General features: G+C 61.5%; 54 protein-coding genes (2 of these 54 cut by a window edge). 37 read left to right on the top strand and 17 right to left on the bottom strand.

Annotation, left to right across the window (positions count from 1 at the left end):
* Together VIZ63_RS13140 and VIZ63_RS13135 are read right to left on the bottom strand one after the other, a co-directional pair.
* On the bottom strand, window positions 1-1,974 hold the 5' portion of the coding sequence (locus VIZ63_RS13140; protein WP_331610106.1) for an EAL domain-containing protein. It extends 348 nt beyond the left edge of the window; the window shows 1,974 of its 2,322 coding nt (coding positions 1-1,974); its start codon is at window positions 1,972-1,974; its stop codon lies beyond the left edge, outside the window.
* A 258-nt stretch (window positions 1,975-2,232) separates the two neighbouring features.
* Window positions 2,233-3,519, bottom strand: a complete 1,287-nt coding sequence (locus VIZ63_RS13135) for a murein hydrolase activator EnvC family protein (protein WP_331610105.1) — start codon at window positions 3,517-3,519, stop codon at window positions 2,233-2,235.
* Window positions 3,520-3,594: 75 nt separating this feature from the next.
* Here VIZ63_RS13135 and VIZ63_RS13130 point away from each other — a divergent pair, with 75 nt between their 5' ends.
* The 4 genes from VIZ63_RS13130 (at window position 3,595) to VIZ63_RS13115 (ending at window position 5,947) form a co-directional block, all read left to right on the top strand.
* A complete protein-coding gene (locus tag VIZ63_RS13130) occupies window positions 3,595-4,041 on the top strand; it encodes a rhodanese-like domain-containing protein (protein ID WP_331610104.1) in 447 nt (148 codons plus the stop codon).
* The gene (grxC, locus tag VIZ63_RS13125; RefSeq protein ID WP_331610103.1) at window positions 4,038-4,307 is read left to right on the top strand and encodes a glutaredoxin 3; all 270 of its coding nucleotides are present in this window, start codon (window positions 4,038-4,040) and stop codon (window positions 4,305-4,307) included. The genes VIZ63_RS13130 and grxC overlap by 4 nt, the downstream gene beginning before the upstream one ends.
* A gap of 63 nt (window positions 4,308-4,370) precedes the next feature.
* Window positions 4,371-4,880, top strand: coding sequence for a protein-export chaperone SecB (gene secB, locus VIZ63_RS13120; protein ID WP_331610102.1), 510 nt, complete (start codon window positions 4,371-4,373; stop codon window positions 4,878-4,880).
* Window positions 4,881-4,906: 26 nt separating this feature from the next.
* Window positions 4,907-5,947 carry an NAD(P)H-dependent glycerol-3-phosphate dehydrogenase gene (locus tag VIZ63_RS13115; RefSeq protein ID WP_331610101.1) on the top strand — a complete coding sequence of 347 codons (1,041 nt, stop codon included), beginning with the start codon at window positions 4,907-4,909 and terminating at the stop codon, window positions 5,945-5,947.
* A gap of 73 nt (window positions 5,948-6,020) precedes the next feature.
* Here VIZ63_RS13115 and VIZ63_RS13110 read toward each other — a convergent pair whose 3' ends face one another.
* Window positions 6,021-6,476, bottom strand: coding sequence for a tRNA (cytidine(34)-2'-O)-methyltransferase (locus tag VIZ63_RS13110; RefSeq protein ID WP_331610100.1), 456 nt, complete (start codon window positions 6,474-6,476; stop codon window positions 6,021-6,023).
* A gap of 78 nt (window positions 6,477-6,554) precedes the next feature.
* Between VIZ63_RS13110 and VIZ63_RS13105 the strand changes: the two genes are divergently transcribed.
* On the top strand, window positions 6,555-7,517 hold the full coding sequence (locus tag VIZ63_RS13105; protein WP_331610099.1) for a dihydroorotate dehydrogenase: 963 nt from the start codon (window positions 6,555-6,557) through the stop codon (window positions 7,515-7,517).
* 103 nt (window positions 7,518-7,620) lie between these two features.
* Here VIZ63_RS13105 and ntrC read toward each other — a convergent pair whose 3' ends face one another.
* From ntrC to glnA, 4 genes are all read right to left on the bottom strand, one after another.
* Window positions 7,621-9,033, bottom strand: a complete 1,413-nt coding sequence (ntrC, locus tag VIZ63_RS13100) for a nitrogen regulation protein NR(I) (protein ID WP_331610098.1) — start codon at window positions 9,031-9,033, stop codon at window positions 7,621-7,623.
* Entirely contained in the window at window positions 9,014-10,078 is a 1,065-nt protein-coding gene (gene glnL, locus VIZ63_RS13095; RefSeq protein ID WP_331610097.1) for a nitrogen regulation protein NR(II), read from the bottom strand. The genes ntrC and glnL overlap by 20 nt, the downstream gene beginning before the upstream one ends.
* Before the next feature lie 131 nt (window positions 10,079-10,209).
* Entirely contained in the window at window positions 10,210-10,917 is a 708-nt protein-coding gene (locus tag VIZ63_RS13090) for a DUF4124 domain-containing protein (protein ID WP_331610096.1), read from the bottom strand.
* Window positions 10,918-11,040: 123 nt separating this feature from the next.
* Window positions 11,041-12,453: a glutamate--ammonia ligase gene (gene glnA / locus VIZ63_RS13085; RefSeq protein WP_331610095.1), complete on the bottom strand. Its 1,413-nt coding sequence runs from the start codon at window positions 12,451-12,453 to the stop codon at window positions 11,041-11,043.
* 362 nt (window positions 12,454-12,815) lie between these two features.
* On the opposite strand from glnA, the gene glyQ reads away from it, so the two are divergent.
* Genes glyQ through VIZ63_RS13070 form a run of 3 tightly spaced genes read left to right on the top strand, consistent with a single transcriptional unit; the run spans window position 12,816 to window position 16,560 of the window.
* Entirely contained in the window at window positions 12,816-13,748 is a 933-nt protein-coding gene (gene glyQ / locus VIZ63_RS13080; protein ID WP_331610094.1) for a glycine--tRNA ligase subunit alpha, read from the top strand.
* Complete coding sequence (gene glyS / locus VIZ63_RS13075) at window positions 13,745-15,826, top strand: glycine--tRNA ligase subunit beta (protein WP_331610093.1); 2,082 nt, start codon at window positions 13,745-13,747, stop codon at window positions 15,824-15,826. The genes glyQ and glyS overlap by 4 nt, the downstream gene beginning before the upstream one ends.
* Window positions 15,827-15,849: 23 nt before the next feature.
* Window positions 15,850-16,560 carry a lysophospholipid acyltransferase family protein gene (locus VIZ63_RS13070; protein WP_331610092.1) on the top strand — a complete coding sequence of 237 codons (711 nt, stop codon included), beginning with the start codon at window positions 15,850-15,852 and terminating at the stop codon, window positions 16,558-16,560.
* A gap of 71 nt (window positions 16,561-16,631) precedes the next feature.
* Here the strand turns inward: VIZ63_RS13070 and gyrB are convergent, their stop codons facing one another.
* From gyrB to dnaA, 4 genes are all read right to left on the bottom strand, one after another.
* The gene (gene gyrB / locus VIZ63_RS13065; protein ID WP_331610091.1) at window positions 16,632-19,046 is read right to left on the bottom strand and encodes a DNA topoisomerase (ATP-hydrolyzing) subunit B; all 2,415 of its coding nucleotides are present in this window, start codon (window positions 19,044-19,046) and stop codon (window positions 16,632-16,634) included.
* A 28-nt stretch (window positions 19,047-19,074) separates the two neighbouring features.
* The gene (recF, locus tag VIZ63_RS13060) at window positions 19,075-20,139 is read right to left on the bottom strand and encodes a DNA replication/repair protein RecF (RefSeq protein WP_331610090.1); all 1,065 of its coding nucleotides are present in this window, start codon (window positions 20,137-20,139) and stop codon (window positions 19,075-19,077) included.
* Window positions 20,140-20,160: 21 nt separating this feature from the next.
* Window positions 20,161-21,258: a DNA polymerase III subunit beta gene (gene dnaN / locus VIZ63_RS13055; RefSeq protein ID WP_331610089.1), complete on the bottom strand. Its 1,098-nt coding sequence runs from the start codon at window positions 21,256-21,258 to the stop codon at window positions 20,161-20,163.
* Window positions 21,259-21,479: 221 nt separating this feature from the next.
* Window positions 21,480-22,823: a chromosomal replication initiator protein DnaA gene (dnaA, locus tag VIZ63_RS13050; RefSeq protein WP_331610088.1), complete on the bottom strand. Its 1,344-nt coding sequence runs from the start codon at window positions 22,821-22,823 to the stop codon at window positions 21,480-21,482.
* 276 nt (window positions 22,824-23,099) lie between these two features.
* Here dnaA and rpmH point away from each other — a divergent pair, with 276 nt between their 5' ends.
* From rpmH to VIZ63_RS12995, 11 genes are all read left to right on the top strand, one after another.
* Entirely contained in the window at window positions 23,100-23,234 is a 135-nt protein-coding gene (gene rpmH / locus VIZ63_RS13045; protein WP_331610087.1) for a 50S ribosomal protein L34, read from the top strand.
* Between the two features lie 42 nt (window positions 23,235-23,276).
* Window positions 23,277-23,642 carry a ribonuclease P protein component gene (gene rnpA, locus VIZ63_RS13040; RefSeq protein ID WP_331610086.1) on the top strand — a complete coding sequence of 122 codons (366 nt, stop codon included), beginning with the start codon at window positions 23,277-23,279 and terminating at the stop codon, window positions 23,640-23,642.
* A complete protein-coding gene (gene yidD / locus VIZ63_RS13035; protein WP_331610085.1) occupies window positions 23,627-23,938 on the top strand; it encodes a membrane protein insertion efficiency factor YidD in 312 nt (103 codons plus the stop codon). Before rnpA ends, yidD begins: the two co-directional genes overlap by 16 nt.
* 18 nt (window positions 23,939-23,956) lie before the next feature.
* Window positions 23,957-25,639 carry a membrane protein insertase YidC gene (gene yidC / locus VIZ63_RS13030; protein WP_331610084.1) on the top strand — a complete coding sequence of 561 codons (1,683 nt, stop codon included), beginning with the start codon at window positions 23,957-23,959 and terminating at the stop codon, window positions 25,637-25,639.
* 76 nt (window positions 25,640-25,715) lie between these two features.
* A complete protein-coding gene (gene mnmE, locus VIZ63_RS13025) occupies window positions 25,716-27,080 on the top strand; it encodes a tRNA uridine-5-carboxymethylaminomethyl(34) synthesis GTPase MnmE (protein WP_331610083.1) in 1,365 nt (454 codons plus the stop codon).
* Between the two features lie 328 nt (window positions 27,081-27,408).
* Entirely contained in the window at window positions 27,409-27,633 is a 225-nt protein-coding gene (locus tag VIZ63_RS13020; protein WP_331610082.1) for a hypothetical protein, read from the top strand.
* A 363-nt stretch (window positions 27,634-27,996) separates the two neighbouring features.
* Window positions 27,997-28,629 (top strand): PEP-CTERM sorting domain-containing protein, encoded by a 633-nt coding sequence (locus VIZ63_RS13015; RefSeq protein WP_331610081.1) that lies wholly within the window; start codon window positions 27,997-27,999, stop codon window positions 28,627-28,629.
* Window positions 28,630-29,016: 387 nt separating this feature from the next.
* Entirely contained in the window at window positions 29,017-29,397 is a 381-nt protein-coding gene (locus tag VIZ63_RS13010) for an eCIS core domain-containing protein (RefSeq protein ID WP_331610080.1), read from the top strand.
* Between the two features lie 135 nt (window positions 29,398-29,532).
* Window positions 29,533-31,419, top strand: coding sequence for a mechanosensitive ion channel family protein (locus VIZ63_RS13005; protein ID WP_331610079.1), 1,887 nt, complete (start codon window positions 29,533-29,535; stop codon window positions 31,417-31,419).
* Between the two features lie 366 nt (window positions 31,420-31,785).
* On the top strand, window positions 31,786-32,994 hold the full coding sequence (locus VIZ63_RS13000; protein ID WP_331610078.1) for an RtcB family protein: 1,209 nt from the start codon (window positions 31,786-31,788) through the stop codon (window positions 32,992-32,994).
* 83 nt (window positions 32,995-33,077) lie between these two features.
* Entirely contained in the window at window positions 33,078-33,977 is a 900-nt protein-coding gene (locus tag VIZ63_RS12995; RefSeq protein ID WP_331610077.1) for an AEC family transporter, read from the top strand.
* Window positions 33,978-34,022: 45 nt separating this feature from the next.
* Here VIZ63_RS12995 and VIZ63_RS12990 read toward each other — a convergent pair whose 3' ends face one another.
* Complete coding sequence (locus VIZ63_RS12990) at window positions 34,023-34,442, bottom strand: PaaI family thioesterase (protein WP_331610076.1); 420 nt, start codon at window positions 34,440-34,442, stop codon at window positions 34,023-34,025.
* 419 nt (window positions 34,443-34,861) lie between these two features.
* Between VIZ63_RS12990 and VIZ63_RS12985 the strand changes: the two genes are divergently transcribed.
* The 17 genes from VIZ63_RS12985 (at window position 34,862) to VIZ63_RS12905 (ending at window position 49,475) form a co-directional block, all read left to right on the top strand.
* Window positions 34,862-35,161 (top strand): hypothetical protein, encoded by a 300-nt coding sequence (locus tag VIZ63_RS12985; protein WP_331610075.1) that lies wholly within the window; start codon window positions 34,862-34,864, stop codon window positions 35,159-35,161.
* Between the two features lie 94 nt (window positions 35,162-35,255).
* Window positions 35,256-36,500 (top strand): pilus assembly protein TadG-related protein, encoded by a 1,245-nt coding sequence (locus tag VIZ63_RS12980; RefSeq protein WP_331610074.1) that lies wholly within the window; start codon window positions 35,256-35,258, stop codon window positions 36,498-36,500.
* Window positions 36,497-37,372, top strand: a complete 876-nt coding sequence (locus VIZ63_RS12975) for a hypothetical protein (protein ID WP_331610073.1) — start codon at window positions 36,497-36,499, stop codon at window positions 37,370-37,372. The genes VIZ63_RS12980 and VIZ63_RS12975 overlap by 4 nt, the downstream gene beginning before the upstream one ends.
* A gap of 3 nt (window positions 37,373-37,375) precedes the next feature.
* Window positions 37,376-38,092, top strand: coding sequence for a hypothetical protein (locus VIZ63_RS12970; RefSeq protein WP_331610072.1), 717 nt, complete (start codon window positions 37,376-37,378; stop codon window positions 38,090-38,092).
* On the top strand, window positions 38,089-38,238 hold the full coding sequence (locus VIZ63_RS12965) for a hypothetical protein (protein ID WP_331610071.1): 150 nt from the start codon (window positions 38,089-38,091) through the stop codon (window positions 38,236-38,238). Before VIZ63_RS12970 ends, VIZ63_RS12965 begins: the two co-directional genes overlap by 4 nt.
* 366 nt (window positions 38,239-38,604) lie before the next feature.
* Complete coding sequence (gene cpaB / locus VIZ63_RS12960) at window positions 38,605-39,402, top strand: Flp pilus assembly protein CpaB (protein ID WP_331610070.1); 798 nt, start codon at window positions 38,605-38,607, stop codon at window positions 39,400-39,402.
* Window position 39,403: 1 nt separating this feature from the next.
* The gene (locus VIZ63_RS12955) at window positions 39,404-40,567 is read left to right on the top strand and encodes a type II and III secretion system protein family protein (RefSeq protein WP_331610069.1); all 1,164 of its coding nucleotides are present in this window, start codon (window positions 39,404-39,406) and stop codon (window positions 40,565-40,567) included.
* A gap of 22 nt (window positions 40,568-40,589) precedes the next feature.
* Window positions 40,590-41,009 (top strand): hypothetical protein, encoded by a 420-nt coding sequence (locus tag VIZ63_RS12950; protein WP_331610068.1) that lies wholly within the window; start codon window positions 40,590-40,592, stop codon window positions 41,007-41,009.
* A gap of 138 nt (window positions 41,010-41,147) precedes the next feature.
* On the top strand, window positions 41,148-42,857 hold the full coding sequence (locus VIZ63_RS12945) for an ATPase, T2SS/T4P/T4SS family (RefSeq protein WP_331610067.1): 1,710 nt from the start codon (window positions 41,148-41,150) through the stop codon (window positions 42,855-42,857).
* A complete protein-coding gene (locus VIZ63_RS12940) occupies window positions 42,854-43,720 on the top strand; it encodes a type II secretion system F family protein (RefSeq protein ID WP_331610066.1) in 867 nt (288 codons plus the stop codon). The genes VIZ63_RS12945 and VIZ63_RS12940 overlap by 4 nt, the downstream gene beginning before the upstream one ends.
* A gap of 146 nt (window positions 43,721-43,866) precedes the next feature.
* Window positions 43,867-44,700 (top strand): type II secretion system F family protein, encoded by an 834-nt coding sequence (locus VIZ63_RS12935; RefSeq protein ID WP_331610065.1) that lies wholly within the window; start codon window positions 43,867-43,869, stop codon window positions 44,698-44,700.
* Between the two features lie 26 nt (window positions 44,701-44,726).
* Window positions 44,727-45,089 carry a DUF192 domain-containing protein gene (locus VIZ63_RS12930; RefSeq protein ID WP_331610064.1) on the top strand — a complete coding sequence of 121 codons (363 nt, stop codon included), beginning with the start codon at window positions 44,727-44,729 and terminating at the stop codon, window positions 45,087-45,089.
* Window positions 45,086-45,538, top strand: coding sequence for a tetratricopeptide repeat protein (locus VIZ63_RS12925; protein WP_331610063.1), 453 nt, complete (start codon window positions 45,086-45,088; stop codon window positions 45,536-45,538). The genes VIZ63_RS12930 and VIZ63_RS12925 overlap by 4 nt, the downstream gene beginning before the upstream one ends.
* Window positions 45,539-46,036: 498 nt before the next feature.
* A complete protein-coding gene (locus VIZ63_RS12920; protein WP_349261186.1) occupies window positions 46,037-47,644 on the top strand; it encodes a glucan biosynthesis protein D in 1,608 nt (535 codons plus the stop codon).
* A 278-nt stretch (window positions 47,645-47,922) separates the two neighbouring features.
* Window positions 47,923-48,327 carry an MbcA/ParS/Xre antitoxin family protein gene (locus VIZ63_RS12915; protein WP_331610061.1) on the top strand — a complete coding sequence of 135 codons (405 nt, stop codon included), beginning with the start codon at window positions 47,923-47,925 and terminating at the stop codon, window positions 48,325-48,327.
* Window positions 48,328-49,056 carry an RES family NAD+ phosphorylase gene (locus VIZ63_RS12910; RefSeq protein ID WP_331610060.1) on the top strand — a complete coding sequence of 243 codons (729 nt, stop codon included), beginning with the start codon at window positions 48,328-48,330 and terminating at the stop codon, window positions 49,054-49,056. It begins immediately after the preceding gene.
* A gap of 161 nt (window positions 49,057-49,217) precedes the next feature.
* The gene (locus VIZ63_RS12905; protein WP_331610059.1) at window positions 49,218-49,475 is read left to right on the top strand and encodes an EF-hand domain-containing protein; all 258 of its coding nucleotides are present in this window, start codon (window positions 49,218-49,220) and stop codon (window positions 49,473-49,475) included.
* A 31-nt stretch (window positions 49,476-49,506) separates the two neighbouring features.
* On the opposite strand, the gene VIZ63_RS12900 is transcribed toward VIZ63_RS12905, so the two are convergent.
* Window positions 49,507-49,878, bottom strand: a complete 372-nt coding sequence (locus VIZ63_RS12900) for a YciI family protein (protein ID WP_331610058.1) — start codon at window positions 49,876-49,878, stop codon at window positions 49,507-49,509.
* Window positions 49,879-50,107: 229 nt separating this feature from the next.
* Between VIZ63_RS12900 and VIZ63_RS12895 the strand changes: the two genes are divergently transcribed.
* On the top strand, window positions 50,108-51,151 hold the full coding sequence (locus tag VIZ63_RS12895; protein WP_331610057.1) for an aldo/keto reductase: 1,044 nt from the start codon (window positions 50,108-50,110) through the stop codon (window positions 51,149-51,151).
* A 101-nt stretch (window positions 51,152-51,252) separates the two neighbouring features.
* Here the strand turns inward: VIZ63_RS12895 and VIZ63_RS12890 are convergent, their stop codons facing one another.
* The 4 genes from VIZ63_RS12890 to VIZ63_RS12875 form a co-directional block, all read right to left on the bottom strand.
* Window positions 51,253-51,714 carry an AraC family transcriptional regulator gene (locus VIZ63_RS12890; protein WP_331610056.1) on the bottom strand — a complete coding sequence of 154 codons (462 nt, stop codon included), beginning with the start codon at window positions 51,712-51,714 and terminating at the stop codon, window positions 51,253-51,255.
* Window positions 51,715-51,755: 41 nt separating this feature from the next.
* Window positions 51,756-53,861, bottom strand: a complete 2,106-nt coding sequence (locus tag VIZ63_RS12885) for an ATP-dependent helicase (protein WP_331610055.1) — start codon at window positions 53,859-53,861, stop codon at window positions 51,756-51,758.
* Between the two features lie 50 nt (window positions 53,862-53,911).
* Window positions 53,912-56,962, bottom strand: coding sequence for a protein kinase domain-containing protein (locus VIZ63_RS12880; protein WP_331610054.1), 3,051 nt, complete (start codon window positions 56,960-56,962; stop codon window positions 53,912-53,914).
* A 507-nt stretch (window positions 56,963-57,469) separates the two neighbouring features.
* On the bottom strand, window positions 57,470-57,671 hold the 3' end of the coding sequence (locus VIZ63_RS12875; protein ID WP_331610053.1) for a S9 family peptidase. The gene runs 1,814 nt beyond the window's last position; only the last 202 of its 2,016 coding nucleotides appear in the window; the start codon falls outside the window, past its right edge — the gene reads right to left on this strand; its stop codon occupies window positions 57,470-57,472.

The raw sequence follows: 57,671 nt of genomic DNA, 5'->3' as shown, positions 1-57,671 counted from the left end.
ATCCAGGGCAATGCCGTGGCCGAGTCCCTGCACGCGGCGAATCAACGTTTCCGCGCGCACGATATTGGCCACCGCGGCGGTCTCGGTGATTTCGAACGACAGAAGCCCCGGCGGCAGTTCGTACTCACGCAATTTGGCTTCGAGAAAATCCGGAAAGTTCTCGTCACTCACGGACTGACTGGAAAGATTGATCGCGAAGTGCGCACCCAGTCCCTGCAACGCCGGCGCAGCCGACGAAAGGATTTCCAGCGCGTACTGAATGACCCAGCGATCCATATCGGAGGCGATGCCGTGACGCTCGGCCGAGAGAATGAACTTGTCCGGTGACACGCTTTCGCCGGCCGCATCGATCATGCGCAGCAACAGTTCGAAGCGTCGCGGCGGATCTTTCGAATTCAGTTTCACGATCGACTGCGCTTCCATGCGGAAGCGATCGTTCGCTATCGCTTCACGCAGGTCGATCGCCGGTGTGGCGTCCTCGAAGCGATGCGACTCGATCATCGGCATCGCGGCAACGGCGTCGAGCGTTGGAACGACATCCAGCGACGGCGCCGCGACCGCAGCGGGTTGCGGCGTCGGCGGCTCCTGATAGAGCTCGACGCGGCCGCGCCCGAGATGCTTTGCGGACTTGCAGGCAACCTCCGCGGTGGCCAACGCATGTGACAGCGGAAAGCGTGTCTCGGGTACGACGGCGAGGCCGAAGCTCATGGACAACGCAATGCGCTGACCTTCGTGGCTGAAGTCCAGCTGCTCGATGGTGTCGACCAGGCTGCCGAAGAATTCTTCCGCCGCATGCTCCGGCGTGTCGGGCAGGAACAGGGCAAAGCGGTCGCCGGAAATGCGCGAGGCAATCACGTTGCGCGGCAGGTTGATGCGAATGGTTTCGGCAATGCGCGCCAGCGCCTGATCACCGACATGCATGCCGTGGTTGTCGTTGATGACATGCAGACGATCGACATCGGCATAGCCGACGCAATGACGATCCTTCTTTCCCTCAGCGAGAGTCGCCAGCGCGCGCCGCTCGAATGCCGGCCGGGTTAGCAGGCCGGTCGCAGGGTCGTAGGAGTTCTGCAGAACGTATGCAATGCGTCGCGCAAGCATTTCGACGATACGCACCTGCCGCAGCTCGAAATCGGCCGCTGACTGTGGACGAAACAACAGCAGGATGCCGGACACCGGTTCGGAACCATGGCGGATAGGGCACGCGAGCATCTTGTAGGGCAGCGTGCCCAGCGGGCTGTTCGGCGGCGCCTTGTTGAGCGTCAGCGTACGACGCTGCACCTGCGCCCAGGCAAACAGATGGCGCTGTGTACGATCCAGCAGCTCGGCATCGCTGCGACGCTGGGACGCAGACGCCGAATAGGTCGCGGCGATTTTCTTTTCAGGCACGAACAGCGCGCCGGTCGAGCACTCGAGATGATCGACGCAGCTGCGCACGAGCTGGCCGAAGTCATCGCTTTCACCTTCCTCGGCAGCGCCATTCGAGTCCAGCAACAGGGCGAGATCACCGTCCCGCAGCCTGGCGTTCTTCTGCGTATCGGGCACGGGATTCTGGTTGACGAGTTCCCGCGTCAGCACTTGCAACGCTGGACGCAGCAGTCCAACCATCAGCGAGAAGGGTCGGACGCTGCCACTACCATCGCGGCAGGAAAGGCCGACCGCGCCGAGCAGTTCGTTGCCTTCGCGCAGAATGAAAACATACGCTGTTTCGCCGTCCCAGGAACGGGCGAAACCATCGCGTTCAGACGGATCCGGATCAGGGCTGCGGGCGGCGTTGAGCGCTTCTTCGACCAGCTGCGGCAGGTCGGGTCCCTCGCAACCATCAGACAGCCACAGCGGTGTGGCCATGCGGTCGTAGATGCCGATGCACAGCGCGCGCGGCATGAGCATCTTCATCAGCTGCCCATACGGATCGAGCGACGTCGACAGCGACTGCGCTTCAACCGTGTCTTCGTCGTCGAGGATCGTCGCCATCCGTTACCGTTCCCCGCCCGTGCGCTGGGGCATTTTATTTCGCGTTCTGGGAAAAAGATCATCCATCCCGCGAATCGAGGGTTCCTTGAAGTCGACCGCACTTTCGTGTGTTTGTCACGGTAATAACATATCCCGGGACAGGGCCGGCAGAGCCCCCGTGAAGCGAGTCACGAAATCCCCGATGGGTCGTGAGTTTGCGGGTGCGGCGCACCACAGGCGCGTCGGCCGTCTACTCACGTCCTACCCACGTCTGCTACTTCAGGGCTTGCTCAACCACGGGGCCGGATCGAGTGCTTTTCGACCCTGGCGGATTTCGAGATAGAGACCGGCCCGGCCGAAGCCGGAGGCCTCGCCCACGACGGACAGTGACTCCCCGGCGGCGACCCGGTCGCCAACTTTGCGGTAGAGCTGTTCATTGTGGCCGTAGAGGCTCATGAAGCCGCCGCCATGATCCAGCACCAGGAGCAACCCGAGTCCGGGCAGCCAGTCGGCGTATACGACCCTGCCCGGGAAGGGCGCGCGAACCTGTGCACCGCGCTCGGCGCCAATCACGATTCCCTGCCATTTGAGCGGTCCCCCCGAGCGGATCTGGCCGAAGCGGGCGAGGACGCTGCCTTTGACGGGCCACGGCAGTTTGCCGCGCGCGCGGGCAAAGGGTTGATCGCCGAAATCCGGAAAATCCTGAATGGCCCGACGCAGCTGTTCGACCAGTTTTTCCAGCGCCTGGGCTTCGCGCTGCGCCTTGGTCAGCTCGTCATTGCGCGTCTTGATGGTGGCCTGGACCTTGGCCAGCGTGACTTTGCGCTGGTCGCGCGCACCGGCCAGCGACTTCACTTCCTTCGCCTGATCGGCCTCCAGGGCCTTGAGCCGGGCAGCCTCGGCGCTGATGTTTTCAGTCAGCAAATCCAGGTGCGACAGGTGCTCGGTGATGGCAGTGATGCGCTCTGCCCGCGCGCGACCGAAGTAGCCGTACCAGGCCATCGTGCGGCCGAGCTGTGCGGCATCGTCCTGGCTCAACATCAGCTTGAGCTGCTCCTGTCGTCCGTTCATGTAGGCCACACGCAGTTCGCCGGCCAGCGATTCGCGCTCGCCGTCGATCTTGCGCTGGGTATCGGCGCGTTCGACTTCCAGGGTTCGCAAGCGGCTTTCGGCGGCTTCCCGACGTTGGCGGACATCGGACAGGCGTTCGCGGGCGGACTGGACTTCCAGGTCGGCCTTGCGCACGGCCTGGTTCAGTGAATCGCGCTTTTCCGCCTCCGCCTGAATGGATTTGCGGATGGATTCGATCCGGCTGCGGACCTGCTTGAGTTCCCCTTCCTTGGCCGCCGGATCGGCCGCGCTGTGTGCCGGCAGGGTGCCGACCAGGCATAAGAGGCTGATCGCCGCGATCGCTGCGCCCAGACCGAACCGTGCAATCCGCATGGTTATGCCAATCCCCCGGCCAGCGCCCGAAAACTGTGGCCTGGGGATGTGGCCCAGGAAGCGGCTGTTATACTTCGCCCCCTTTTTTGGGTGGGCCTCGGGGCCGGCAAGGATCGGCGGCACAGGCCGCGTCCCTTCCAAATCACCGAATGGCCCTCATAGTCGCGTCTGACGGCAACGGCCGGGTGATCTGCAGCAATGAGTCGATTTCTGGAATACACCACCAACCATCCCTTCCTGATCGCGGCCGCCGCGATTCTTGCCATTCTCGCCATCGTGATCGAGATCCGCGAGCGCGCCAAGGGTTCCACGATGGTTGGCACGGGCGACGCGGTGCGACTTACGAATTCTGGCGCGCTCGTGCTGGATGTGCGTGATGCCGGCGAGTACGACACCGGCCACATCATCGACGCGCGCAATATTCCTGCGAAGGAAGTCGGCGAACGTGCCGGCACGCTCAAGAAGTACAAGGACAAGCCGGTCGTGGTCTGCTGCGAGAACGGCTTCACGTCCGCCGCTGCGGCCAAGGCTCTAAAGGCCGCGGGATTCAGCAAGGTCGCGACGCTGCGCGGCGGCCTGCGCACCTGGCGCCAGGAAAATCTGCCGCTCGTGAAAGGCGGCAAGAAGGATGGCAAACAGGCATGAGCACTGCGTCTGTCGTAATGTATTCCACTGCTTACTGCGGCTACTGCGTGCGGGCGCGCAACCTGCTCGAGCGCAAGGGCGTCGCCGTGCAGGAAATCAAAGTCGATGAAGACATGACCGAGCGTGAGACGATGCTGCGACGAAGCGGTGGACGCCGCACGGTGCCGCAGATTTTCATCGGTGAGCGGCATGTCGGGGGATACGATGATCTGGCGGCGCTGGACGCTGCCGGTGAACTCGATCAATTGCTGGGACGCACGACCTGAGCACCGTTCGCGTCCTGCGAATGATTATTTCAGACACTAAAGTAAGACTGAGGACTAACGATCATGGTTGACGAAGTTCCCGCAGCGGCCACCAATGGGCAGGTCGATCCTAATGCGCCGCAGTTCGCGCCGCAGGCTGTGTACCTGAAGGACGTCTCGTTCGAGGCGCCGATCGGTCCGCGCGTCGCGCCGAACACGCCCAACCCGACGATCAACCTCAATCTGAACACGTCCGTGAACGATCTCGGCGGCGACCTCAAGGAAGTCGTGCTGACCGTGCGCGTCGAAGCCAAGGCCGCGGAAACGACCGTGTGGCTCGTCGAACTGCAGCAGGCCGGTGCTTTCGGCATGCGCAACGTTCCTGCCGCTGACGCGCAGCGTCTGCTCGGAATCTTCTGCCCCAATTACCTGCTGCCCTATGCGCGCCAGGTGATTTCCGATCTGCTGACGAAGGGCGGCTTCCCGCCGTTCCTGTTGCCGCCGGTCAACTTCGAAGTGCTCTTCAATCAGGCTGCCGCACAGGCAGCACAGCAGCAGGCTGCAGGCGGCGCGGCCGGCGCTGCTGTGAACTGAGCACTGCGACACTGTCTGGTCCTTCCATGAGCAGCACGCCGGCGACAGGCAATTCTCCGGCGTCTGCTCCTGCGACCATCGCGATTCTCGGCGCCGGGTCATGGGGCACGGCGCTGGCAATCCAGTTCGCGCGCGCAGGATGCGCGACCGTCCTGTGGGGACGCGACAAAACTTACCTGGGTGAACTCGCCCGCGAACGTCGTAACAGGCGCTACCTGCCCGACGCGCCTTTCCCCGAACTCCTCGAGGTCGACAGCGATCTGACGCGCGTGCTGGCCACGCATCGCGACATCGTCGTATCGGTTCCCAGTCACGCACTCCGCGGCACGCTGGTCGAGATTGCGCAGCACCGTCCCGCGAGCATGCGTCTGGCCTGGGCTACCAAAGGTTTCGAGCTGTCGACAGGTTTGCTACCGCATGAAGTAGCAGGGCAGGTGCTGGGCGCCGAGGTTCCCACCGCAGTGATTTCCGGACCGACCTTTGCCCGCGAAGTCGGCGCCGGATTGCCCACGGCGATGACTGTCGCGTCCGCCGACGCGGAATTCGCCCGCGAACTGGCAGAGCGGATTTCCGGCCTGAACTTTCGTGCCTACACGTCGACCGACATGGTGGGTGTGGAAATCGGCGGCGCCATCAAGAACGTACTCGCCATCGGCGCAGGTCTTTCCGACGGACTGGGCTTCGGTGCCAACACTCGCATCGCCCTGATCACCCGTGGCCTTGTGGAAATGACGAGGCTCGGCGTTGCGCTCGGTGCTCACAGGGAAACCTTCATGGGGCTGGCCGGTCTTGGCGATCTGGTGCTGACCTGCACGGACAATCAATCACGCAATCGACGCTTCGGACTGGCGCTGGCCGCGGGCGAGCAGATCGTCGCCGCGCAGAAGGCCATCGGCCAGGTTGTCGAAGGTGTGCTCGCCGCGCGCGCGGTTCGCGAAGTGGCGACGAAGGTCAACGTCGAAATGCCGATCAGCGAACAGATCTATCGTGTCGTGCACGAAGGCGTGCCGCCGAAAGAAGCCGTCAAGGAACTGATGAGCCGGGCGCTGAAGCCTGAGCATTCCTGAAGGATCGGAGTTCACACAGAGGACACGGAGGGTCCGGATCACTCGTGGAACGTCGAGCGAAACTCCTTATCTGTTATCTGAAATCCTGCTGCCGCCACGCCTCGTAGGTAACGACAGCAACGGCATTCGACAGATTGAGGCTGCGATTGCCCGGGCGCATGGGAATGCGCAGACGGCGATCTTCATCGCATAAATCCAGAATCTCCTGCGGCAATCCGCGCGTCTCCGGCCCGAACACGAACGCATCCCCGGGTGCGAAGCGCGGCTCGTCATAACGAGTCGTTCCCCGTGTCGAAATCGCAAACCAGCGGGGCGCGCCGATCGTCGTCAGGCACCGGCCCAACGAATCCCACTGCTGCACATGCGCGAGTTCGGCATAGTCCATGCCGGCCCGACGCACCGATTTTTCATCGAGGTCGAAAGCGATCGGCTTGATGAGATGCAGCCTGGCACCCGCATTCGCACTCATGCGGATGACATTGCCGGTGTTGGGCGGAATCTCGGGTTGAAACAGGATGAGGTGAAACATGGGTGGCTGGCGACTGGCTGCGGGCCAGAGCAGAATGGGATTCCCGGGTGAGTTGCTCCCTATTCTACGGTTCTCCCCATGACTGCCGCCTCCCTCGCACTCGATTTCTGCGGTCTGAAGTTCGATTCACCCATCGTTCTGCTGTCAGGCTGTGTCGGATTCGGCGAGGAGTACACACGCGTCGAGGGATTCTCCAATCGCGACGCCGGCGGCATCGTGCTCAAGGGCACGACGCGGGAGCCGCGCCTCGGCAATCCGCCGCATCGTGTCTACGAAACGCCCATGGGCATGTTGAACGCGATCGGCCTGCAGAATCCCGGCGTCGATCAGGTCGTGAACCGCATCCTGCCGACGCTCGATTTCAGCGAGACGCGCTTCATCGCCAATGTGTGCGGCTCGACGATCGACGACTATGTCGAAGTGACTCGCCGCTTCGATGATTCACCGATCGACGCGATCGAGATCAATATTTCCTGCCCGAACATCAAGGAAGGCGGTGTGCAGTTCGGCAACTTTCCGGAGATGTCAGCGCGCGTCGTGGCTGCCTGCCGTGCGGTGACGAAGAAACCGTTGATCACCAAGCTCTCGCCAAACCAGACGGATATTCGCGAGAACGCGCGTCATTGCATCGAAGCCGGCTCGGACGCGCTCGCTGTCATCAATACCGTCATGGGTATGGCGATCGACGTGAACACGCGTCGCCCGGTGATCGGCAATATTCAGGGTGGATTGTCCGGACCTGCGATCAAACCGATCGCGCTGTTGAAGGTCCATCAAGTCCATGAAGTCGCGCGCAAGCACAACATTCCCATCATCGGCCAGGGTGGTATTTGCTCAGCCAACGATGCGCTCGAATTCCTGATTGCCGGCGCAACTGCCGTCGGCGTCGGTACCGCGCTCTTCTACGATCCGCTGGTGTGCCCGAAGATCAATCGCGGCATCGCCGACTACCTTGCGCGCCATAACCTGCGCTCGGTCACCGACCTCGTCGGCACGTCATCGGCTCATCCGCCGGCGACGGGATTGAGCAAGGCGGGATAACGGGCGATACAGAAAAGTACACAAGGAACACATAGAAAGAGCCACAAAAAAGCACAGGAAAATTACTTTCTGTGCTCATCTGTGTACCTGCCCGTCTACTGCATCACTCGTCATCCATCGCAAGCTCCTTGAGCTTGCGGGTGAGGGTGTTGCGTCCCCATCCCAGCAGGCGCGCGGCTTCCTGGCGTCCACCTTCGGCTTTGCGTAATGCAGCCCGGATCAGTGTGCGTTCGAACTCCGGCATCGCGTCATCGAGCAGCGGCGTTTCGCCGGCGGCAAGCCGCTTTTCGGCCCAGCTCGTGAGTTGACGTGTCCATTCGTCCTGCAATCGTGCGGGGCTCGGCGCACCGCCAAGATCGGTGGGAATGTCTTCCACCTTGATCTCGCGACCCGGCGCAGTCACGGTCAGTCGGCGGCAGGTGTTGACCAGTTGGCGGACGTTGCCCGGCCAATCGAAGCTCGACAGCACGGCCATTGCATCGGCCGATAGCGTTTTCGATTCGACACCGAGTTCGATCGCAGCCGCATCGAGATAGTGAAGAATCAGTTCCGAAATATCTTCGCGGCGCTGACGCAGCGGCGGCACTTCGATACGAATGACGTTCAGGCGGTGCAGCAGGTCTTCGCGGAACATGTTCTGTTTCACGCGCTCTTCCAGCGCCTGGTGCGTGGCCGCGATCACACGTACATCGACCCGAACCGGTACCTGGCCGCCGACCCGATAAAACTCACCTTCGGCGAGCACGCGCAGCAGACGCGTCTGCAGCTGCGGCGACATGTCGCCGATTTCATCGAGGAACAGCGTTCCTCCGTCGGCCTGTTCGAACCGTCCACGACGCAATGCATCGGCGCCGGTAAACGAGCCTTTCTCGTGGCCGAACAGTTCTGATTCCAGCAGATCTGCCGTGAACGCCGACGTATTCAGTGCGATGAATGCCTTGCTGGCGCGTGGACTGTGGCGATGCAGAGCACGCGCGACCAGTTCCTTACCCGTGCCGGATTCACCCGTAATCAACACCGTCATGCTCGAGCGCGACAGTCGGCCGATCGCCCGGAAGACTTCCTGCATCGCCGGTGCCTGTCCCAGCATCTCGGGAATGCGCCGCGCTTCGGTGCTGACTTCCTCGACCCGCTCCTTCTGCTGGGCTGCGCGGCGCACGAGATCGACAGCCTGGTCGATGTCGAATGGCTTCGGCAGGTATTCGAATGCCCCACCCTGGTAGGCGGCGACCGCGCTATCCAGGTCGGAATGCGCCGTCATCACGATGACGGGCAATTGCGGCTGGCTCTCGTGAATCTCGGTCAGCAATTCCAACCCGCTGCGGCCAGGCATTCGAATGTCGGTGATCAGTACATCGGGTCGATCGCGTCGCAGCGCTGCCAGCGCGGAGTCCGCGTGGTCGAATGCGGTGGGTGCCATACCTCCCTGGCGCAGCGCGCGCTCAAGAACCCAGCGGATGGAGGCATCGTCGTCGACGAGCCAGACATTGAGCGGCTTAACGGGTATCTGGAGCATGGAATGGCAGCAGAATAGTGAAGGTGGTGAGGCCAGGTCGACTTTCGAATTCGATCAGGCCGTCGTGACGACTGACGAGGTCCTGAGCCACGGCAAGACCGAGACCCGTACCGTCAGAACGACCGGTGACCAACGGATAGAAAAGGGTATCGCGGAGCTGATCGGGCACGCCTGGCCCCGTATCTTCGAACTGAATGCATGCAACCAGGCGATAACGCTTCGTACCTATGCTTTCGTTCGTGAGCACACGCGTGCGCAACGTGATCCTGCCACCGCTTTGTACCAGTGCCTGCGCTGCATTGCGCCCAAGATTGAGCATCGCCTGGATGATCTGGTGCCGATCCAGCAGCAAGGGCGGCAGACTCGGGTCGTAGTCGCGCTCGACGGAAACATTCGGCGGAGCATCGGCTGCCAACAGATGGCCGACGTGTTGCAGCAATTCGTGAATGTTGACCGATTCCTTGCGCGGGTGATGCCCGGGACCGAGGAGGGTATCGACCAACGTCGCCAGGCGATCCGCTTCGCTGATGATCACGGAGGTGTACTCACGCATCGCCGCGTCGCCGAGCTGACGTTCGAGCAGTTGCGCCGCGCCACGCAAACCACCGAGCGGGTTTTTGATCTCGTGCGCCAGTTGCCGGATCATGGCGCGACTGCCGCCGACCTGGGTGAGCAGGGCGTTTTCGCGAGTGATTCGTTGGTGCTGCGTGCCGTCGCTGATCTCGATCAGCGCAGCGGCCGGCGTTCCTGCTTCTTCATACGGCGCCACGTTGCAGTCGACGATCAACTCGCTGTCACCATTCGACGGGCGCAGGGCCAGTTCGCGACGCGAGATCGGCCGCCAGGTTTCCATTGCACGCTCGATGACGAGACTGAGCGCACTTGCGTCGACCAACAGATCAGCGAGTGGCCGACCGCGCACCTGGTTGCGACTCACACCGAACAGCGTTTCGGCGGCGACATTCAGATAGAGCAGCGTTTGCGCATCATCGACGATGAGGATGCTCGTGCTCAGACTGTCGAGGATGCGATCCGGGTCAGTCATGACAAGTCTGCCGATGCTTGCAGGGTGGGCAACCATGAGCGTGCGTCAGCCCGTTCCCAGAGAGCAATGAGGGCCATGCGCTGCGGCGCTGCGAGCCGCGCGCGCGGAGCAATACTGAAATCTGCGGCGGGTTATTTGCCCGACTTGGGTGTCGAGGGTTTGGCCGGCTGCTTCACGACCACCGGCCGATTGGTCCTTGGATCGATCGTCGTTTGGTGCGCGGCGGGATTCAACGCAGCATAGGTGGGCTGCGATGTGGCCATCTTGTTGCCCGCACGCGGTTGTGGTTTCGGCGGCGGACGCTGAGCGGGTCCGGTCGGCGGCTGTGCCACCGATTCCTGGCGCACATAAAAGGTGACCGGCTCTGACTGCTGGATCCGCTCCCCACGAGTGCCGAGCACGATTGCCGTCGCTGTGTGAGCGCCACGCGCCACCTCCGTCAGTTCGAACGATGACGTATCGCCAGGAAATCCTTCGACCAGACGGCCGTCGAGGTACAGAAACAGGGAGTTCCCGGGCTGCAACGCCGGTTCGATCCGCACATTGATGGTGACTTGCCCGCCCGTATTGGCAATGGTCTCTTCCGGTGAGGGCTGCCAGATCTCCAGCGTCTGATAGGCCGGTCCAGCCGGCTCCGTGCTGCCTTGAGTGCTGGAAGACGACCCGTAGGTGGGGCTCGAGCTGGAGGTTGTTCCGGTGCTCAACTCCATTCGCGTCGCACCCGGTACGGGGCGATCGGCGTAGTGAGTCACTCCGTTGGCGTCGACCCACTTCCACACTACCTGACCTGCAAGGGCAGGACCCGCGAGGATTGCGAGCAGTAACAGCGTAGTGCGCATGGGGATCGAGCATATCCGCTTCGCTCCGACCTGACAAAAGTTGGGACGACATTGTGTGAAAGGCGTCACCGACTCCAAGCAAAAACGAACGCCGGACCGTCGTCGATCCGGCGTTCGCAGGGATCACACGCTGTAGTAGAGCTCGAACTCCAGCGGATGCGTGGACATACGGACCTTCGTCACTTCCTGCATCTTCAGGCCGATGTACGCATCGATCACGTCGTCCGTGAACACGCCACCGGCCTTGAGGAAGTCGCGATCCTTGTCGAGTGCCTCGAGGGCTTGTTCCAGCGAGTAGCAAACCTCCGGAATGTTCTTGGCTTCTTCCGGCGGCAGGTCATACAGATCCTTGTCCGCGGCTTCGCCGGGGTGGATCTTGTTCTGAATGCCGTCGAGGCCCGCCATGAGCATCGCGGAGAAGGCCAGATACGGATTCGCGGTCGAATCCGGGAACCGCACTTCGATGCGGCGACCCTTCGGGTTTGCCACCCATGGAATACGGATCGACGCAGAACGATTACGCGCCGAGTACGCCAGCATCACGGGCGCCTCGAATCCGGGCACCAGTCGCTTGTAGCTGTTGGTGCTGGCGTTCGTGAAGGCGTTGATGGCCTTGGCGTGCTTGATGATGCCGCCGATGTAATACAGCGCCATATCGGACAGACCTGCGTACTTGTCGCCGGCAAACGCGGGCTTGCCACCCTTCTGGATGGACTGGTGCACGTGCATGCCGCTGCCGTTGTCGCCGACGAGCGGCTTCGGCATGAACGTCACGGTCTTTCCGTAAGCGTGCGCGACGTTGTGAATCGCGTACTTCAGGTTCTGCACTTCGTCCGCTTTCTTCACCAGCGTGTTGGCGTTGACGCCGATTTCGCACTGGCCCGCGGTCGCCACTTCGTGGTGGTGCACTTCGACCTTCATGCCCATTTCTTCGAGCGCCAGGCACATCGCCGAACGCAGGTCCTGGAAGGAGTCCACCGGCGGCACCGGGAAGTAGCCACCTTTGACGCCAGGACGATGCGCCTTGTTGCCGTCCTCGTAGTTCTTGCCCGAGCTCCACGCGGCTTCGACCGACTCGATGTCGAAGAACGAGCCGGACATGTTCGTGCCGAAACGCACGTTGTCGAAAATGAAGAACTCGTTCTCGGGGCCGAACAGCGCCGAGTCGCCGATGCCAGTAGCCTTCAAATAGGCTTCGGCGCGCTTGCCGATCGAACGCGGATCGCGCTCATAGCCCTGCATCGTCGACGGTTCGAGCACGTCGCAACGGATGATCAGAGTCTTTTCTTCGAAGAAAGGATCCAGCACAGCCGTGGTCGCATCGGGCATCAGCACCATGTCGGATTCGTTGATGCCTTTCCAGCCCGCGATGGACGAGCCGTCGAACATCTTGCCGTCTTCGAAGAATCCCGCTTCGATCGTGTGGGCCGGCACGGTGACGTGCTGTTCTTTGCCGCGCGTATCCGTAAAGCGCAAATCTACAAAGGTGATTTCCTTATCCTTCAACATGCTGAGGACTTCAGCGGGGGTCGTCATGAGTTCTCCTCCGGTAATCTAGCGAGATGGTCTGACCTGGGCTCGCTCGCTGTACGACGCCGCAGGTTCTATTCAAGTCTGGGTCCGTCGAAAGTGCAGGAACCATGCCACCGCACCGTGATGGCGCAAGTAGTTGGATTTGACGGAGTTGGTTGGGCGATCAGGCTAGCACGCGCCCTACTCAGGTGCATGAAAACCACGTCGTCGCCTTTTTATAGTGCAGAGGCTTTTGCAGCGCATCGTCCACAGTGTATTTCGGTCGTAAGGGAAGCACGCCGCAACGGCTATACTCGCGCGCTTTTCGCCTGCCTGGCCTCTGAGGCCTTGTTTTCGGCGATCTTCAAGCAGTTTTAGGACACCGCATGGCCGCCCCCAAAGCCGACGCGCCCCAGACATTTCAGGATCTGATTTTCGCCCTGCAGACGTATTGGGCCCGGCAGGGCTGCGTCATTTTGCAGCCGTACGACATGGAAATGGGCGCAGGCACCTTTCACACCGGCACGCTGCTGCGTGCCGTGGGTCCGGAACCCTGGAGTGCGGCGTATGTGCAGCCCTCGCGCCGACCGACGGATGGGCGCTACGGCGACAACCCCTTTCGGCTGCAGCACTACTACCAGTTCCAGGTCGTGCTCAAACCGGCGCCAGAGAACATCATCGACCTGTACCTGGGCTCGCTGGCCAGTCTTGGCTTCGATCTCCTGACGCACGATATCCGGCTGGTCGAGGACAACTGGGAGTCACCGACCCTCGGTGCCTGGGGCCTCGGCTGGGAGATCTGGCTCAATGGCATGGAGGTCACGCAGTTCACGTACTTCCAGCAGGTGGGCGGTCTTGATTGCCGTCCCGTCATGGGCGAGATCACCTACGGACTCGAGCGCCTGGCCATGTATCTGCAGGGCGTGCAGAGTATTTTCGATATCGTCTGGTCGGATGGTCCCTTCGGGCGGGTGACCTACGGTGACGTGTATCACCAGAACGAAGTCGAACAATCGAAGTACAACTTCGAACTCGCCGATACAGCGATGCTGTTCAGGCATTTTCAGGATCACGAGACGGCGTGCCGAATGCTGCTCGATAACGGGCTGGCACTGCCGGCCTATGAACAGATGCTCAAGACGTCCCACACATTCAATCTGCTCGATGCTCGCAAGGCGATCTCCGTCACCGAGCGTCAGGGCTACATCCTCAGAGTTCGCGCACTGGCCAAGAGTGTCGCCGAAACCTATTACAAGTCTCGCGAGGCACTCGGCTTTCCGATGCTCGCGCGGGCCGCGGCGGGAGCGCCGACCCCATGAGCAAGCGCGATTTTCTCGTCGAGATCGGCACTGAAGAACTGCCGCCAAAATCACTGTTCACGCTGGCACAGGCATTGGCCACTGGCATCGTCCGTGGGCTCGATGCGGCAAACGTGAAGCATGGCGAAGCAGAGTGGTTCGCCACCCCCCGGCGACTCGCTGTGCGCATTGCTGGCGTGGCCGATCATCAGCCGGACCAGGAAATCCGGCGTCAGGGCCCCGCGATCGCTAATGCGTACGATGCGAGCGGCCAGCCGACCCGCGCCGCATTGGGATTCGCAGCATCCTGCGGCGTACCGCTCGAGGACCTGCAGCAGGTGGATGGCCCCAAAGGCCGCGTCCTGCAGTTCGTCGGCGTGAAGGCAGGTGAGCCTGTGGTTTCGCTGTTGCCGGCCATTGTGAATACCGCACTCGGCGAGCTGCCTATTGCCAAGCGCATGCGCTGGGGCAGCGGTGATCAGGAGTTCGTGCGTCCAGTGCACTGGATCGTCATGCTGTTCGGATCGAACGTGATCGAGTCGCAGATCCTTGGCAAGGAAGCTGGCAAGCAATCGCGCGGTCACCGCTTCCACGCACCGCAGGCGCTCACCATCTCCAGCCCGGCAAAGTACCCCGAGACATTACGGGAGAAGGGGCGGGTGGTTGTCGACGTCGCGCAGCGGCGCGAATCGATTCGCGCCGGCGTCACGGCTATCGCCGAATCGCTGGGCGGCACCGCCGTGATCGAGCCTGCTCTGCTGGATGAGGTCACGGCCCTGGTGGAATGGCCGGTGCCGCTCGCCGGTCGTTTCGACGCGCGATTCCTCGACCTGCCATCGGAGGTATTGATCGCGACGATGCAGGATCATCAGCGCTACTTTCCCGTGCGCAGTGCCGACGGCAAATTGATGAACTCCTTCATCACCGTCTCTAACATCGAAAGCAGGGATCCGGACAAGGTCCGCGATGGTAATGAGCGGGTAGTGCGCCCGCGGCTGGCCGACGCGGCGTTCTTCTGGGAGACCGACCGCAAGCAATCGCTGGATTCCCGCCGCGAGGCACTCAAGGCCGTCACCTTCCAGGGCAAGCTCGGCTCGGTTTACGAGAAGAGCGAGCGCGTTGCTGCCCTCGCAGTGCAGGTCGCAGAGATCATCGGCGCAGATGTGGCGATGACGCGCCGGGTTGCGCAGTTGGCGAAGTGCGATCTGCTGACCGCGATGGTGGGCGAGTTCCCGGAATTGCAGGGTCTGATGGGTCGCTACTACGCACAGCACGACAGCGAACCGGCGGACGTTGCTGCCGCAATCGAAGAACAGTACTGGCCGCGCTTTTCCGGCGATCAGCTGCCCGTCACCCGGGTCGGCATCGCGGTCGCCCTGGCCGACAAGCTGGACACGATCGCGGGCATTTTCAGTATCGGCCAGAAGCCGACGGGAACGCGTGATCCGTTTGGATTGCGTCGTGCGGCGCTCGGCGTACTGCGCATCTGTTTCGAGCGGGGGCTCGAATTGGATCTGATGCAGCTCGTGCAAAGTGCCGTCGCACAGCAGCCGGTCGCTGCGCCGGCTGGGACCGTGGACGACATCTGGGCGTATTTGATGGAGCGACTGCGCAGTTCCTATCTCGAGGACGACTCGCCGTTGCAGATCACCACCGAGATGTTCGATGCCGTCGTGGCGAGCCGATCGCAATCGCCGGTCGACATCCATCGTCGTCTGCAGGCGCTGGTCGCTTTCCTGGCGTTGCCGGAAGCGCAAAGTCTGTCGGCAGCGAACAAGCGAATCGTGAACCTCCTGCGTAAGGCGCCGGGCGATGTGTCCGGTGCGGTGGACACCCATCGCTTGCAGGATCCGGCAGAGCGAGCCCTGTTTGACCACGTCATTGCCACAGAGCGCGCGGTGAATCCGCTACTGGCGCGGCGAGAATATGCCGCGGCACTCGCGCAATTGGCGAGTCTGCGGGAGGACGTGGACAAGTTCTTTGACAGCGTCATGGTCATGGCGGATGACCCCGACGTGCGCATGAACCGACTGGCGCTACTCGTGCGTCTGCGCGGCGTGTTTTTGCAGATCGCGGATCTTTCGCGTCTGCCGGGGTGATCGTCAGGTCGGGAGTCGGCTGAGTGCAGCTACTGCGTTCGTTGCTCTTCACCACGGGGCTGTTTGTCGGTACCGCCATCTATGCGGTCATCGTTCTCGCGCTGTGCTGGTTGCCAGGTCAACGGCTGTATGCGGTGGCACGCAGCTGGTCGCGCATGCAGCTGTGGATGCTGAAGGTCAGCTGTGGCCTGACCCACAAGATCGAAGGCGTCGAGAACATAATTCCGGGCGCCCATATTTCCATGTGGAAGCACTCCTCGGCGTGGGAGACGATTGCTCAGGCGGGCATATTTCCGGCACAGGCCTGGGTGCTGAAGCGCGAGCTGATGTGGATACCGCTGGTCGGCTGGGCACTGCACTTTCTCAAGCCCATCGCGATCAACCGCGGCGCCGGTGCTTCAGCGGTGAACCAGGTGGTCGACCAGGGCAAACAGCGGCTGGCACAGGGTTTGTGGATTCTGATTTTCCCGGAAGGTACCCGCACGGCTCCCGGTGAATCGAAAAAGTACGGCGTCAGTGGCTTTCTGCTGGCCTCACGGGCCGGCTGCAAGATCGTGCCGGTTGCGCACAACGCCGGAAATTTCTGGCCGCGACGGGGTTGGGTGAAGAAGCCGGGTGTCATTCACGTGACGATCGGTCCGGCGATCGATGCCGCCGGGCGGGATCCGCGTGAATTGTCGAGGGAAGTCAGCGCCTGGATCGATGCGAAGGTCGCAGCAATGCCAGGCGCGTAGACGGGCTGTAAGTTTTGCTGATTTGTAGGGGGTTTAAACCCTACAGAGAATCAGATTACTGCTTAGATTTTCTAAATATCCAGATTCGAGACCGCGAGGGCATTTTTCTCGATGAATTCGCGACGCGGTTCGACCTGGTCGCCCATCAGGGTCGAGAAGATATCGTTCGCCGCCAGGGCGTCTTCGATGCGGACCTGTATCAGGCGGCGCGATGCCGGATTGATAGTCGTTTCCCAGAGCTGATCCGGGTTCATCTCGCCCAGCCCTTTATATCGCTGCAGCGTCTGTCCCTTCCGGGCCTGTTCGAGCAACCATTCGATGGCCGGCTTGAAGCCGCCCACCTCCTGACGCTGCTCGCCCTTGGCGACGTACGCGTCTGGCTGCAACAGGCCAGACAGCGTCTTGCCCAGTTCAGCGATGCGCCGATATTCCGCCGACTCAAAGAACTCGCGGTGAATGTGTTTTTCGGTGGTGCTGCCGTGCTCGGTGCGCGTCACCAGCAGCTTCGGAGCGCCGCCCTCTGAGCCCGCCAATACGCGTACGCGATATTTGCGGCTGGTGTCATTCAACACGTTCAGCTGGGCTTCGAAAGCATTGCCCCACTGGGTCAGCCATTCGAGATTGTCGTGATTGGCAAGCGTCACTTCGGGCGAGTAAATCAGCTGCTCCAACACCCGCTGGTCATAACGTCGTGATGAACGACGGAGGATCGCTGCGACTTCCATCCAGCGCCGCGCTAAGGCCTCGAGCGCCGTGCCTGTCAGTGGTGCCTCATTACCCCCGACGTACAGCCGCGCGTCCTCCAGGGCCTGCGCCAGCAGCATGGCGTTGAGTTCGACGTCGTCCTTCACGTAGTGCTCGCTCTTGCCCTTCTTCAATTTGTAGAGAGGCGGCTGAGCGATATAGATGTGACCGCGTTCGATGAGCTGCGGCATCTGACGGTAGAAGAAGGTCAGCAGCAGTGTACGGATGTGTGAACCGTCGACGTCGGCGTCCGTCATGATGATGACGCGGTGGTAACGCAGTTTGTCGGGATTGAAGTCATCGGCGCCTATGCCGCATCCCAGCGCAGTGATCAGCGTGCCGACCTCCGCGGAAGACAGCATCTTGTCGAAGCGCGCCTTCTCGACATTCAGGATCTTGCCCTTGAGCGGCAGGATCGCCTGGGTACGGCGGTCGCGGCCCTGTTTTGCCGATCCACCTGCCGAGTCACCCTCGACCAGGAAGATTTCGGAAAGTGCCGGATCCTTTTCCTGGCAGTCCGCCAGTTTTCCGGGAAGACCGGCCAGGTCCAGCGCGCCTTTGCGGCGTGTCATCTCGCGCGCCTTACGGGCCGCTTCGCGTGCACGGGCCGCTTCAACGATCTTCGACGCGATTGCTTTGGCCTGCGCCGGGTGCTCGAGCAGGAACTCCTCGAGCTTGGTGCTGACGGTGTTCTCCACGATCCCCTTGATCTCGGACGAGACCAGCTTGTCCTTGGTCTGCGAGGAGAACTTGGGATCCGGCATCTTGACCGAAAGAATCGCCGTCAGACCTTCGCGCGCGTCGTCGCCAGTGGTGGCGGTCTTGTCCTTCGCCGAGTACCGCTCCTCGACGTAGTGGTTCAGCGTTCGGGTCAGCGCACTGCGGAAGCCAGCCAGATGCGTGCCGCCGTCCTTCTGCGGAATGTTGTTCGTATAGGAGTACATATTCTCCTGGTACGAGTCATTCCACTGCAGGCCCAGTTCAACCGTGATCGCTTCCTGCTGAGTGCGAAACCAGATGATCGACTCATGGACCGACGTCTGATTCCGGTTGAGGTAGCGGACGAATTCGCTGATACCACCTTCGTACTCGAACACTTCGCGTTTGTCGTCGCGCTCGTCAACCAACTCGATGCGCACGCCAGAATTGAGGAAGGACAGTTCCCGCAGACGCTTGGCCAGGATGTTGTAGTCAAATTCGATGTTGGTGAAGATCTGGGAGCTGGGCTTGAAGCGGATGATCGTGCCGCGCTTGTCGGTCACGCCCGTTTCAGCCAGCGGAGCCTGCGGGTCACCCAGACGGTATTCCTGGGTGTAGAGCTTGCCGGCGCGATGAATCGTCAGGAGCAGGTACTCCGAAAGCGCGTTCACCACGGACACGCCGACGCCGTGCAGTCCACCCGAAACCTTGTAGGACGAGTCATCGAACTTACCGCCCGCATGCAGGACGGTCATGATGACTTCGGCGGCCGATTTGCCTTCCTCCGGATGGATATCCACAGGTATTCCACGGCCATCGTCAGCCACGGTCACGGACTCGTCGGCATGCACAGTGACGGTGATGTGGGTGCAATGTCCGGCCAGGGCTTCGTCGATCGAGTTGTCTACAACCTCGAACACCATGTGGTGCAATCCGGTCCCGTCATCGGTGTCACCGATGTACATTCCAGGCCGCTTCCGGACAGCATCGAGGCCTTTCAAAACCTTGATTTTGCTTGAGTCGTAGACGTCTGATTCGGTCATGGCGCAACCTGGCTTGGGGACGGCGGAATTATAGCATTGGGGTGAATTTGCCTTGTTCCACGTGGAACCTCCGCACCACATTTATGCCTTGGAGCCCCGCGTCACTGACCGATGTGACGATGAGTTGTGAGGGTACGGAATCGACCGCTTTCAAAAGTTTCCCCAAGTTATCCACATCCAGTTCGGCCGCGGGATCGTCGAGCAAAAGACAGGTCGGCATCGTCGCCGTTACTGCCCGGAGCCTGACTTGGGAAAGGATGAAAGCGCACGCCATCAGCTTCTGCTGACCCCGCGATACACGGTCGCGTGCAACCGTCTCGCCCATCCGAAATGTGAGATCCGCCCGGTGCGGACCGACCGTGGTGGTTCGCAGCTGCAAGTCGCGAGGCCGTTTGGCGATGAGCTCATCCGCAAGGGTCTCATCCTTCGACCATCCCCGCCGATACTCAAACGTCACTGGTTCATCCAGAAGCCGCTCGGCTGTCTCCTCGAAGACGGGCTTGAGCTGCGCGGCATATGCGGATCGATGACGATCCACGATCTCACCGCATTCCACCAATTCGGCTTCCCAAGCGGAGATGACAGCTAACGTCTGGCCAGATCGAAACGCCGCGTTCCGCTGCAGTAAGGCACGTTGGTATCGCCGCCAGGCCGCCAGGAAATTTTGTTCCACGTGGAACACTCCCCAGTCCAGCAATCGACGGCGGCGCGCCGAGCCTTCCTCGACCAATTTGTGAACGCTGGGATCAATCAACTGAATTGGAAGGATTTCGGCAATTTCCGAAATACTGGAAATCCCCTGCCCTGCAAGGCGAGTTCGGGAGCGGCCGCCTGTGAACTCAGTTCCGGCCGTCAGTACTCCGCGAGGAGTCTCCACCTGTCCGACGATCCGGAAAAAGCTCTGCCCTCGCCGGACCAATTTCTCTCGGGTGTTGGCCCGCAGTGAGCGGGCGTGACCGAGGAAGAAAATCGCCTCCAGTAAACTGGTTTTCCCAGAGGCGTTCCTGCCGAGGATGCCGGTCCCCCTCGCATCGAACTCCAGATGCGCACTTTCAATGCATCGAAAGTTCTCTATATCGATAGTTGCAAGCACGCCAGACGAGTACCGCCGGCGTTAGAGGCGCATCGGCATGACGACGTATTTCGAATGGGCCGTTGCTGGCGAAGTCACCAGGCAACTGTTGTTGGCATCAGTCAACCCGAGTTGGACGTCACCGCCGTCCACCGCTGCCAGTGCATCGAGCAGGTAGTTGACGTTGAAGCCGATTTCCACTTCTTCGCCGTCATAGACGACTTCCAGCTCTTCTTCGGCCTCTTCCTGCTCCGGGTTGTGGGATTGAAGAATGATGGCATTCGTCTTTACCGCTAAGCGGATGCCACGGTACTTCTCGTTGGAGAGAATCGCAGCGCGCTGGAGCGCAGCACGCAAAACATCGCGATCTGCGCGTACCTGACGGGGAGGATTTGCAGGAATAACTCGCCCGTACTCCGGGAAACGTCCGTCGATCAGCTTCGAAGTGAAGCGAATGTCCCCGATATGGGCACGAATGTGGTTCGTTCCGATCGCCAGTTCGACCGTGCCTTCCGATCCGAGCAAGCGCTGCAGTTCCAGGACGCCTTTACGAGGAACGATGACCTGCTGCGGAGTACCAACAGCGTTATCCAGTTCGGTTTCGCAGTAAGCGAGACGATGTCCGTCAGTCGCCACTGTTCGCAGCACTTTCTCCGCAATTTCCAGCAACATTCCATTGAGATAGTAACGGACGTCCTGTTGCGCCATCGAAAAGTGCGTCTTGTCGAGGAGTCTCTTGAGAGCAGCTTGCGCGATGTTCAGTGATTGCTGCGCGCGAATATCTTCGATTGCAGGGAAGTCGGTCGCGGGCAATGTCGTCAAGGTGAAGCGGCTCTTGCCTGACTTCACTGTTGCCCTCTCCCCTTCCACGGAAAACGTGACGTTCGCCTGCTCTGGCAGCGCACGGATGATGTCCAGCAGCTTGCGTCCCGGTACGGTGATTTCCCCCCCCTGCTGCAAACTCACTTTCGCCTTCGCAACGAGTTCGACTTCCAGATCAGTCGCCGTGATGGATAGCTCATCACCTCGACCTGTGATCAACACGTTCGCGAGAATGGGCATGGTCTGACGACGCTCGACCACGCCAATGACTGCCTGGAGAGGTGCGAGGATTGCTTCGCGTCCGGCACTGAACTTCATCGCTTCACCTGTGTGTCTTCTAGATTTAAAGGATAGATATTTAAGAATTTATGATGATTACAGAGGAAGACGTAATCTGTGGAAAACCCATTTTTTGCAATCTAAATCAAATCGTTACGCTGTCAGTAAGTAATCTGATCCATGCCCTGTGAGACTGTCTCGATCCTGTGCGCCACCTGTGGATGAAATCGGTTTCTATTCAGCCCACAAGCTATCCACAGCTAACCAGCCAGGGTTCTCAACAGGTTTTGATAATCCTCACTGATACGGGTCTGTGATTCACGCAACTCTTTGATTACCCGACAAGCATGCATCACTGTCGTGTGGTCCCGGCCGCCGAATGCATCACCGATCTCCGGCAGGCTGTGACTGGTCAGTTCTTTCGACAGGGCCATTGCCAGCTGACGCGGGCGTGCAATCGAGCGACTGCGCCGCTTCGACAGCAAATCCGCCATCCGGATCTTGTAGTACTCGGCGACCGTCTTCTGAATGTTCTCGATGGTGACCAGGCGATCCTGCAGGGCCAGAAGATCGCGCAACGCCTCCTTGACGAACTCCAGCGTGATCGCGCGTCCCGTGAACTGGGAATTCGCGGCTACACGACGCAGCGCCCCTTCCAGCTCACGGACATTGGATCGAATTCGCTTCGCGATGAAGAAGGCCACTTCCTCGGGCAGGTCCACGGCCATCACCGCGGCCTTGCTCATCAGAATCGCCACGCAGGTTTCGAGCTCGGGAGGTTCGATAGCGACTGTCAGTCCCCAGCCGAAGCGGGATTTCAGCCGTTCCTCCAGACCGTCGACTTCCTTCGGATAGCGATCGCACGTCAGAATGATCTGCTGCTGACCTTCAAACAAGGCATTGAAAGTGTGGAAGAACTCTTCCTGTGACCGGTCCTTGTTGGCAAAGAACTGGATGTCGTCGATCAGCAGGGCATCGAGTGTCCGATACGCCGCTTTGAAATCATTGATGGTGTTGTGCTGCAGCGCCTTGACCATGTCGCTGACGAAACGCTCCGAATGCACATACGCGATTCGCGCCCGATCACTGCGACCACGGATCGTGTTGCCGACCGCATGCATCAAATGCGTCTTTCCCAGACCGACGCCCCCGTAGATAAACAACGGGTTATATGCCCGGCCCGGATTCTCAGCGACTTGATGAGCCGCGGCCCGGGCCAACTGGTTGCTCTTGCCCTCGACGAAATTCGCGAACGTGAAATCGGGATTGAGCCGACTACCGAGAACTGCTGGTGGGGGAGCCTCACGACCGAAAACCCTTGGGACCGGCCCTGATACGACAGCAGGCGTATTGGCCGCGACTCGCGACCCCACTTCCACCCCTACCGACAAACCCGGCTCGGGGGAAAGCGCCTCCACCAGTTCGGAGATTCGCTGAGCCACGTTCTGATTGACCCAGTCGACGACGAAACGGTTGGGCGCGAGCAGGCGCAATACCCGCCCGTCTTCCACCGCCTGCAACGGTCGGATCCACGTATTGAACTGCTGCTCAGGCAACTCGATCTCGAGTTGCTGCAGACAGTGATGCCATAACGAACCCGACACGGTCTCGCCCTCGCCGACACTGCAAAGCAGCCGGCTTCAAAAAATAAACGTCGATGAAGTTTGTTCTGCGCCGATCAATTCCCAGCGGGGGCGCGAGAGGAGGGCGAGTCTAACCCCAAGCCAGCCGAGTTATCCACAGCTTACCAAGTGAATTCTCGTGCAAATTCAGCGGTACCGAGCTTGACACCCTGCAGGGCCGTGCGTACCCTTGCCGACCTTCTTTTAGACCCACCATGTGCTTGTTTTAGCGCGACTTTCGCGCCACGAGATTGCAGCATGAAGCGCACTTATAACCCCAGCAAGATTCATCGTGCCCGTACCCACGGCTTCCGTGCGCGCATGGCTACCCGTTCCGGACGTCTCGTGCTCGCCCGTCGCCGCGCGAAGGGTCGCAAGCGTTTGACGGTCTGACGACGCTCGCTGGCGTCGTTACTCGTCTGCCCGATACCGTTCTTGCACACACCGGCCCGGCCTTTCACTCCGGCGCAACGTCTTCATAGCAAATCGGACTACGATCGCGTCTACAAGAACTCGCGACGCTCCGCCGATGGCATGTTCGCGATCTTCATTCGCCCCAACGGCGGATCCGTCGCCCGACTGGGCCTGTCGGTCGCCGCGAAAATCATCGGTGGAGCGGTTCGCCGCAATCGCATCAAGCGTCTGGTCAGGGAGTCGTTCCGGTTGCACCAACATGAACTTCCCCCGGTCGATATCGTCGTCAATGCGCGCTTCGGCGCCCGCGATGCGGACAATCCTGCCATCACGCGCAGTCTTGAAAAGCATTGGCGCGCGGTAAGCAAGTCATGCGCGCCGTCCTGAAGACTCTCATCCGCGGCTACCGCTACTTCATCAGCCCGTTGCTCGGCCCGAACTGTCGTTTCTATCCGAGCTGTTCCTGCTACGCCGAAGAGGCGCTGTCGCTGCACGGTTCGATGAAGGGAAGTTATCTTGCGGCCCGGCGCCTGCTGCGCTGTCATCCGTGGCATCCCGGTGGCTATGACCCGGTACCGTTGCGGACAGCTGATCTCACAACAACGGACGCCTCCGCGCGCTCCAATTCCCCCTGCACTGAATCCGCCGTGGCCACACGCGCCGTCGCGGATACTGCGCACTAGGCTGGAACTCAGGTACCCATGGAAAACCAACGTCTCTTCGTCTGGGCCGCCCTCGGCCTGGTGCTCTGGCTGAACTACATTGCCTGGCAGCGCGACTATGCGCCGGTGCCACCACCGCCAGCCGCGGTCACCGCAACGGCTCCGACCGCCGGTGCCCCTGCAGAATCCCTGCCGGAGCTGCCTGCGGCCGATGGCGCACCTGCCGTTCCGGCTAGTGCGACTGCACAGCCGGAAGCCACCGCAGCAACTGCAGCGGCACCTGTCATTCGCGTCGTCACCGACGTACTCGACATGCAGATCAGCACTCGCGGCGGTGAACTGTTGCGGGCTGACCTGCTCAAGTATCCGAAGGTCAAGAACGAGCCGGACAATCCGGTGCGTCTGTTCGACACCGGGGGCAATGCACTGTTCGTCATCCGATCCGGGCTGCGCGCAGCGGATCAGCGTCCCGAGCCAACGCATCAGGCGCAGTTCCAGGCGAGCGCCAGTGAATATCGCCTTCAGCCGGGCGAGTCGCAGCTCGTCGTGCCTCTGATCTGGACCGATGACCAGGGCGTCACTGTTACCAAGACTTATACGTTCAAGCCCGGCAGCTACCGCATCGATCTGAATTACGACGTGGACAACCAGTCGGGAAGCGACTGGAAGGCTGCGTCCTACGTGCAGCTGATCCGTCATTACGAACACGTGGAACGTTCGTACTTCAATGTCGAAACCTACGCCTATCGCGGTCCCGCGATCTATGACGGCAAGGCGTATCGCAAGCTGCAGATCGACGATGAAGACGAACGCTCCTACAAGAACACTGTCACTGGCGGCTGGGTCGCAGCGCTGCAGCATCACTTCGTGGCGGCTGCCGTTCCTCCGGTGGCAGAAAGCTATGACTACCAGCTGAGCGTGGACCCTGACAACGACTACATTCTTTCCTATCGCGGACCGCTGCAGACCATTGCTGCTGGTGCCACGGGCAACTTCGCGGAAACCCTGTTCGTCGGTCCGAAACTGCAGGAGCAGCTCGAAACCACCGGTCCGAAGCTCGAACTCACCGCCGATTACGGCAAGCTCACGATCCTGTCGCAGCCCCTGTTCTGGTTGCTGGACAAGGTTCATGGCTTCGTCAAGAACTGGGGTCTGGCGATCATCATCGTCACCTTCCTCATCAAGCTCGTCTTCTACAAGCTGACGGCGGCCAGCGGCCGGTCGATGGCGAAAATGCGCAATGTGGCTCCGCGCATCAAAGCGATCCAGGAACGCTACAAGGACGATCGCGAACAACTGGGTCGCCAGATGATGGAAATCTACAAGCGCGAGAAGATCAATCCGCTCGCGGGCTGTCTGCCGATCCTGATCCAGATTCCGTTCTTCCTGGCGTTCTACTGGGTGCTGCTCGAGAGCGTCGAGATGCGGCAGGCGCCGTTCTTCGGCTGGATCACCGATCTGTCGACGCGCGATCCGTTCTTCATCCTGCCGATCCTGATGGGTGCCGCGATGTTTGCGCAGTTCAAACTGCAGCCAATGCCGAGCGCCGATCCGCTGCAGGCAAAGATCTTTGCGTTCATGCCGGTCATCATGGCCGCCACCATGGCGTGGTTCCCGGCTGGGCTGGTGCTCTACTGGCTGACCAACACCTTGCTGTCGATCGCACAGCAATGGCGAATCAACAAGCTGGTCGCGGCAGAAGGCTCGAAGAAGAACGACTAGTCCGTTCCCGCGACTGCCGGCGCGCGGCGGATGTGGCTACACTCGAAACAAGTGCTGGTCACATCCGCGAGCTCCATTGATAGCAAGTTTTGCTGCCGATTCAGACACCATCGCTGCCGTCGCCACTGCCTCTGGTCGCGGCGGTATCGGTGTCGTGCGTGTATCAGGAGCGAAGGTTGCTGACATCGCGCGGCAATTGCTTGGCGATCTGCCGCCGCCGCGGTACGCGGCGTTGCGTGTCTTTCGCGACGCATCCGGCGAAATGCTCGATGGCGGCATCGCCCTGTATTTTCCGGCCCCGGCTTCCTTCACGGGTGAAGACGTTCTCGAACTGCAGGGCCATGGCGGCGCCGTCGTGCTCGACATGCTGCTTCAGCGCGTCGTGCAACTCGGTGCGCGACTTGCTCAACCCGGCGAATTCAGCCGCCGCGCATTCCTGAACGACAAGATCGATCTCACGCAGGCAGAGGCGATTGCCGATCTCATCGACAGTGGTTCGACGCAGGCGGCCCGCGCCGCCCTGCGTTCGCTGCAAGGCGAGTTTTCTGCGGAAGTGCATGCGCTGACCGACGCCGTCATCGAGGCGCGCATGCACGTCGAGGCCGCCATCGATTTTCCCGAAGAAGAAATAGACTTCCTTGCTGACGTCGCACTGCGAGAACGCCTCGATCACGCTACTGAGTTATGCGCAGCGATCATCGCTGCTGCCAGACAAGGCGCATTGCTCCGCGACGGCATGACGGTGGTGATTGCGGGCCGGCCGAATGCAGGCAAGTCGAGCTTGCTGAATCGGCTAGCCGGTTACGACGCCGCCATCGTTACCGACATTCCAGGCACCACGCGCGATGTCCTGCGCGAGCGTATTCATATCGACGGCATGCCGCTGCACATCGCAGATACGGCGGGCCTGCGCGATGAAGCAGACATCGTCGAGGCCGAAGGTATCCGCCGTGCACACGCCGAAATGGCTCGCGCGGATCGCATTCTCTATGTCGTGGATGCAACGCGCGCCGCCGATGACGAACAGATTCGTGCCGAAACCGCCGGGCTACCGGCCGACGTTCCAGTCACATGGATCTTCAACAAGGTCGACATTGCCGGCGCTGAACCGCGACTCCAGAACATCCCTCCAGTGCGCATCCATGTGTCGGCGGTCACTGGCGCAGGCGTCGATCTGCTGCGCCAACACCTGAAGGCGTGCGTCGGCTACCAGGCGTCGGAGTCGGGAACGATCTCCGCGCGCCGCCGGCATCTCGACGCGCTCAATCGCGCGCAACAGCACCTTCACGAAGCTCATCGTCAGCTCACGGAACGTCGCGCCGGAGAACTCATGGCCGAGGAACTTCGCCTGGCGCAGCAATCCCTCGGCGAGATCACGGGTGAATTCACCTCCGATGATCTCCTGGGGCGGATTTTTACGGCGTTCTGCATCGGAAAATAATGAAGCTCATGTCGAGGCTCCATCTCTGGAAGCCCGTGCTTCCAGACGTGCACCGTTGAACTGAACCTGAACTTGTGCGATCGCGCCGAGGCTGCCGATTTTCCTACTGCATTCTGGGGTGGCTCCCAGCACCTTATGATGCAAATGCTTTCTCGAAAGGCCCCCGATCTGGTGTCACCTTCGGGAACGATGTGCCGCAGCCGCATGCAGCCGCATACAGTGAGACCGCAATTCATCATGCCCGGTCCAGACGAATCTTCCGCTACGCCGTGAGGACTTCCCTGGATACAGGCTCGATAGTGAACTGGGTCAACAATCGGTGGGCCAAATGCAGTTTCGCCATCCCGCTGTCGTCATCGACGAGACGATCACCAATCTCGAATACCTGACGGGATTGCTTCTCCAGGACATCGACCGCGGGGCGATCGAGAAGCGACAGGTCACGCCTTCGGCGCTGAAAGCAATCGCGGCGTTGGAGGCGATCCGCACATTGCTCCCCCGACTCCGCATCGTGCGATCCAACTACGCCGATTCCGACGCATTGCCGCAATAGGTGGACCTGGCGGTGAAATCACAGCAGCGTGCGAACCGCATGGCCAGGAAGATGGGCAATAGAGGAGTCGGCGAGGTTCCGCCGATATTTCTTTGCAAGACGACATCAGACGCGTCGAGGTATCGATTACGCGGGATCGGTAGAATCGCAAAGACATCGAGCGTCGGGTCGCGTTACATGTGCATCGCGACAAAAGGCGCCGTCCCGCGTCGTCATTGACGGGGAGCATTTCTTGCATGAAATACCACGGCGCTGGTCGCTCCAATGCCGTGGCATGACTGCAAGAGCATTGGGTTACCTGGTAAGAGTTTCGGGCGCTGACCAGCATGTTTCATCTGCGATTACTCAAGGCAGGATGCAATCATGAATCGCGCAGCCCTGATCACTTTTGCAGTTCTATCCACTAGTCCGGCGCAAGCGTCTCTCGTAGAAGCGCTGCTCACTGGCAACTACTACGCTGACCCTCCCACGAATATTCCCACGGGTCCCATAGAATTATCCTTTCAAACTGACACAGAGCTCTTCGATTCAGCGGCAGTATCGTTCGGGCCTGATCCGCGCAATAGTCAGGAAAGCATCGTGAGCAGTTTCGCATTCGATGGAATGCAGTTCACCAGGCTGCGTTTTGCCGTCGATGGAAAGGTGGTCTCAGCATGTGATGGGCCCACGACGGGTTTCTTTCACGGACCTGATCAAGGTCGTGGCGGCGATTGGATTCTCGCCACGGACCTCTGCGGCGGACTTCGCTTTCGGACGCTGAACAACAGTGGGCCCCTGTTTACAGAAGCTGAGTACCTTAGTTTTACAGATCCAGTTGCCACCCTGCTGCCAGCAATGAGGGTCTTCTCTGGCGTCTTCTTCGTTACCAGCCAGGAGCAGACTCTCTACCGTGGAAAGGATCTGACCTGGACGGTGACCCCGGTGCCAGAACCGTCAACGCTCGGACTGCTCGCTTTCGGTCTACTGGGTGGCTTGTTGGTCCGCAGAAAAACCTGAGACACAGACCACAGACGATCGATGATCGCTGCAGGCTCGACTTGCTCGGCGTCGCGACTGAACGCCGAGCAAGCCAGGGGACATGAGCCGCGCGTAGCCCGCTTGGGCACAGTCGTCTCGTCACGCTATTAAATAGAACTCCAAGCCGCTGTAACCTTGACGACGGGAGACGGACGTAACGCGGCAAGTCGCCAATTTGCGCCGAGTATCCCATCCAAAGCATTGTTGCCTGACGGCGAGTCCCTTTTTCTGGATGCCCGCAGCGGGACAAGATTGAATAGCACCGCTTGCGGGTTCATAGGCGGGTCCCATAGAGCCTATCAATTGTATTTACCTCTATTTTCAACCACATGATCACCTTCCGCATTGGCAAGTAATCCACCGCCCATGCTGAGCCGTCCACAACCCGTCCCGCTGATCCTGCAAGACGCCTTGCGCGAAATCTTTGGCGAGTGCATCGATCATGTCCGGGTGATCGAGCATTCACGTTATGCGTGGCTGCATTGGGGAGCACGCGCGACGACGCGTCGCAACCGCATCTTGTTACGTGACTCCGCGGCAGAGTTCTGGGCTGATCCGGAACTCGTGTTGCATGAATATTTTCATGTGCTGCGCCAGTGGCAACCGCGACGGTTGACCCTGTGGCGATACGTCGTCGAATGGTTGCGACGGGGTTACTGGGACAACTTCTACGAAGTCGAAGCGCGTGATTTCGCGGCCCGGCATCGCGATCGATTGCATCGACTGTTGATCCGGTCGGTACGGTGACGGTCCGCCCGTAAAAGACCCCCAGCGTGCGACCGTCGCTCCGCGGCGACCACGCCCCTGGAATGACGCCGAAACAGCTCCGAACTTTCCACGGCGTTGCGCCACAATAAGCGCCTCGCAACGATGAGCCTCGCAATGCACGCCCGATTTGCCCCCCTTCTGTGCCTCAGTGCATTTGCTCTGCATGCCGCCGATGAAGCTCCGTCACAGCCCGTGACGAACCCGCCACCGCGCGTGGTGATGACCGTCGAGCAGGTGGTGCAATTGCTCGACGAGACTGTCGACTGGTATCGGACTCTCGGCACACAACAACAGGCATCGACACAGCCGAGCGATCTGTTGATTCTCTATGCGAATCGTCAGACTGCTGACAAGGTGATGAACCTGGCATTCGATGTGGCTCGCGCCAATGCCGAGTTGATCAGCAGTGAAGCGAGTGCGGCAGCGCAGGCCAAAGGTGCAGAGGATCCCTCCGTACAGAGCACACGACAGGTTCAGCAGAAGCTGGATGAGCAACGCGCAGCCGTGCAGGCGGACCTGAATGCCGCCAAGCGCGAACTCGCGGCCGCAGCGGCGAGCGAAAAGGCCGACCTGGAAGCAAGGGCCTCGATCCTGCAAAAGGAACTCGATCTGATCAACGCGCGCCGCAACTTCAAGGCCAACATGGATCAGTTCGAGAATGCGAACGATGCAAGTGGCTTCGGTGCGAACGGCTTGAAGGCTCATATAGACGCGATTGCTGCATCCGTTCCGTCTGCGGTCGCCACGACCACAGCAACCGCAGAAAAGCCAATGACCGCAGCCAGTGCCGCGCCGCTCAGTCAGTTCGGTCTCTGGGATCTCACTTCGACGGTGTTCCGTCTGTCGGGAAAGATCCGCACCATCGACTCGATCGACCAGCGCACCGCCGAGCTGGAGGAGACCTTCAAAGAGATTCGCACGCCACCACTCGAGCAGCTCAAGCGGCTCTCGAGCCGGGGCGATGTGCTGGCCGGTCAGTCCGAGTCGACGGATGGCAGTGCATTGAAAAACATGCGCGACGAGTTCGACACGCTGGCGTGGCTGTACCAACAGACATCTTCGATGCTCACGCCGTTGAGCCAGGCCGGCGTCCTGCTCGAGCAGTATCGTCATAACCTGAAGAGCTGGCGCGACTCGACGCAGCATCAGTACTACGAGGCGCTCAAGGCTCTCGGTCTGCGCATCGCCTTCTTCCTCGTGTTGCTCGCGATCGTGTTCGGAGCGGCGGAACTGTGGAAGCGTGCTGTCTTCCGCTACGTTCACGACACGCGCCGCCGTGCACGCCTGCTGCTGCTGCGCCGGATCGTGATCTGGGTTCTGGTCGTTTCGATCGCGGCTGCGACGTTCGCGACCGAACTGGGTTCGCTTGCCACCTTCGCCGGTCTTATCACGGCCGGTCTGGCCGTGGCCATGCAGAGCGTGCTGGTGTCGGTCGTCGGTTACTTCTTCCTGATCGGCAAGTACGGCATTCGCGTCGGCGACCGCGTGCAGATCGGCAATGTCACCGGCGAAGTGATCGAACTCGGCCTGGTGCGGCTGCACCTGATGGAATTCGGAGGACAGGGACTGCAGACACCCACGGGCCGCGTCGTCGCATTCGCCAATTCCGTGATTTTCCAGGCCTCGGGTGGCCTGTTCAAACAGATCGCGGGCGTCGATCTGGCGTGGCACGAGATGACGCTGACCTTGCCTGCCGGCGCCGACTACGCACGCATCAAGGACAAGCTGCTCGAAGCAGTCAAACACGTGCTCGAGGACTATCGCGACGACATCTTGCGGCAGACGCGCGAAATCCAGCGGGCCTCGTCGTTGTCCTCGTCTGACGATGCGCAGCCGCAGGTGCAGTTGCGATTCTCGGCGGCCGGCGTCGAAGCACTCGTGCGATACCCGGTGCAACTCACGCACGCCGCTCAGATCGATGAACGAGTTTCCCGCGAGTTGCTGAATGTCATTTCCGACCACGACGTCGAGGCACCGCGTCTCGGTGCTCCCGCGGGTTGAACGGAATGTACGATTGACGCGGTTTCGAAGCCGAGTAACATGCGCGCCCCCGGATTGCTTCTGCGGACTTTGGAGCCGCACATGTCTGCACCGCACAATCCCGAAACCAAGTTGAACAACGCGCGCTAGTTCCTACGAGATGATTTGCGGAGCGCGTCTGCTCCTCAAATCGGTGTAAAAGCCACTCCTGGCAATGACAGAATGGCTCCGCGAAACCCCTGGCAGGGAAACCGGCCAGGGGTTTTGTCTTTCCGGCGGGGCCAACAGGCGAACCGGCTATCCGGACAGATGAAACAGCGTAGTCCGGATCCTTCTTCCCTCTTTCCGGTTGGCGAGTAAGCCGGTGAGCCAGTTAGCCTCGCATCCATGCCCATCCAGCTGACCCTCAACAAAGGCCGAGTGCCGGTCAAAGTCTTTACGAAAGACATCGAGCACGATGCCCTGCAGCAACTGCTCAACGTTGCGCAGCTGCCCATCGTGTTCGGCCATGTCGCTGCGATGCCGGATGTGCATCACGGCATCGGCGCGACCGTGGGCAGCGTGATTGCGACGAAGCAGGCGGTCATCCCGGCCGCTGTTGGCGTCGACATCGGTTGCGGCATGAATGCCGTGCGCCTGACGCTCTCCGCCACCGACTTGCCTGACACTCTCGCGAAGGTCCGCAGCGAGATCGAGCGCGCTGTGCCGGTGGGATTCAATCAGCACGAATCCGACAAAGTTCACGGCAGCGTGCATGCGCGCCAGGGACGCGTGCTGAGCGATCGGCTCGACAGCATCGTGAAGAAGCATGGCGGCGTGATGAAGATGCAGCGCCAGTTCGCGCGCACCTGGCTGTGCCAGCTAGGATCACTCGGCGGCGGCAATCACTTCATCGAACTGTGCATCGACGAGGCGCAGCGCGTATGGGTGATGCTGCATTCGGGATCGCGCGGCATCGGCAACGTGTTTGGCCGGTACTTCATCGAAGCCGCACGCAAGGACATGCAGCGTCATCGCATCAATCTGCCGGATCGCGACCTCGCGTACTTCAGCGAGGGTTCGCCGCTGTTCGATGACTATGTCGAAGCGGTCGACTGGGCGCAGGACTACGCGCTCCTGAACCGTAGCATGATGATGAAGCTGGTGCTGGATGCCCTGGCGAAGCATCTGCCGCCATTCGGGACGGACGGTGAAGCGATCAACTGCCATCACAACTACGTGGCGATCGAACAGCACTTCGGCGAGAAGCTGTTCATTACCCGCAAGGGCGCGATCAGCGCTCGCGAAGGTCAACTCGGCATCATCCCGGGCAGCATGGGCGCGCGTTCGTTCATCGTGCGCGGCAAAGGCAATGCCGAATCCTTCTGTTCCTGCTCGCACGGTGCGGGTCGCCGCATGAGCCGCACCGAAGCCAAACGGCGTTTCAACCGCTTCGATCTGGCGCAGCAGACGGAAGGTGTGGAGTGTCGCAAGGACGGTGGCGTCGTCGATGAGATTCCCGCGGCCTACAAGGACATCGATGAGGTCATGGCCAACCAGACCGACCTGGTTGAAATCGCGCACACGCTGAAGCAGGTGGTCTGCGTGAAAGGCTGATCTGGCCGAGGTTTTTGGCTGGACGCCGCAAACCCTGAGTCCATAGACTGCGACGCCTCCGCGATCCACTTCACGTCAAGTCCATGTCCTCGTTGCTGCTGCTCGTCACCTGTCTGCTGCTCGGTTGGCTCGTTGCTCGCTTCGCCCATCCACCCGCGACGCTGGCGCAGAGTCTCAACTGGTGGGTGCTCAACGTCGCATTGCCGGCCCTGGTACTGCACCTCGTGCCGCAGATCCGGTTCGATGCACATCTGTGGTTCCTCGCTGCGTCGATGTGGCTGGTGTTCCTCGGCTCCTGGGCTTTCTTCGCGCTGCTGGGCCGTGCATTGCATTGGTCGCGGGCGCGCATTGGTGCCTTGACGCTGGTTTGCGGTCTCGGCAATACCTCGTTCGTCGGGTTTCCGATGATCGAAGCATTGCGTGGTGAGGAAGGGCTCAGGTTGGCGGTGCTGGCGGATCAGGCGGGCTGCTTCACCGCATTGGCCGTCGGCGGCACGATCGTGGCTGCGCTCTATTCCGGCCATAGCGTGGCGCCACTCACGGTCGCGCGGCGCGTGTTGCTGTTTCCGCCGTTCATCGCACTGATCGTCGCTTCGGTGGTGGGTGCAATGAGCGGCTGGCCCGGTGCGATCGATGGAATCCTCGATCGGCTTGGTGCCACGCTGGTGCCACTGGCACTGTTTTCGGTCGGCCTGCAGTTTCAGCTGCATCTTGGCAGGAAGCAGATCCCCGCGATCGGGTTGGGACTCAGCTGGAAACTGTTGCTCGCACCGGCGATCGTCTGGGGAGCAGGCTGGCTCGTCGGTGTGGGCGGGCCGGTGCTGACCATTGCCGTTCTCGAGTCCGCCATGGCGCCGATGATTTCCGCGGCGATTCTCGCCAGCCAGAATGATCTCGAGCCGCAGCTGGCCAATACCATCCTGGGCGTCGGTATCCTGCTGTCATTCGTTACCGTGCCGATCGCCAATCACCTGCTCGGCTGACACCGAGAAAGAACTTAACGCCCCCTCTCGCGGCCAGTGGTCTGCTCAGGCGCCAGTCTTGGGATACAACACCATCTGCGTGCAGCGGAACAGCGCGATCGTCTTGCCTGTTTCACGGTGCGTAACAGTGGCGTCCCACACCTGAGTGGTTCGACCCATGTGTGCGGCGCGAGCAATGCATTCGATGGTGCCGTCGCGCGCCGTGCCGAGGTGATTCGATTTGAGCTCGATGGTGGTGAAGCCGTTGGCGTCGGGAGGCAGGTTGGCGGAGCACCCAAAGCCGGCTGAAGTATCGGCCAGAGTGATCACCGTTCCCGCGTGCAGGTAGCCGTTCGGTGCCAGCAGCGATGGTTTCACCGGCAGTTCTGCCCGAACCTCGCCGCTGCCTACATGAGTAACGACAATACCGAGCAAGCCAGGAAGTGTGCCGGCGCTGCGGTAGTTCAACTCAACGGGTGTCAGCATCGAATGTCACCGTCTGGATTGTCTGGCTGAAGGGCAATGGCACTGACTTGAGCTTGCAAGTCCGATTTCCAGGCTTTGTGGGTCTGGCTTTAGCCGGACATTCTCTGTTCTCGGATGTCCGACTGTCACACTAGGGAATCCCGCGGGGAAGTCGGACCCACAGAAAACCACTCAGAATGTCCGCACCCACCACCACTGGTGCAGTGCTCTGTAAGTTTCATTCCACCAGAGCGAGACGAATCATCGTTGGCTGCTCCTTGCTTTCAGAAATCGCAACATACCCGATCACCCTCACGTCCCCGCGAGTTTCTGGGCGAATGACCTATAAATTCGCGCGGCCATGCACGGGGTCGCCGCCTACGCTGTGTTACGTCGGCAACCGCCGTCAGAACACGTCAACCAGCGCCAGGGAGAGGAACATGATCCGTCATGACTTCAGGACACCGGCTTCGCGTCAACGCGGCCAGGGCATGAGCGAGTACATCATCATCACGGCGTTGGTCGCCGTCGCGGGCATCGGCCTGTTCGCCGCCTTCGGCGACACATTGCAGAGCCAGATGGCGAGCATGAGCATGGAAATGTCCGGGCAATCCGGCTCGCAGGATATCCAGGATGCACAGGCGTCGGCCGGTACGGCACAGACCCGCGCGGCACAGGCCGACAGCCTCGCGAACTATAACCAGCAGACCAATGCAGGCGGCGGTGGTACCACTCCCTGATCTCGTCCGCTGAAGTAAGCGGGCGCGCCGCGACATTCCTCTTCTTCACCGAAGAGGGATGCGCGCCGGCCCCACGGCAGGAGGTACGTACGGCATGACCGCATCGCGCATCCGCTATCCGCATCGAACGTCCACTGCCCGCCAGCGCGGACAGATTGCGCCTGTGGCGCTATTCGGTGTGCTGATCGCCAGCGCCGTGCTCGTCATGATGTTCAACACCGGACAGAAAGTGACGGAAAAATCGCAGGTCGCCAACGCCGCGGATGCGGCGGCGTACAGCGGTGCGGTGCGGACTGCGCGGCATCTCAACTTCATGGCCTATACGAATCGAGCCATGATCGCGAACCATGCGGCGGTGGGGCACCTGGTGTCGTATGTGAGCTGGATCCGCTATGTCCACGATTCCATCGAGTACGTCGACCGGATCACACGCTATATCCCCTACGTCGGCCAGTACGTCTCGATGGTCGAACAGATCGCACAGCAGGTTCGCGAAGGCACTGAGGACGCGGCGGGTATCGTGATTCCGGCGATCGACGCGTGGAATACCAACTTCCGTGCCGCCCAGATCGAAACGCAGGCCTCGCTGGCGCTGAACAACCTCGATGACCTGATGCAACAGACCGCGCGCAGCTGGGATCCGCAGATACGCATCAACGACCGCGACGAGATCGGTCGCATGCCCGATGAGTTACGGGCCATCGTCGAACTGCAATTGCTCGCGCAGCTCGCGGGCGTTCCAACTTTCGTCGAGCGCTATACGGCCGACAGTGATGACGGCGCCGTTCGCGAACTCATTACGGCGAGTCTCACCACCAACGACGACATGCGACGCTGGATTTCGGGTGAACGCGGCTGGCGCGAAAATCTCATCGTGGCGCAGATCCGCAAGCAGGGCAGCACCACGAATTCGCAGGACGACGATGGCGCCGACTGGCGCGCACACGATCAGTTGCAGTACCGCACGCGCTCGCTGTTCGGCTGGGGCAGCTGGCGTCGCATCGGACGTGCGCCCAGCCGTGCCCGGGCGACGGAGTTCGCCAGCAACTATCAGGGCGTACCCTCGTACTACAACGTCGCCGGTAGGCCAGGCGATCAGTCCCTGAGCATTGCAGCGCTGGCAACGAAGCGCCAATCGCAGGTCAGGACGCGCGCCACCTTCGGCATGACATCGAACGCGCAACCGCTGGCTGTCGCCGCCATGGCGCGCGTCGAGTTTCGCCGGCCAACCGACAATACCTTCGCGTCCCTCGGCAATGATCGTCGCGAGTACTCCAATCTGTTCAATCCATTCTGGGATGCGCGCCTGGTGCCGGTGGAATCGGGGATCGGCTTGTGACGCGCACCATCCGCACAGCGAATTCAAACCAGCGCGGCAATGCGATGGCCGAAACCATCGTGACGTTGCTGGCGCTCGCGCCCTTCATCGTCGGCATTCCGCTGCTCGGCAAGCAGCTCGACATCAAGCACAAGACTTACGACTCCACTCGGTACGCCGTCTGGGAGCGCACGGTGTGGCGCAGCGACGGCGCGTCCAATCGCAAGAGCGAAGACGACATCACGCTGGAGGCCCGCGATCGCACGCTGGGAAGTCCGCTCGCGGGCCTGATCGATGTCGAACGCCTGCGAACGCAGGGCATCACGGAAAACGCACTGTGGCGCGACTGGCAGCGGCAGCGACTGCTCCACTACGAAGACAACGCCATGCCCGTGAACCTCACGTACAACGAACGCCCGACGCCGGTGGATGTCGGGCTGTTCCTGGTTCCTGGCATCGCCTATGGCGACGGCGTGGTGGGCAATGTGCAGCAGCTGCTGCAATTGAGCAGTCTCAACCTGAGCCGCCGCGCCTTCGCCAGCTCCACGATTGCCGTGGGTGTTCGTCCCTCGCTGGGGCGATTGGCCGATCACCCGGTCACGCTCGGCGAACGCGAGGCGCCCGAGGCGGATCGCGGTCAGATCGTGCACCGGGCCAGCGGCGCCATCCTGAGCGACACCTGGTCCTCGCGTAACGAGGACGCGATGCGCCGTCGCATCGATGACGTCACCGTCAACGAACTGGTCGAACGGTTCGAGTTGCCTGGACGCCCGATCGGGCTGCAGGCCCTCGGCAAGGGCGAGCCGCTCTATGGGGAAGGTCAATTCGGCTGGGAGCCGGATTTGCGGCCCAGCTCTACCGTCCTGCCCGCGGCCTACATCGAGCGGCGTTGACCCATGCGTATGACGCACCTTCCGGCACTGATGTATCTGCTTGCGCTGGCCGGTGTCGTCACGCCCGTTAATGCAGGGCCACTGTCGCGGCTCACCGCGCAGCTTCCCGATCTGCCAGCGCCGCCGCAGGGCTCGGTTCACTGGATCGCGCAAAGCATGCGAATGAACGGACTGCCCATGACGCTCAAGACCTTCGAGTCCAGGCTCGCGCCCGCGGCAGTATTCGCGCACTACGAAGCGATCGCGCCCCGCTGGGGCCACAGCGAGTTCCGGCGATCCCGCAGCGGCACGCAACAACGGCTGTCGATCCGCGCGGCCGGTCATCTCATTACCGTCGAGGCCGTCGCCACGGTCAGCGGCAGCGCCGGCACGATTGCGGTGAGCAGCTCGCCCGAACGGGCGCCAGCCACGACCGGCAGCCGCTTTCCGCGGCCGGCGACGGCGCGACTGGTGAACCTGCAGGAGTACGAGGATGACGGCGTCGAGTCCGAGCATCTGAGCTTCTCGAGTACTCGATCCATCGCCATCGAGGCCGCGGCGTTCGGTGACACGTTACAACGCGACGGCTGGCAGATCCTGCGTCAGCAGCCGATGCAGACGTCGTCGCGCGGTATGGTCATCGAAGCCCAGCGAGGTGCACAGCTGGCGTTGCTCACTTTGCAACCCGATCGCTCGCAACCCGCAGCGACTGCCATCGTCATCGTGTGGAGAAAGTCATGAGGCGACGACAAAGCGGTTGGGGCGTGACCGAGTATCTGGCCGTGCTGCTGGGGTTGATGGCGGTCTGGCGCGGCGCGCCCGCGGTACTGCGACTGGTGCAGCAGCACCATGACGAGTTCTCGTGGGCGCTGATGATTCCGTTTTAGAGACAATGCACTTGCTTGGCGAGTGGCAGCAGTACGGAGAACAGTCAGGTTTTCACACGGAGTTCACGGAGGGCACGGAGGGCACGGAGGGCACGGAGGGAAAACCTCGTCCCGCTCCAAACCTCCGGTTCTCCGTGTGAAATCAAGCTCTGCGATTCTCTGCCGGAGATTAGTGATCTGCTCAAGTAGGTGCCATTGGCCAGAGAAGCTCTGATCGCTCGGTCACCCCCCGCGGGACTGACACACAGGGAAGTAAACCGGAGCTCGGCAGGCCAACGACGTTGATTCAAGAGAGCTAGAGGCAGGCATCGCGAGTCACGGACGACTCACCCGATGCCAGCAGCGACACAGTCCAGGGAGGGACGCATGAAAGGTGGAATGATCACCACACTGATGGTGGCAGGTGCACTGGCAGCGGCGGGCGGTGCCGCGTACTTCGCCGACAACTACATCGAAGGGACCGTCAACGCGCGGCGCTCGCAACTGGATGCGCAGTACGCGCCGGTTCGCGTCGTCGTTGCGAATGCCGATCTGCGTCCGGGCACGTTCCTGTCCGGCCAGACCGTCGCGATTCGCGAGGTGCCGCGAAACTTCCTGCATTCTGACGCCGTCCTCGCCGACCACTGGAACACCGTGGCCGGCAGGGTGCTCGCTCAGTCCGTGCGCAGCGGTGAGCCGGTACTGCAGGCGCATCTTGCGCGCAACGCCAGCGCCGGTTTCTCCTCGCAACTCGCCGAGGGTATGCGCGCGCTGACGTTTCCCGTCGATGACGAAGCCTCCATCTCCGGCATGCTCTCGCCGGGCGATCGCATCGACATTCTGTTCACCACGCTGGTGGCGAACGAAACCATGACGCTGCCACTGTTGCTCGACGTTCCGGTGATCGCAACGGGAGTGCGCACCACCACCAATGCCGCGTACATGGATGGCCAGAATCCCTCGCGTCAGTACAACACCGTGACGGTATCAGTCACGCCGGAAAATGCCGCGCGCATTACGCTCGCACAGGACGCGGGCAAGATCACCGTCGCCTTGCGTCAGCCGCAGGACAATCTGCCGACGCAGATCGCGCGTATTACCAAGCGCACGTTGCTGAACAGCGAACGCGTCGTCAAGGTCGCTGCGGCGCGACCGCGCGTCGAAATCATCCTGGGCGGGATGTGACATGACGGTTCACGCATTCATGCGCCTGCTCATCGGCATCGCGGCGGTGCAACTGGCCCGAGCGGCGATTCCCGCCGACAACCCGCTCGACACCTCACCCGTGAGCGTGCTGAGCCTGCCGGCGGGTCAGAGCCTGCTCATGCGTTATCCGAACGTACGGCGAGTGGCCGCGGGCGATGGCACCGTTATCGACATCAAGGTATTCGACGACACACAGGAGGTGCTGGTACTCGGCAAGAAGGAGGGGCTGACCGACCTGCGCATCTGGAATCGCGACGGTTCGACCGTGGCCTATCTCATCAAGGTGCTCGGCGTTCCCGATGCTCCCGTCATGCCGCCAGATGTACTGCTAGAAAAGTCGACCATCCTGATCAAGGCGAAACTCATCGAGGTCAAGAAATCCGCGCTGCGCGATGTTGGCATCGATTGGGCCGACGTCGTGCCCGGCCCCGTATTCGGCACGCTGTCGGAGTTCGTCACGAACCCGTATTACCGCGTGATTCCGCCCGGCATCAATGGTATCGATGGGCTGCCGCTGCAGCTCGGGACCGCCAACAACTACTTCGCGCTCACGACCGCGGTCGAATCCGTCATCCGCATGCTGGTGAACAATGGCGATGCGCGGCTGCTGGCCGAACCGACGCTGACATGTATCGACGGCGGCCAGGCCGATTTCCTCGTCGGCGGCGAAGTGCCCATTCCAGTACAGAACCAGGACGGCGCGCTGAATGTCATCTTCAAGGAGTTCGGTATCATCCTGAATGTCGAACCGCGCACCAACAGCACTGGTCTCATCCGTACCAAGGTCAATGTCGAAGTCAGCAGCGTCGACAAGGGCATCGAAGTGCTCGGCATTCCCGGCTTCGCCACGCGCAAGACCAACACCGAGATGAACGTGCAGTCGGGCGAGGCAATGGTGATTGCGGGATTGTTCAGTTCCGAAGACGCCAAGACCGTGGTGAAAGTCCCCGGCCTGGGCAACATCCCCGTGCTCGGCGAATTGTTCAAGTCGCGTCAGTTCCGTCGCGGCGAAACCGAACTCGTCGTACTGGTCACGCCGCAGATCATCAAGGCGGATTCGGAACCCGTAAAGACGAGCATTCAGCAGTACGACGCACTGAAACTGAAGTCCGACGAGGCGTTGAAGTTCAAGTTGATGGATTGACCACGGATCAAGGAGCAATTCAATGAAGCAATGGATGGCGATCACGATCGGCGTAGCGGTATGCGTAGCATCGAGTGGCTGCGCCAGGAGCACGAAAGTCGTCGCACAGGACAAGGAGTACGTACCGCCATCGAGTGCATCTGCCTGGACGATAGGCGGCGTCTTTGATTCGGAGGACGACTCGATCGCCATTTCCGTGAATGGCGAAAGCGTGCTGCGTGCGCGCTTCCCACCCTTTACGCCGCGACTCACTGCCGAGGGCAAGTACAACGACCTCTCCGTGGCGACACTCTGCAAATTCTCCTCGGGAATCATCGCCTCGAAGCGCGGTGGCTGGCAGGAGCGAGTGGCCGAAAGCATCGTCGCCAAGGCCACCAAATCAGGTGGCAACACCTGCGACGTGACCGTCGACGGCCAGGCCGCGGCCACGTTGTATTTCTAGGCGGAAGTTAAGAGGAGGAGGGCCGCGAAAGGCCACACAGGAGAAGAATGGAAAGAACGGATATGCCGTTCTGCCCTTTTTTTGCGGTCTTTCGCGGCTCTCTTCCTTCTGCAATCAGACACCGACAGGGACGTCATCGTGCTCGAAATTCAACTCAACGTACCGGGATGCGCTGCGCAGCTGCGGCGTGTCGAACCAGGGCGCTACACCATCGGCCGTGGCCTCGGCGCCGATATCCGGCTCAAGCACGATTCGGTCGCGCGACGGCACGCGCTGCTGTGCGTGCAGGAAGGCGAAACGCTGGTGATGGACACGGGCGCGGCCGATTCGATTCGTCGCAACGGCGTGGTGGTGTGCGAGACCGCTCCGGTGCGCAGCGGCGATACCGTCACGATCGGCGATTGCGAGCTGAAGGTCATTCGCAATTTCTGGGACGAACCCGTCGATCCGCACCAGGCCATGACGACGACCATTGCCGTGACACGGCAGTCGCCGCAGGCGGAAACGGTTTCGCGCGTCAGCGCTGTAGGTGAGGCACCTTCCGCCCTTCCCGCCGAATTGCGCGCCCTTCAGGAAAAACTGCAGCAGCTCGTATTGCGCGAACTCGATCTGTTTCGCCGCACCGCGCTCAACAACCTGGCGAATGCCGATCTGCGTCAGGAAGCACGGCAGGCCATCGATTCCATCATCGAGTCTGGCGCGGTCCAGCTGCCGGCGAGCCTGGACCGGGCCAGGTTCGTGGCCGAGATGACGGCGGAGATCATGGGGTATGGCCCGATCGAGCCCTTTCTCGCCGACGAATCGGTGTCCGAAGTGATGGTGAACGGTCCGAACCAGATCTATGTCGAGCGTCGCGGACAGTTGTCGGTCGCGCAGGCGCGATTCACCAACGATGAATCGCTGATGCGGGTCATCGAACGCATCGTGACGCCGCTCGGCCGGCGCATCGACGAAGGCGTACCGATGGTCGATGCGCGACTGCCAGACGGTTCGCGCGTCAACGCCATCATTCCGCCACTGTCCCTGGTCGGCCCGATCCTGACCATCCGCAAGTTTTCGCGGCAGCGACTCTCGATGGAGCGACTGGTCGACCTCGGCTCGCTGACGCCGCAGATGTGCGACTTCCTGCGCGTCTGCGTGAAATTCCGCAAGAACATCCTCGTCTCCGGCGGTACGGGCTCCGGCAAGACCACGTTCCTCAATGCGCTGTCGGAATCCATCCCCGCCAACGAACGCATCGTCACTATCGAAGACGCGGCCGAACTGCGGTTGGCCCAGCCCCATGTGCTGTCGCTGGAAGCACGACCGCCCAATGTCGAAGGCCGCGGCGAAATCACCATTCGCGACCTGGTGCGCAATGCACTGCGTATGCGGCCCGATCGCATCATCGTCGGCGAATGCCGCGGCGGCGAGGCGCTCGACATGTTGCAGGCCATGAACACCGGCCACGATGGGTCGATGACGACGGGCCACGCCAACTCGCCGCGCGACCTGTTGTCGCGCCTGGAAGTCATGGTGCTGATGGCCGGTATGGACCTGCCCGTGCGCGCCATTCGTGAGCAGATCTCATCGGCCGTCGACATCATCGTGCAGCAGACCCGCTTCAGCGATGGCCGGCGACGCGTCACCGCCATCGTCGAGGTCGATGGCATGGAGGGCGATGTCATCCTGACGCAGCCGCTGTTCGCCTTCAAACAACAGGGCATCGGCAGTGACGGCGAGATCGTCGGGGAGTATCGCGGCTTCGGCCAGGCGCCGCGCTTCTATGAGGCGCTGAACGAAGCGGGTGTGCAGCTCGATCGCTCCATCTTCGGCGCAGTCGCTCCTGCCCGTCGTGGCCTCGCATGAGCACACTTCGCATGGCGCTGAGCTCGATCGACTGGCAATGGCTGGTCGGGGGCGGGGTGTTCGTCTGCGTACTGCTGCTGTTGGCGGTGATCCGTCGCGGCGTACGCTTCTACGAAAGTGCCTTCGTCGCGCGCGTCAGCGCGGGGTTGAAGCAGAATTTCGTCATCGCGAATCCACAGGTGCTGTTTCTGATCAGTGTCGTGGCGACCGTAGTTCTCGGCTCCATCGGCTACACCAGCATCGGTCCGGTGGGCGCCGTCGCCGGCGCTCTGTTGTCCGTCGTCTCACCGCGGCTCGCGGTGACGTACTTTTCCCGCAAGCGCAACCGGCAGTTCGTCTATCAACTACCCGACGCGCTGCTCGCCCTGTGCTCGGCATTGCGGGCCGGCTCGAATCTCACCAAGGGACTGGAACTGCTGGCCACGCGACAGCCACCGCCGCTCGCGCAGGAATTCACCATCGTGCTGGCGGAGTACCGCATCGGCCGGCAGCTCGCGGAGTCGCTCGCAGATCTGCGCCGGCGGGTCGACACGCCGGAGCTCGATCTCATGAACACGGCAATCAACGTATCGCGCCGCGTCGGCGGCAATCTGGCCGACACACTCGAAGCGCTGGCGAAAACGCTGCAGGAGAAAGCACACATGGAAGGCAAGATCGATGCGCTGACATCAATGGGACGTGCGCAGGGCTGGGTCGTCGGCCTGCTGCCGATCTTCATCGGCTTCGTGCTGTACCAGCAGCAGCCGGAGCGCATGAATCTCATGTTCACAGAGTGGTATGGCTGGATCGTCCTGGTCGTCGTCGCCGTGATGATGGCGGTCGCGGCCTGGATGATCCGCAAGATAGTGAACATCGACGTATGAATATGCGCAGGCGAATCCTCCTTTCTTACTGTGGGTTCGACTTCAGTCGAACATCCCTTCCCCCAATCTGACGTCGCACCATGAATGGCCTCCTCGCTCCACTCCTCACGGCCGTTGCCTGCGGCCTGGTCCTACTATTGCCACTCGTGTTGCGTCGTCGCAGCCGTGAATCCACGCAGCGCGATGCCGCATGGCGCGATCAACTGCCGCCGCTGATCCGCCTGCTGCGTCCTGCCTTTCGCTGGTATGCAACGGAGGTCGACCAGTCGATGCTCGGGCACAAGCGCGATGTCATGCAGACGCAACTCAATGCAGCGGGGCTTGCCTACGTCATCACTCCCGCGGAATTCCTGGTGGTGCGACGGCTCGCCTTCATCGCGGGTATCGGTGTCGCGCTGTATGTGATCGTGGTGCTCGGGGTGACGGACCCCATGTATGTCGTCGCGGCCAGTAGCCTCGCGCCCTTCTCTTATATGTATCCGGATCTGTGGCTGCGCGACACGACACGCCGACGGCAGACCCGCTTCGAAAAGGAGTTTCCCTTCTTTCTGGATGTCCTGGTGCTGGGTATGAAAGCCGGGCTGACGTTCACGGCAGCGGTGGAGCAGTCCATCGAGCAACTGCGCGATGGCCCTGTGCGCCAGGAGTTTTCGCGCTACCTGCGCGAGACGCGCACCGGCGTCACCCGTCGCGTCGCACTGGATCGAGTGGCCGCGCGCGTGATGATCCCGGGGGTCACCAACTTCGTGGCATCGGTGTCACAAGCCGAGGAAACGGGCGGCTCGCTCGGCGATGTGCTCGCCGATCAGGCGCGTCAGCGACGCCAGGAACGATTTCTGCGTGCCGAGAAGCTCGCCAATCAGGCGCCCGTGAAAATGTTGTTTCCGTTGATCGCCCTGTTGTTCCCGATCACCTTCATCATCATCGGCTTTCCGATCGTGATTCAGCTGATCGAGTCCGGTGCGTTCGACATCATGTGATTGACATGCAGGGAGGCCAGTCCACGATGAAACTCGCTCGAGTCGAAACTACGCAGGGTATGACGGTGGCTCATCGTGTGGCCGTGGCCGCCAGTTTCCTGCAGCGCTTTCGCGGTCTGCTGGGTCGCAAGGATCTGGCGCTCGATCAGGGATTGCTGCTACGGCCCGGTGGCAGCATTCACACGCTGTGCATGCGTTTTCCCATCGACGCGCTGTTTCTGGATCGAAGCATGCGCATCCTCGCGATCACGCATCGACTGGTCCCCAATCGATTCGCCGTGGCCCCGCGAGCCACCCGATCCGTGCTCGAACTGGCGAGCGGCCGCGCCGCCGACTGCGGCTTGCAACCCGGCATGACCCTGCGACTGCGATCAGGAGTCGACGCATGACGACGACAATGTATCGCGGGGCCGCGCTAATTCTGTTCACCCTGCTGTGCGGCTGCGGTTCGGCGCCGTCACGACAATCCTCGCAACTGGTACAACTGGCGCGCCAGGCGGATCAGAACTATCAGAGCGGCAAGTTCGCTCAGGCGAAGAGCCAGTACGAAACCATCCTCGCCGCAAATCCGAAATTCGTACCCGGCCAGATCCGCCTGGGCGTAATCGCCTATCACGACGGTGACGCGAAAACGGCGCGGTCGCGGTTCGAGACGGCATTGCAACTGGATCCTCGTAATGCCCAGGCTCGGTACAACCTCGCGATGCTGCACCTCAACGAAGTCACGATGCTGCTGGACGGCTACCTCGATGCCTCGCCGCCTGCCGCCAATCGGCAGCAGGTCACGGCGTTACTGGGATACTTGCGGGAGTTCGGCAGTCGGCAGGAAGGCAAGTAAGTTCCGTAGGCGGTTGGCGTCCGGCTCGAGCGCATGACACGGACTTAGGCGTTCGAGGCACCTCGGGCCTGAGGCCAGAGGAAATTCCGGCTGGTCCGTTTCTGTCACTGACTTAAGGAACCTCTGATTAATCCGTCGTTCCCGTGGGTCACGGAATGACGAATCTGGAATTGATCGGACATTCCTGAGTTCAGATGTCCAACTGTGAACGTAGGGAATCCCGCGGAAGTCGGAGCCAAAAGGTTCACACAGACTGTCCTCAAGTCAGTGCCATTGGGCTAAAGCCGGACCCCACGAAGGGCAAGAGATGCGGCTTCCGAGCTGAATGTAGTGCCATCGGGGTTATGCCGGATCCACAGAGGATGGAAGGCAGCTGCCTTTGCAGTGGAACTTTCTCTTCGGCCCCGCGATTCCTGACTCTTCCTTCCCAGCGACGCCGATCAGCCAGCGCAGCTATCATCTGGCTCGCCCCCCTGCCGTCTCGAGAGTCCGCCGATGATCCACCGCCGCGATCTGCTCAAATCAGCTCTGTTGTTGTCTGCGACCAGCGTACCTGCCGTCAGTCTGCTCGCCGCCGAATCGCAACCGGCATCGACCGGCAGGGACTTCAGCTATGCGCAGTTGAAGGGTGAAGCACGCGCGCTGGCGGGCAAGGCCTACGAGGCGCCAAAGAATCTTGCGCCCCAGAAACTGCAGAGCCTCGACTACGACCAGTATCAGTCGCTGCGCTTCCGGCGCGACCGTGCCCTGTGGGCCGATGCGGATCGCGGCTTTCGAATTCAGTTCTATCACCTGGGCCGCGGCTTCAAAGAGCCGGTGCGCATGTTCGAAGTCGTGGACGGCAAGGCGCGCGAAATCCTGTATCGACCGGGCGACTACGATCTCGGACGCAGTGGTCTCTCGGCGCGTGATCTGCATCCGGACCTCGGCTTTGCAGGCTTTCACATCCAGGCACAGACCGACTGGACGTCGGATGTCGATTCCTTCCTGGGCGCGAGCTATTTCCGCGCGATCAGTAACGACACACGTCAGTACGGCATCTCCTCGCGCGGCCTCGCGCTCGATACGGCGATCAATGGTCCCGAGGAATTTCCGCGCTTCACCTCGTTCTGGTTCGAGCGCCCAGCGCTCAATGCGCGCACCATCGTGCTGTACGGCTTGATGGATTCGCCGAGCGTCACCGGCGCGTATCGTTTCGTCATCACGCCTGGCGTGCCACAGGTGATGGATATCGACGCCGCGCTGTATCCACGCAAGTCCGTCGAACGCTTAGGTGTCGCGCCGCTGACCAGCATGTTCCAGTGCGGCGAGAACGACAAACGCATGGCCAACGACTGGCGCCCGGAAATTCACGACTCCGACGGCCTGTCGATGCACACGGGTAGCGGCGAATGGATCTGGCGTCCGGTCGTGAATCCCGCAGGTGTCCACGTGAGTTCGTTCGTCGACGAGAATCCGCGCGGCTTCGGCCTGATGCAACGCGATCGCGACTTCAACAACTACCAGGACGACGGCGCGATGTATCACAGTCGTCCGAACCTGTGGGTCGAACCGAAAAGCGGCTGGGGCAAGGGTTCCGTGCAGTTGATCGAGCTCACCGCACCCGACGAAACCTTCGACAACATCGTGGCGATGTGGAGCCCTGCCGAAAAAATGCAGCCGGGCGCAGAAATGCTGTTCGGCTATCGCCTCTACTGGAGCACACAACCGCAGTTCGTGCCGCCGCTCGCGCAGGTCGTTGCTACACGCACGGGCATCGGCGGCGTCATCGGTCAACCGCGTCGCTACTTTGCGGGTCGTTTCGCCATCGATTTCGCTGGCGGTGAGCTGGCGGCGATGCTGCCGGAGTCGATCGTCGAACCGGTGATCACGGCATCGCGCGGGACGATCGAAATCACCTCGGCGCGGCGCCTGCGTTCCATCGACGGGTACCGCGCGATGTTCGATCTGAAACTGACCGACGACAGTACTGCGCCGATCGACATTCGTCTGTTCCTGCGCAAGAACAACCAGCCGCTGTCGGAAACCTGGATGTATCAGTGGACCCCGCCGAGCGTGGCCGAACGCCGTGAAATCCTGCAGCGGGCAGGCGCCACGCTGGAGTAATACCGGTTCACGGTCCGGCTGAGCCGGACCACAAGAGGAAAACGATGCAGCCGGGCCAGCCTGCCCGGTGGGGGTCGATTTCTGTCGAACAGTCTTCAGCTACTGTGGGCCCTGCTCGAGCTGTACCCACAGGAACCATCTCTGTGGCCCATTTTCTCCTGGCCTGTGGAACCACCACCCTGCACAGGGCTGGCTTCACCGTGGGATACGTCGCCTTGAAAAGACCAGTTGTGTCATCTATATTCACCTATGTGTGAAATGACACAGAGAGCCCGTCAATGCACGCCCATCTGAAGGATTCGCCCACCACGGCCCGCACCCGTGATGAGCGGGTCATCCTGGCCCGCGCAGTCACGAAGCTGTTCGAACTGTGGCAACTCCCCTCGGCGGATCAGCTGATGCTGCTGGGCCTCAACGAGAGCAATCGCATCGCATTGCAGCGTTACGCCAAGGGCGAAGCGCTCGCGGCCAATCGTGATCTGCTCGAGCGCGTCGGCCACCTGCTGGGCATTCACAAGGCGCTGAAGTTGCTGTTCCCCAGGAATGCGGAGATCGCGACAGGCTGGATGTCGTCGCCGAACACCCTGTTCGATGGCGGCACACCGATCGATATCGCACGACGCTTTGGCTTTGCCGGGCTGTTGATGGTGCGCGGCACGCTCGATCGGATGCGTGGCGGTTAGATGTCCTCGGGCAAGGACGCGCAGCTGCGGGTCACTCGCGATTCGCAGGGCGACTGGCATCGCAATATCGTCAGCCTGCGCAAGAGCATCGATCTCTTCGCCGATCTCGTCGACGATCCGCGCGACATCGACGTGCTCGTGCGCCATGAAATGGCGGTGAAACAGGCATATCAGGAACCTGCGGTCATACAGCGGCCCTTCGAAGAGGCCGCGAATTACGACGCCATCGCCGCTGCCATTCGCTGGCCGTTCGAACATCCCTGCAACTCGCGCTATTCGAACGGCACCTACGGTGTCTGGTACGGCGCCACATCGATCGAGACCTCCGTGCGCGAGACCGTGCATCACTTTCGCCGCAACACGCTGGCGTCGGCTATCGCTGCGCAGAGCACCAGGCCGATCGTGCAGGAACGGCGCGTTCACTTGATTCGCTGCAGCGCACTGCTGGTCGATCTGCGCGCACGCACGCGCAAGGAATCGCAGCTGCTGCATCCCGAGGACTATTCATACTGCCAGACGCTCGGTCGGGAGCTGCGCGATGCCGGCATGCCCGGCGTGTTGACCTATTCGGCGCGCCACGGCAGATCAGAGGTGGTTGCGGTGTTCACGCCGACCGTGCTCAGTGAGCCACGCACCGTGTGTTATCTCACGTACAAGCTGTTCGCCGATTCGGGCAAAGTGAGCGTCGAGCGCACACCGGGCAAGATCGAATGGGAGCTGCTGCCTTAGTCGCCTGTAGCAAAGGCCGCCGGTTCGCGAGGCGTGGTCATGGCTTTGCGGGCCATTGCAGCCTTTCACACCGACGACTGCGCGTACAGCGTGACATCCACCGGTATGCCTGCGCGACGCAAGTGGGCTATGGTCGGCACCCGGAGGCTCGGATCACGACGATGACCCATAAGGATCGCACCACCCTCGACTATCTGAAACCGGGCGCCGAAGAGCGCATCCGCTCGCGCGCCGATTTCGATTTCAACGATCGTGACCGCGATCACCAGCTGACACCGGAGGAATTCATTCGATTCATGGCCGATCTGGATCCCGAGATGTCGAAGGAGGAATGTCTCATCGGATTCCACGAGATCGACACGAACGAGGACGGCGTGATCACGCTCGATGAGTTCCGCGCATGGCTGGATGGCGCCTAGTAGCGGTAACTGCTCAGCTCGGACTCGCCTCTCAAGGCATCACCGCCGGCAGCTGCCCACCGCCCAGGTATCGCAACGGCACGATCTCGAACACACCGGTTTCGAAATCCAGCAGCTCAGTCGCCGCCAGCGCCTCCTCGAAGGTGGCGCACTCCACGACGTAGACTCCCATCAACTGTTCCTTGGTTTCGGCGTAGGGACCGTCCGTCACCCGCACCTGGCCCCGCGATCGCCGCACGATCTTCGATTCCCCGGGAGTTAGTCGCATGACCGGTCCAAGCCTGCCTTGGGCGGTGAGTTGTGTGCGCAACGTGGCGTGACGATCCATCACCGCGTCGTATTCCTGCGCTGTCCAGGCAGCGGCTTGTTCTTCCGAACCGAAGATCAGTATCGAATACAGCATGTGAATTCCTCGCTCGCCCGTGCCGCCTGCCAAGGACGGTTGACGCGGCTCCAGGCTGACAAAGACGTCGAAAAAATCGCGAGTCGCCGGCACCTGCGACCAGAGTAGACCTTGCCGCCTGTCGGAGCACGATTACGTGGTCACGAGGCACGGATCAGTTTCCCCGCAGCCGCTGTTTCGTCAGGCCGGTTCTTCTTACTCTCGCGCCACCCACTTCCTCGGAGTACATATGGACTATCGATTCCTCGGCGCGTCCGGATTCAAAGTGTCTGCGCTCGGCTTCGGCACGGGTACGTTTGGTGGCAAGGGCCCGCTCTTCAACGCCTGGGGCGATACCGGCACCGCCGAGGCACGACGGCTCGTCGATATCTGTCTCGATGCGGGCGTCAACCTGTTCGACACAGCCGATGTGTACTCGGATGGCGAATCGGAGGCGGTGCTCGGCGCGGCCATCGCAGGCAGACGGGACCGCGTCGTGCTCTCGACGAAGCTCACATTGCGATCCGGGACAGGGCCCAATGACGTCGGTGCATCCCGCCATCATCTGCTCGCCGCCACCGAAGCGTCGTTGAAACGCCTCGGCACCGACTACATCGATCTGCTGCAGCTCCATCACTTCGACGCGCAAACGCCCATCGACAGCGTGATGTCCACGCTCGACGACCTGGTTCGCTCGGGCAAGGTTCGCTACGTCGGCGCATCGAACTATTCCGGTTGGCAACTGATGAAGTCGCAGGCAGTTGCGGATCGTTACGGCTATGCGCGTTTCGTCGCGCATCAGATCTATTACTCGCTGCTCGGTCGCGACTACGAATGGGAACTCATGCCGGCCGGACTCGATCAGGGCGTCGGCGCACTCGTGTGGAGTCCGCTCGGATGGGGTCGCCTCACGGGCCGCATTCGTCGCGACCGCCCCGAGCCGCCGACACGGCGACTGCAGGAAACAGCGCAGTTCGGGCCCCCGGCGGACGAGCAAAGGCTGTACGCAATTGTCGATGCGATGGATATCCTCGCGGAGGAAACCGGCAAGTCGATCCCGCAGATCGCGATCAACTGGTTGCTACAACGTCCGACGGTTTTCAGTGTGCTGATCGGCGCGCGCAACGAAGCACAACTTCGCGATAATCTCGGCGCCATCGGTTGGGCACTGAGCAAGGAGCAGGTGGCGCGATTGGATGCGGCCAGCGCCGTCGTGCCTCCGTATCCCTACTACCCGTATTGGAGTGGGCAGTTCAGCGAACGGACCCCGCCGCCGGTCGCGACATCAGCGTGAGCTACGGGGCAATACGGAATGGCTTGTTGACGCCTCAGCAGCAGGCATGATCATCCCTGCAGGGAAGCCGACCACATTGACCGTCCAGGCAGTATCCACGGCTACCGCAAAGGCAGGTACACATCAGTAATCATGTCCGATTCCAGGACAGCGGGCCCCACATTCACGTAGTGAAGAAACATCGGGAAGCGGCCTGGGAATTCGCCACTGGACGGCAGCCACTCCCGATAGAGATACACGGCGGCGGTATTGTGTTGCCTGGAGCCCAGGTGACGGGCGAGCGCGCAGCGATTGCCCGGAATGATCTTGCTGACGATGCCGTGATCGTTCGGCTCGACCGGCAGGTCGTACGTGACACAGAAATCCACGCGATGCTCGGACGGCACAACTGTCTGAGGATCGGTGTAGTGCACGCCGTACGTTCGATGATTGGCCGGCGATAGTCGATGCTGGATTCGCCACTCGATGAGCTTCTTCGACGTCTCGTATTCGAGTTGCGGCGGACCACGATGTTCGGCCACAGCGACCCGGGTTTCGGGGAACTCCACGATTCGAACTTCCATCAGTCGTCCGCCCTCGCTACGTCAGACGTTGAGTCTTCGGCTCAATCCCACATTGCCCGAAGCTTGCTCCCCGCGTCGATGCGCGCGGCAGATTCGCTTCGCACCGCATCACTTACGCCAGGCGCCCTCTGCGGCCAGGTTCTTGGCTCGAACAGCTGCAACAGCTCATCCGTCATGAACCGGCTGCGCGCGCCGTAGATGTGTTTGTCGCCGGTGCGGCTCTGCTGCGTGACGTAGTAGCGCAGCGGCGCGATCAGTTGCAGGTCGTGTTTTGCGCGGGTCATGGCGACGTAGAGCAAGCGGCGTTCTTCTTCGATGGCTTCCGGCTTGCCGGTGGCATGTTCGTTGGGGAAATTGCCGTCGGCGACATTGAGGACGTAGACCGAATCCCATTCCTGGCCCTTCGCGGAATGCACGGTCGAGAGAATCAGGTAGTCCTCGTCCAGATGCGGATCACCCGCGAGGTCGCTGCTGATTTGCGGGGGATCGAGTGTGAGTTCGGTGATGAAGCGCTCACGGCTCTCGTACTGCTGAGCGATTTTTTCCAGCTGATCGATATCGCCGCTGCGGACGGCGGCGGCGTCGTACAGGCGTGCGAGATGCGGTTCATACCATTGCCGGACGCGCTGCATTTGTCCCGCCCATTCATTCGTCCCGCCGAGGTCATGCATCAGGGAGGTCAGAGCGGGCCACTCTTCGGCGGCAGCAGCGGGGACCTGATAGCTCGCGAGGGTATCGAACGCGTAGCCGCTCGCTTCGAATACTTTGAGACAGCGATCCGCGTTCGCGGGACCGAAACCCGAGAGGAGCTGCAGCACGCGAAAGCCGGCGAGGCGGTTGCGTGGATTGTCGATCCAGCGCAGCACGGCCAGCACGTCCTTGACGTGCGCGGCTTCGAGAAACTTGAGACCGCCGTACTTCGCGTACGGGATGTTGCGCCGAATGAGTTCCAGTTCCAGCACGTCGCTGTGATGCGAGTTGCGCATCAGCACGGCCTGTTTGCGCAGCAATGTGCCCTGCTCGCGCGCCGCGAGAATCTGTTCGACGATGTAGAGCGCCTGCGCCGAGTCGTCTTCCACCGTAACGTAGCGTGGTTTGTGCTGCGACGTCTTGGGTGAGCGCAGCTGCTTCTGGTACTGGCGATCCGCATCGCGCATCAGCGCATTGGCGGCATCGAGAATGGGCTGCACCGATCGATAATTCTGTTCGAGCGTGACGATCTGTGCGGGTGGCGTGAAGCGCTGTGGGAACTGCAGAATATTTTCGACGGTCGCGGCGCGAAACGAATAGATCGACTGTGCGTCGTCGCCGACGACGCACATGCCGGCACCGTCGGGCTTCATCGCCAACAGGATTTCGGATTGCAGCGTGTTGGTGTCCTGATACTCATCGACCAGGACGTGATCGAAGCGTTCGCCCACCGCGCCGGCCAGCGCGGGCTCCATCATCATCACGTGCCAGTACAGCAGCAGATCGTCGTAATCGAGCAGGCGCTGGGCCTGCTTCGTTTCGACGTAACGGCGAAACAGGCGCGTCAGGTCGTCAGCCCACTCCGTACACCATGGATACGCGTCATCGAGCGTTTCCTGGAGCGCTCGGCGCGTGTTGACGCGATGGGAGTAGATGGCGAGGCAGGTGTCCTTGCGTGGAAAGCGCTTTTCCTTGCGCGCAAGGCCGAGATCCTGGCGCAGGAAGTCCATGAGATCCGCAGCATCGCCGCGATCGACGACGGAAAAAGCCGGATCGAGACCGAGCGTATGTGCGTACTCGCGCAGCAGGCGATTGCCGATCGCGTGAAACGTTCCCGACCAGAGCATGCGGGTCGCATTCGGATGGAACGCGACGCGGCCCTGACTCTGGCGCAGGGTCTCGGTCGCAATCGTCTCGGCCCGTCGCAGCATTTCCTGCGCGGCGCGACGCGTGAACGTCAGCAAAAGAATGCGCTCGGGCGAGATGCGGTTGAGCAGCAGATGCGCCACGCGATGCGCGAGCGTGTTGGTCTTGCCGGTGCCGGCGCCGGCAATGATCAGCAGGGGATCGGAGTCGACGCCACGCGGCGAGAGGCGGCCGAAGGTCGCGGCACGCAACTGCTCCGCGTTCAGCCGGTGACCGAAAGTAGTTGCGACGGGATCGATCTGCGCATTCATGCGCGCCGATCATAGCGGGAACTGTATATAAAGCCAGTCGGCGGGCGTGATCAGCCGCTGCCTTCGATGATCACTTCGGCTGCGGTAATTTCGCCGAAGGCAGGACCGCCCGGTGTCCGCGCCAGTTCGATGGTGAAGCGGCGTTCCGGCCTGCCGCCGTCCGCCGGGGGCATGATGGGAATGAAAACGCTGCGTACATCCTGGCCGTCGTTGAAGCGCGCGATCTGGACCTTCGGTAGTTCGTAATCGACACCCGGTTGCGCGGTGCCGGGTGCAATGCGCCAGCGAACCGGCGCCGACCCATTGGTCGATTTGTTGCGCCGCAGATTGATGACGGCCATGTGCTGGCCCGCTCCCACATGAATGAGTGCCGATTGAAACGAAATGACTCCGGGTGCAGCAGGTTGCGCCGGCGCGCGCTCATTCGCAGTGAATACCGGTAGCGGCGGACTCGCAATCTCGGGCAATGTCATGTCGATAGGTGCGTTGGCGAGTGAGTCCAGGCGCAAGGCGGCCAGCCGCACGCGTTCGGCCGACTGTGTTGCGGTGGACCATGAGGCATCGGAAAACTGCAACGCCGCAGAAGCGATGATCGCGATGGCGACGATCGCGCCGGCCGGAACAGCTTCGCGCCATCGCGACGCACTCTGTGCAAGCCAGCCAGAAGGCAGACGCGCAGGCGAGAGTGATCCGATGGCGTTGCGCACCTGCACCCAATGCGGCAGGCGTTTGAGTGCCTTCTGCCACCGATTGCGCTCTCGTGCTGCAAGCGTCTGCAGGTTGCCTCGAGCGCGCGTCGACGCGTGGGTCATGCTCGCCATCGCCTTGCGCCAGTCGACGCGTGGCGGTCGCGGCGCAGCCGGGATCGGCTCAGGTGCTTCAGGTGCTGCTGCGGCAACCACTTCGTCCTCCGCAACGTCGCTCGCAGTCGCCGCAGACGCAGGTACGGGCGATTCTGTGACCGGAATCGGCTCAGGCACCCGACCCTCGTGCTCGCTCAGGTTTGTGGACAGCGCAATCGCTGCGGGAGCTGCGGCAACGACTTCCTCCACAGCAATGTTGCTCGCAACAGTCTCAGGCACGGGAGCAGGCGATTCTGCGACTGGGATCGGCTCAACTGCTCGAGTGCCGTGCGTACGCAGCTTTGCGGACATGCGCCTCATGCCGGCGATGGCTTTTTCCCACTCGATTCGGGGCGCGGGAGGCGCGACACGGATGGTTGCAGCGGCCGGCACCGGCGGTACTAAGATCTCGATCACCGGTGACAACGTGCCAATGTGAACGTGCGGTACGACCGTGGTGGCCGACAGCGCCTGCATCTCTGGCCAGCGCATGGCGATCTCATTCCGCCACTGCAATTGCGGCACCCAACCGGGATCGGCTTGATACGCCACGCCCGACGCTGCCGCGTGCGATAAGCCGTCCAATGCCGGCGCGAGGGTCCGGGATGCCGGACGCATGCGCAGTGTTCGCAATCGCGATGCCAGCGCAGACCACGCGACGGGCGTGGACGTGCGCCATTGCAGTTGCTGCAGGCGTCGCGATGGCATCTTTCTGACGACGGGCGCGGGCTGGCTCGCCACAGCCTGCGCGGTCCCGGCATCCCGAACCGTCGTCTCGATAGTCGTCGCCGACGACTCGGGAGTGTCAGCTGTCTCGGGTGACTCGGTCGTTCGGGTCGTCCTTGCGGCCGGAGTCTGGGCCTCGCTGGGCCCCGCTGGATGCCTGCGACGAACCCGCTTCAGCACAGCGGCATTGCTCCAGCGCAACTGGCTGAACCATGGCGCTGTGCGCGAGAGGACCGCGGGTAGCGGCGCTTTCACCTCTTCCACTACCTCGGACGCGTCGATGGAATCAATCACCAATGAGGCAACAGCGTTCGGCGAAGGGTCGAGTTTGGGCTTGGGTTCGAGCCACTCGGGCGGAATGGCCTTGCTCCAGCGTTCGCGCGCGGGTTCGGGAAGCGGTGGCTCTGCCGTCACTGCCGTCACTGCCGTCGCCACGGGCGTCTCGATGCGTGATTGCGCTGTGGTCGCGGCGTTCTCGTCACTTGCGCCTACCCAATCGGCAGGAACGACGCCGGAAAACTGCGCGAAGGCGCGGCTCAGTTCTTCGGGAGTCGCCGCGCGTCGCGACTCGCGCCTCTCGCGGGCCGACTGGTGCTCCGGCTCTGGCGTGACCGCATGATCCGCGACGCCCGCATGAGCAGTCTTGGTGTGCGCCGTGTCATGCACATGGGTGTGAGAATCGGGGTCGCGGGAATATGCAGCCTTGGCCCGGGCCTGCGCGGCGATCAGCGACTCGAGGAACTCCCGCGCATTCGCCGGTCGTTCATCACGCTCCCACGACAACATGCGCGCGATGATGCCGAAGTGCCGTGCAGGGATGCTGCGAAGCCAGGTCAGCCGCAGATTGTCCTGCCGTGCCTGCACCGACGACATGGATTTGAATGGGTGCTGACCACTGAACAGCTCGTAGGCCACGCAGCCGAGACTGTAGAGGTCGTCGCGCAGATCCGCGGTCTGCTGTTCCAGCATCTGTGGACTGGCATACGCAGGCGTAAGGAAGCGTTCCCACGCCAGATCCGCCTCCTCACCGGGTTCCGGCACCGAGCCGAAGTCCAGCAGGCGCGCCGTCCCCTTGTCGTCGATGAAAATATTTCCGGGTTTGAGATCACCGTGAATGACGCCGTGGTCGTGGGCGCACACGAGCGCTTCGGTGCATTCGGCGAGAATTCGCAGTGCCTCCTCAGGAGACAATCCGCCCGCCTGATGCTGACGAAGGTACTGCGTCAGCGGCACGCCCTGGAGCAGTTCCATGGTGATGAACCAGGTGCCATCGTCGCAATCGAGGTCGAAGACCCGCACGATGCCGCAATGGGTGAGCCGCTGCATGTAGCGGAATTCGCGGATCAACCGCTGCACGCGCGCCCGGTCGCTGAGCAGGGCGCGGTTCAGGACCTTGACTGCCACCTTGGCGTCCGCCGAGGGACCCTGCATGCGATGACGATCCAGCGCGCTGTAGACCGTCGACATGCCGCCACTGCCGATGGTCCGTTCGATGAGATAGCGGCGGCTCAACACCGTGCCGATCTCGATCACGCGAGTCTCACCGGTCGAAACCTCTGGCGGTTCCGACGGACCCCGGGGCTGCTCATTCAGTGAGGTCGTCGGCGAGCTGTCTGCTGCAACGCGGCTGTCTGCTGCAATGCGTTCGGTTATGGGCTCGCTCGGCGCACCTTCTTGCGGAACACCGGAACTGGAAGAGAGAGATGATGGAATCGGTAGAGGCTCTGACATACGCGCATTATGGGCCGGAACACCCACTGTCCCGTTGCAACCAATACACCCGATTCGTGCTGGATGTTCCCGGTATGTCTACGGATGCGCTGTCGTCGGTAATTCACCTGCGCAAAAGAGCTGTCGGCGAAATCCTTCGCGGGACGATCCGTCATCCCGCCTGCGCGGGAATGACGGATCTGAAATCAGTCAGAGCTTCCCGGGGATTGTCGATGGCTCTTCGTCGAAGTGTTCATGATGCGGCAAGAGCCCATCACGAACGCAGCCACCATCAGCGGACACGAGGCTTATCACGAAAGGGACGCGACATTAGTTCTTCAGATATTTTCCGAACCACCCGAGATACCGCTCCATGCGGTCACGCAGGTAGCTCGGTTTGCGCAGCCCATGAAACTGCCCGGGATAGATGATGAGCTGCGTCGCCACGCCCGTGCTGCGCAGTGCCTGGTACATCTGTTCGGAATTCAGCAGCGGCACGTTGAAATCCTGCTCGCCGCACAGGAACAAAGTG

Source organism: Povalibacter sp., from assembly GCF_036520495.1.
Classification (GTDB): domain Bacteria; phylum Pseudomonadota; class Gammaproteobacteria; order Steroidobacterales; family Steroidobacteraceae; genus Steroidobacter.
This window is presented reverse-complemented; position numbering and strand designations above follow the sequence as displayed.

Coding starts and splice junctions, on each gene's coding strand:
- VIZ63_RS13130 (WP_331610104.1), top strand. CDS start 3,595: ATGAGTCGATTTCTGGAATACACCACCAACCATCCCTTCCTGATCGCG.
- VIZ63_RS13010 (WP_331610080.1), top strand. CDS start 29,017: ATGCTGAGCCGTCCACAACCCGTCCCGCTGATCCTGCAAGACGCCTTG.
- VIZ63_RS12940 (WP_331610066.1), top strand. CDS start 42,854: ATGAGCACACTTCGCATGGCGCTGAGCTCGATCGACTGGCAATGGCTG.
- dnaN (WP_331610089.1), bottom strand. CDS start 21,258: ATGAAGTTCAGTGCCGGACGCGAAGCAATCCTCGCACCTCTCCAGGCA.
- VIZ63_RS13000 (WP_331610078.1), top strand. CDS start 31,786: ATGCCCATCCAGCTGACCCTCAACAAAGGCCGAGTGCCGGTCAAAGTC.
- glnA (WP_331610095.1), bottom strand. CDS start 12,453: ATGACGACCCCCGCTGAAGTCCTCAGCATGTTGAAGGATAAGGAAATC.
- VIZ63_RS13105 (WP_331610099.1), top strand. CDS start 6,555: ATGACTGCCGCCTCCCTCGCACTCGATTTCTGCGGTCTGAAGTTCGAT.
- glyS (WP_331610093.1), top strand. CDS start 13,745: ATGAGCAAGCGCGATTTTCTCGTCGAGATCGGCACTGAAGAACTGCCG.
- grxC (WP_331610103.1), top strand. CDS start 4,038: ATGAGCACTGCGTCTGTCGTAATGTATTCCACTGCTTACTGCGGCTAC.
- VIZ63_RS13115 (WP_331610101.1), top strand. CDS start 4,907: ATGAGCAGCACGCCGGCGACAGGCAATTCTCCGGCGTCTGCTCCTGCG.
- VIZ63_RS13090 (WP_331610096.1), bottom strand. CDS start 10,917: ATGCGCACTACGCTGTTACTGCTCGCAATCCTCGCGGGTCCTGCCCTT.
- VIZ63_RS12915 (WP_331610061.1), top strand. CDS start 47,923: ATGCACGCCCATCTGAAGGATTCGCCCACCACGGCCCGCACCCGTGAT.
- VIZ63_RS12895 (WP_331610057.1), top strand. CDS start 50,108: ATGGACTATCGATTCCTCGGCGCGTCCGGATTCAAAGTGTCTGCGCTC.
- VIZ63_RS13110 (WP_331610100.1), bottom strand. CDS start 6,476: ATGTTTCACCTCATCCTGTTTCAACCCGAGATTCCGCCCAACACCGGC.
- VIZ63_RS12970 (WP_331610072.1), top strand. CDS start 37,376: ATGCGTATGACGCACCTTCCGGCACTGATGTATCTGCTTGCGCTGGCC.
- gyrB (WP_331610091.1), bottom strand. CDS start 19,046: ATGACCGAATCAGACGTCTACGACTCAAGCAAAATCAAGGTTTTGAAA.
- VIZ63_RS13020 (WP_331610082.1), top strand. CDS start 27,409: ATGCAGTTTCGCCATCCCGCTGTCGTCATCGACGAGACGATCACCAAT.
- glnL (WP_331610097.1), bottom strand. CDS start 10,078: ATGACTGACCCGGATCGCATCCTCGACAGTCTGAGCACGAGCATCCTC.
- VIZ63_RS12910 (WP_331610060.1), top strand. CDS start 48,328: ATGTCCTCGGGCAAGGACGCGCAGCTGCGGGTCACTCGCGATTCGCAG.
- VIZ63_RS12890 (WP_331610056.1), bottom strand. CDS start 51,714: ATGGAAGTTCGAATCGTGGAGTTCCCCGAAACCCGGGTCGCTGTGGCC.
- VIZ63_RS12930 (WP_331610064.1), top strand. CDS start 44,727: ATGAAACTCGCTCGAGTCGAAACTACGCAGGGTATGACGGTGGCTCAT.
- VIZ63_RS12965 (WP_331610071.1), top strand. CDS start 38,089: ATGAGGCGACGACAAAGCGGTTGGGGCGTGACCGAGTATCTGGCCGTG.
- cpaB (WP_331610070.1), top strand. CDS start 38,605: ATGAAAGGTGGAATGATCACCACACTGATGGTGGCAGGTGCACTGGCA.
- VIZ63_RS12990 (WP_331610076.1), bottom strand. CDS start 34,442: ATGCTGACACCCGTTGAGTTGAACTACCGCAGCGCCGGCACACTTCCT.
- rpmH (WP_331610087.1), top strand. CDS start 23,100: ATGAAGCGCACTTATAACCCCAGCAAGATTCATCGTGCCCGTACCCAC.
- secB (WP_331610102.1), top strand. CDS start 4,371: ATGGTTGACGAAGTTCCCGCAGCGGCCACCAATGGGCAGGTCGATCCT.
- VIZ63_RS12950 (WP_331610068.1), top strand. CDS start 40,590: ATGAAGCAATGGATGGCGATCACGATCGGCGTAGCGGTATGCGTAGCA.
- ntrC (WP_331610098.1), bottom strand. CDS start 9,033: ATGCTCCAGATACCCGTTAAGCCGCTCAATGTCTGGCTCGTCGACGAC.
- VIZ63_RS12980 (WP_331610074.1), top strand. CDS start 35,256: ATGACCGCATCGCGCATCCGCTATCCGCATCGAACGTCCACTGCCCGC.
- VIZ63_RS12955 (WP_331610069.1), top strand. CDS start 39,404: ATGACGGTTCACGCATTCATGCGCCTGCTCATCGGCATCGCGGCGGTG.
- VIZ63_RS13005 (WP_331610079.1), top strand. CDS start 29,533: ATGCACGCCCGATTTGCCCCCCTTCTGTGCCTCAGTGCATTTGCTCTG.
- VIZ63_RS12905 (WP_331610059.1), top strand. CDS start 49,218: ATGACCCATAAGGATCGCACCACCCTCGACTATCTGAAACCGGGCGCC.
- VIZ63_RS12985 (WP_331610075.1), top strand. CDS start 34,862: ATGATCCGTCATGACTTCAGGACACCGGCTTCGCGTCAACGCGGCCAG.
- VIZ63_RS13015 (WP_331610081.1), top strand. CDS start 27,997: ATGAATCGCGCAGCCCTGATCACTTTTGCAGTTCTATCCACTAGTCCG.
- VIZ63_RS12925 (WP_331610063.1), top strand. CDS start 45,086: ATGACGACGACAATGTATCGCGGGGCCGCGCTAATTCTGTTCACCCTG.
- VIZ63_RS12885 (WP_331610055.1), bottom strand. CDS start 53,861: ATGAATGCGCAGATCGATCCCGTCGCAACTACTTTCGGTCACCGGCTG.
- VIZ63_RS12995 (WP_331610077.1), top strand. CDS start 33,078: ATGTCCTCGTTGCTGCTGCTCGTCACCTGTCTGCTGCTCGGTTGGCTC.
- glyQ (WP_331610094.1), top strand. CDS start 12,816: ATGGCCGCCCCCAAAGCCGACGCGCCCCAGACATTTCAGGATCTGATT.
- VIZ63_RS12900 (WP_331610058.1), bottom strand. CDS start 49,878: ATGCTGTATTCGATACTGATCTTCGGTTCGGAAGAACAAGCCGCTGCC.
- yidD (WP_331610085.1), top strand. CDS start 23,627: ATGCGCGCCGTCCTGAAGACTCTCATCCGCGGCTACCGCTACTTCATC.
- yidC (WP_331610084.1), top strand. CDS start 23,957: ATGGAAAACCAACGTCTCTTCGTCTGGGCCGCCCTCGGCCTGGTGCTC.